This window comes from Sphingomonas sp. Mn802worker (genome assembly GCF_000382485.1).
Lineage (GTDB): Bacteria > Pseudomonadota > Alphaproteobacteria > Sphingomonadales > Sphingomonadaceae > Sphingomonas.
Genome location: NZ_AORY01000001.1, coordinates 55997 through 112202 on the forward strand (window position 1 = coordinate 55997; position 56206 = coordinate 112202).

53 protein-coding genes (1 of these 53 only partly in view) are annotated in these 56206 nt (G+C 66.9%); 28 read left to right on the plus strand and 25 right to left on the minus strand.

Features of this window, described 5'->3' with window-relative positions:
• On the minus strand, positions 1–439 hold the 5' portion of the coding sequence (locus SMN802W_RS0100285) for a glutathione S-transferase N-terminal domain-containing protein (protein WP_026325578.1). The gene continues 263 nt to the left of window position 1, outside the view; 439 of the gene's 702 nt are visible here — the first part of the coding sequence; its start codon is at positions 437–439; its stop codon lies beyond the left edge, outside the window.
• Between the two features lie 106 nt (positions 440–545).
• On the opposite strand from SMN802W_RS0100285, the gene SMN802W_RS16085 reads away from it, so the two are divergent.
• Positions 546–1259 carry a hypothetical protein gene (locus SMN802W_RS16085; protein WP_019514878.1) on the plus strand — a complete coding sequence of 238 codons (714 nt, stop codon included), beginning with the start codon at positions 546–548 and terminating at the stop codon, positions 1257–1259.
• 50 nt (positions 1260–1309) lie between these two features.
• On the opposite strand, the gene alaS is transcribed toward SMN802W_RS16085, so the two are convergent.
• The 5 genes from alaS to SMN802W_RS0100315 form a co-directional block, all read right to left on the minus strand.
• A complete protein-coding gene (gene alaS, locus SMN802W_RS0100295; protein ID WP_019514879.1) occupies positions 1310–3958 on the minus strand; it encodes an alanine--tRNA ligase in 2649 nt (882 codons plus the stop codon).
• A gap of 61 nt (positions 3959–4019) precedes the next feature.
• On the minus strand, positions 4020–5501 hold the full coding sequence (locus SMN802W_RS0100300; RefSeq protein WP_019514880.1) for a Ppx/GppA family phosphatase: 1482 nt from the start codon (positions 5499–5501) through the stop codon (positions 4020–4022).
• Entirely contained in the window at positions 5498–7669 is a 2172-nt protein-coding gene (locus SMN802W_RS0100305; RefSeq protein WP_019514881.1) for an RNA degradosome polyphosphate kinase, read from the minus strand. The genes SMN802W_RS0100300 and SMN802W_RS0100305 overlap by 4 nt, the downstream gene beginning before the upstream one ends.
• The gene (locus SMN802W_RS0100310; protein ID WP_019514882.1) at positions 7666–8319 is read right to left on the minus strand and encodes an HdaA/DnaA family protein; all 654 of its coding nucleotides are present in this window, start codon (positions 8317–8319) and stop codon (positions 7666–7668) included. Before SMN802W_RS0100310 ends, SMN802W_RS0100305 begins: the two co-directional genes overlap by 4 nt.
• Complete coding sequence (locus tag SMN802W_RS0100315) at positions 8319–9557, minus strand: hypothetical protein (protein WP_026325579.1); 1239 nt, start codon at positions 9555–9557, stop codon at positions 8319–8321. The genes SMN802W_RS0100310 and SMN802W_RS0100315 overlap by 1 nt, the downstream gene beginning before the upstream one ends.
• A gap of 61 nt (positions 9558–9618) precedes the next feature.
• Between SMN802W_RS0100315 and purM the strand changes: the two genes are divergently transcribed.
• The 3 genes from purM to SMN802W_RS0100330 are packed head-to-tail and all read left to right on the plus strand — an operon-like array spanning position 9619 to position 11671.
• Complete coding sequence (purM, locus tag SMN802W_RS0100320) at positions 9619–10743, plus strand: phosphoribosylformylglycinamidine cyclo-ligase (protein ID WP_019514884.1); 1125 nt, start codon at positions 9619–9621, stop codon at positions 10741–10743.
• Entirely contained in the window at positions 10740–11303 is a 564-nt protein-coding gene (gene purN, locus SMN802W_RS0100325) for a phosphoribosylglycinamide formyltransferase (RefSeq protein WP_019514885.1), read from the plus strand. The genes purM and purN overlap by 4 nt, the downstream gene beginning before the upstream one ends.
• Positions 11300–11671 carry an MmcQ/YjbR family DNA-binding protein gene (locus tag SMN802W_RS0100330; RefSeq protein WP_019514886.1) on the plus strand — a complete coding sequence of 124 codons (372 nt, stop codon included), beginning with the start codon at positions 11300–11302 and terminating at the stop codon, positions 11669–11671. Before purN ends, SMN802W_RS0100330 begins: the two co-directional genes overlap by 4 nt.
• 13 nt (positions 11672–11684) lie before the next feature.
• Here SMN802W_RS0100330 and SMN802W_RS0100335 read toward each other — a convergent pair whose 3' ends face one another.
• From SMN802W_RS0100335 to SMN802W_RS0100350, 4 genes are all read right to left on the minus strand, one after another.
• On the minus strand, positions 11685–12200 hold the full coding sequence (locus SMN802W_RS0100335) for a GNAT family N-acetyltransferase (protein WP_019514887.1): 516 nt from the start codon (positions 12198–12200) through the stop codon (positions 11685–11687).
• On the minus strand, positions 12200–12622 hold the full coding sequence (ndk, locus tag SMN802W_RS0100340) for a nucleoside-diphosphate kinase (protein ID WP_019514888.1): 423 nt from the start codon (positions 12620–12622) through the stop codon (positions 12200–12202). Before ndk ends, SMN802W_RS0100335 begins: the two co-directional genes overlap by 1 nt.
• Before the next feature lie 90 nt (positions 12623–12712).
• On the minus strand, positions 12713–13153 hold the full coding sequence (locus SMN802W_RS0100345) for a DNA polymerase III subunit chi (protein WP_019514889.1): 441 nt from the start codon (positions 13151–13153) through the stop codon (positions 12713–12715).
• Positions 13154–13170: 17 nt separating this feature from the next.
• Positions 13171–14622, minus strand: coding sequence for a leucyl aminopeptidase (locus SMN802W_RS0100350; protein WP_026325580.1), 1452 nt, complete (start codon positions 14620–14622; stop codon positions 13171–13173).
• 154 nt (positions 14623–14776) lie between these two features.
• On the opposite strand from SMN802W_RS0100350, the gene SMN802W_RS0100355 reads away from it, so the two are divergent.
• The 4 genes from SMN802W_RS0100355 (at position 14777) to rsmA (ending at position 20315) form a co-directional block, all read left to right on the plus strand.
• Entirely contained in the window at positions 14777–17047 is a 2271-nt protein-coding gene (locus SMN802W_RS0100355; protein WP_083925504.1) for an LPS-assembly protein LptD, read from the plus strand.
• Between the two features lie 76 nt (positions 17048–17123).
• Positions 17124–18482, plus strand: coding sequence for a peptidylprolyl isomerase (locus SMN802W_RS0100360; protein ID WP_019514892.1), 1359 nt, complete (start codon positions 17124–17126; stop codon positions 18480–18482).
• A 7-nt stretch (positions 18483–18489) separates the two neighbouring features.
• Positions 18490–19491, plus strand: coding sequence for a 4-hydroxythreonine-4-phosphate dehydrogenase PdxA (gene pdxA / locus SMN802W_RS0100365; RefSeq protein ID WP_026325581.1), 1002 nt, complete (start codon positions 18490–18492; stop codon positions 19489–19491).
• The gene (gene rsmA / locus SMN802W_RS0100370; protein ID WP_026325582.1) at positions 19488–20315 is read left to right on the plus strand and encodes a 16S rRNA (adenine(1518)-N(6)/adenine(1519)-N(6))-dimethyltransferase RsmA; all 828 of its coding nucleotides are present in this window, start codon (positions 19488–19490) and stop codon (positions 20313–20315) included. Before pdxA ends, rsmA begins: the two co-directional genes overlap by 4 nt.
• 4 nt (positions 20316–20319) lie before the next feature.
• On the opposite strand, the gene SMN802W_RS0100375 is transcribed toward rsmA, so the two are convergent.
• The 3 genes from SMN802W_RS0100375 to guaB form a co-directional block, all read right to left on the minus strand.
• Positions 20320–20823: a tetratricopeptide repeat protein gene (locus tag SMN802W_RS0100375; RefSeq protein WP_037522794.1), complete on the minus strand. Its 504-nt coding sequence runs from the start codon at positions 20821–20823 to the stop codon at positions 20320–20322.
• 33 nt (positions 20824–20856) lie between these two features.
• Positions 20857–22032, minus strand: a complete 1176-nt coding sequence (locus tag SMN802W_RS0100380) for an RsmB/NOP family class I SAM-dependent RNA methyltransferase (protein ID WP_019514896.1) — start codon at positions 22030–22032, stop codon at positions 20857–20859.
• A gap of 133 nt (positions 22033–22165) precedes the next feature.
• Entirely contained in the window at positions 22166–23623 is a 1458-nt protein-coding gene (gene guaB / locus SMN802W_RS0100385; RefSeq protein WP_019514897.1) for an IMP dehydrogenase, read from the minus strand.
• Between the two features lie 121 nt (positions 23624–23744).
• Here guaB and SMN802W_RS16090 point away from each other — a divergent pair, with 121 nt between their 5' ends.
• Together SMN802W_RS16090 and SMN802W_RS0100395 are read left to right on the plus strand one after the other, a co-directional pair.
• On the plus strand, positions 23745–24743 hold the full coding sequence (locus tag SMN802W_RS16090; RefSeq protein WP_019514898.1) for an SPFH domain-containing protein: 999 nt from the start codon (positions 23745–23747) through the stop codon (positions 24741–24743).
• Positions 24740–25213, plus strand: a complete 474-nt coding sequence (locus tag SMN802W_RS0100395; protein ID WP_019514899.1) for an NfeD family protein — start codon at positions 24740–24742, stop codon at positions 25211–25213. The genes SMN802W_RS16090 and SMN802W_RS0100395 overlap by 4 nt, the downstream gene beginning before the upstream one ends.
• A 30-nt stretch (positions 25214–25243) precedes the next feature.
• On the opposite strand, the gene SMN802W_RS0100400 is transcribed toward SMN802W_RS0100395, so the two are convergent.
• From SMN802W_RS0100400 to SMN802W_RS0100410, 3 genes are read right to left on the minus strand one after another with little or no spacing between them, the layout of a single operon-like run.
• On the minus strand, positions 25244–27085 hold the full coding sequence (locus tag SMN802W_RS0100400) for an acetyl/propionyl/methylcrotonyl-CoA carboxylase subunit alpha (protein ID WP_026325583.1): 1842 nt from the start codon (positions 27083–27085) through the stop codon (positions 25244–25246).
• A gap of 5 nt (positions 27086–27090) precedes the next feature.
• On the minus strand, positions 27091–28692 hold the full coding sequence (locus SMN802W_RS0100405) for a carboxyl transferase domain-containing protein (RefSeq protein WP_019514901.1): 1602 nt from the start codon (positions 28690–28692) through the stop codon (positions 27091–27093).
• On the minus strand, positions 28689–29846 hold the full coding sequence (locus SMN802W_RS0100410; protein ID WP_019514902.1) for an isovaleryl-CoA dehydrogenase: 1158 nt from the start codon (positions 29844–29846) through the stop codon (positions 28689–28691). Before SMN802W_RS0100410 ends, SMN802W_RS0100405 begins: the two co-directional genes overlap by 4 nt.
• 94 nt (positions 29847–29940) lie before the next feature.
• Between SMN802W_RS0100410 and SMN802W_RS0100415 the strand changes: the two genes are divergently transcribed.
• Complete coding sequence (locus SMN802W_RS0100415; RefSeq protein WP_019514903.1) at positions 29941–30807, plus strand: LysR family transcriptional regulator; 867 nt, start codon at positions 29941–29943, stop codon at positions 30805–30807.
• On the opposite strand, the gene SMN802W_RS0100420 is transcribed toward SMN802W_RS0100415, so the two are convergent.
• The gene (locus SMN802W_RS0100420; RefSeq protein WP_019514904.1) at positions 30792–32003 is read right to left on the minus strand and encodes a LysR family transcriptional regulator; all 1212 of its coding nucleotides are present in this window, start codon (positions 32001–32003) and stop codon (positions 30792–30794) included. The genes SMN802W_RS0100415 and SMN802W_RS0100420 overlap by 16 nt on opposite strands.
• Positions 32004–32116: 113 nt before the next feature.
• On the opposite strand from SMN802W_RS0100420, the gene SMN802W_RS0100425 reads away from it, so the two are divergent.
• Entirely contained in the window at positions 32117–33958 is a 1842-nt protein-coding gene (locus tag SMN802W_RS0100425) for a phosphoenolpyruvate carboxykinase (GTP) (protein ID WP_019514905.1), read from the plus strand.
• A gap of 134 nt (positions 33959–34092) precedes the next feature.
• Here the strand turns inward: SMN802W_RS0100425 and SMN802W_RS0100430 are convergent, their stop codons facing one another.
• The gene (locus tag SMN802W_RS0100430) at positions 34093–35343 is read right to left on the minus strand and encodes a M24 family metallopeptidase (RefSeq protein ID WP_019514906.1); all 1251 of its coding nucleotides are present in this window, start codon (positions 35341–35343) and stop codon (positions 34093–34095) included.
• 76 nt (positions 35344–35419) lie between these two features.
• On the opposite strand from SMN802W_RS0100430, the gene SMN802W_RS0100435 reads away from it, so the two are divergent.
• Complete coding sequence (locus tag SMN802W_RS0100435; protein WP_019514907.1) at positions 35420–36742, plus strand: dicarboxylate/amino acid:cation symporter; 1323 nt, start codon at positions 35420–35422, stop codon at positions 36740–36742.
• Between the two features lie 11 nt (positions 36743–36753).
• On the opposite strand, the gene SMN802W_RS0100440 is transcribed toward SMN802W_RS0100435, so the two are convergent.
• On the minus strand, positions 36754–38262 hold the full coding sequence (locus SMN802W_RS0100440) for a YifB family Mg chelatase-like AAA ATPase (RefSeq protein WP_019514908.1): 1509 nt from the start codon (positions 38260–38262) through the stop codon (positions 36754–36756).
• Positions 38263–38421: 159 nt separating this feature from the next.
• On the opposite strand from SMN802W_RS0100440, the gene rpmH reads away from it, so the two are divergent.
• Genes rpmH through msrB form a run of 9 tightly spaced genes read left to right on the plus strand, consistent with a single transcriptional unit; the run spans position 38422 to position 44430 of the window.
• Complete coding sequence (gene rpmH, locus SMN802W_RS0100445; protein WP_017978410.1) at positions 38422–38556, plus strand: 50S ribosomal protein L34; 135 nt, start codon at positions 38422–38424, stop codon at positions 38554–38556.
• Between the two features lie 20 nt (positions 38557–38576).
• Entirely contained in the window at positions 38577–38951 is a 375-nt protein-coding gene (gene rnpA, locus SMN802W_RS0100450) for a ribonuclease P protein component (protein WP_238560076.1), read from the plus strand.
• Complete coding sequence (gene yidD, locus SMN802W_RS0100455) at positions 38948–39160, plus strand: membrane protein insertion efficiency factor YidD (RefSeq protein WP_019514910.1); 213 nt, start codon at positions 38948–38950, stop codon at positions 39158–39160. Before rnpA ends, yidD begins: the two co-directional genes overlap by 4 nt.
• Before the next feature lie 19 nt (positions 39161–39179).
• A complete protein-coding gene (gene yidC / locus SMN802W_RS0100460) occupies positions 39180–40883 on the plus strand; it encodes a membrane protein insertase YidC (RefSeq protein WP_026325587.1) in 1704 nt (567 codons plus the stop codon).
• Positions 40880–41548, plus strand: a complete 669-nt coding sequence (yihA, locus tag SMN802W_RS0100465; RefSeq protein WP_019514912.1) for a ribosome biogenesis GTP-binding protein YihA/YsxC — start codon at positions 40880–40882, stop codon at positions 41546–41548. Before yidC ends, yihA begins: the two co-directional genes overlap by 4 nt.
• Positions 41549–41602: 54 nt before the next feature.
• Positions 41603–42265, plus strand: a complete 663-nt coding sequence (locus tag SMN802W_RS0100470; RefSeq protein ID WP_019514913.1) for a glutathione S-transferase family protein — start codon at positions 41603–41605, stop codon at positions 42263–42265.
• The gene (gene dapE / locus SMN802W_RS0100475; RefSeq protein WP_019514914.1) at positions 42262–43392 is read left to right on the plus strand and encodes a succinyl-diaminopimelate desuccinylase; all 1131 of its coding nucleotides are present in this window, start codon (positions 42262–42264) and stop codon (positions 43390–43392) included. The genes SMN802W_RS0100470 and dapE overlap by 4 nt, the downstream gene beginning before the upstream one ends.
• A 56-nt stretch (positions 43393–43448) precedes the next feature.
• Positions 43449–43955: a DUF1440 domain-containing protein gene (locus SMN802W_RS0100480; RefSeq protein WP_037522801.1), complete on the plus strand. Its 507-nt coding sequence runs from the start codon at positions 43449–43451 to the stop codon at positions 43953–43955.
• Positions 43956–43983: 28 nt separating this feature from the next.
• Positions 43984–44430 (plus strand): peptide-methionine (R)-S-oxide reductase MsrB, encoded by a 447-nt coding sequence (gene msrB, locus SMN802W_RS0100485; protein WP_019514916.1) that lies wholly within the window; start codon positions 43984–43986, stop codon positions 44428–44430.
• 3 nt (positions 44431–44433) lie between these two features.
• Here msrB and SMN802W_RS0100490 read toward each other — a convergent pair whose 3' ends face one another.
• The 3 genes from SMN802W_RS0100490 to SMN802W_RS0100500 all read right to left on the minus strand — a co-directional run bounded on the left by SMN802W_RS0100490 (position 44434) and on the right by SMN802W_RS0100500 (position 46920).
• Complete coding sequence (locus SMN802W_RS0100490; protein ID WP_156818663.1) at positions 44434–44829, minus strand: Smr/MutS family protein; 396 nt, start codon at positions 44827–44829, stop codon at positions 44434–44436.
• A gap of 130 nt (positions 44830–44959) precedes the next feature.
• Positions 44960–46279, minus strand: coding sequence for a murein transglycosylase A (gene mltA / locus SMN802W_RS0100495; RefSeq protein WP_238560077.1), 1320 nt, complete (start codon positions 46277–46279; stop codon positions 44960–44962).
• Positions 46276–46920: a Tim44/TimA family putative adaptor protein gene (locus tag SMN802W_RS0100500; protein ID WP_026325588.1), complete on the minus strand. Its 645-nt coding sequence runs from the start codon at positions 46918–46920 to the stop codon at positions 46276–46278. Before SMN802W_RS0100500 ends, mltA begins: the two co-directional genes overlap by 4 nt.
• A 144-nt stretch (positions 46921–47064) precedes the next feature.
• Here SMN802W_RS0100500 and secB point away from each other — a divergent pair, with 144 nt between their 5' ends.
• From secB to SMN802W_RS16095, 4 genes are all read left to right on the plus strand, one after another.
• Positions 47065–47574: a protein-export chaperone SecB gene (gene secB, locus SMN802W_RS0100505; RefSeq protein ID WP_019514920.1), complete on the plus strand. Its 510-nt coding sequence runs from the start codon at positions 47065–47067 to the stop codon at positions 47572–47574.
• Between the two features lie 28 nt (positions 47575–47602).
• Positions 47603–49192 (plus strand): murein biosynthesis integral membrane protein MurJ, encoded by a 1590-nt coding sequence (murJ, locus tag SMN802W_RS0100510; protein WP_019514921.1) that lies wholly within the window; start codon positions 47603–47605, stop codon positions 49190–49192.
• Positions 49193–49197: 5 nt separating this feature from the next.
• Complete coding sequence (trpS, locus tag SMN802W_RS0100515; RefSeq protein WP_026325589.1) at positions 49198–50205, plus strand: tryptophan--tRNA ligase; 1008 nt, start codon at positions 49198–49200, stop codon at positions 50203–50205.
• 160 nt (positions 50206–50365) lie between these two features.
• Positions 50366–50662, plus strand: a complete 297-nt coding sequence (locus tag SMN802W_RS16095; RefSeq protein ID WP_019514923.1) for a PspC domain-containing protein — start codon at positions 50366–50368, stop codon at positions 50660–50662.
• A gap of 6 nt (positions 50663–50668) precedes the next feature.
• Here SMN802W_RS16095 and dnaA read toward each other — a convergent pair whose 3' ends face one another.
• The 3 genes from dnaA to mutM all read right to left on the minus strand — a co-directional run bounded on the left by dnaA (position 50669) and on the right by mutM (position 53769).
• Positions 50669–52123, minus strand: a complete 1455-nt coding sequence (gene dnaA / locus SMN802W_RS0100525) for a chromosomal replication initiator protein DnaA (protein WP_019514924.1) — start codon at positions 52121–52123, stop codon at positions 50669–50671.
• Positions 52124–52566: 443 nt separating this feature from the next.
• Positions 52567–52830, minus strand: a complete 264-nt coding sequence (gene rpsT, locus SMN802W_RS0100530; RefSeq protein WP_019514925.1) for a 30S ribosomal protein S20 — start codon at positions 52828–52830, stop codon at positions 52567–52569.
• A 96-nt stretch (positions 52831–52926) separates the two neighbouring features.
• The gene (gene mutM, locus SMN802W_RS0100535) at positions 52927–53769 is read right to left on the minus strand and encodes a bifunctional DNA-formamidopyrimidine glycosylase/DNA-(apurinic or apyrimidinic site) lyase (protein ID WP_019514926.1); all 843 of its coding nucleotides are present in this window, start codon (positions 53767–53769) and stop codon (positions 52927–52929) included.
• A 129-nt stretch (positions 53770–53898) separates the two neighbouring features.
• Here mutM and SMN802W_RS0100540 point away from each other — a divergent pair, with 129 nt between their 5' ends.
• Positions 53899–54636: a class I SAM-dependent methyltransferase gene (locus tag SMN802W_RS0100540; protein WP_019514927.1), complete on the plus strand. Its 738-nt coding sequence runs from the start codon at positions 53899–53901 to the stop codon at positions 54634–54636.
• Entirely contained in the window at positions 54633–56171 is a 1539-nt protein-coding gene (gene ubiB / locus SMN802W_RS0100545; protein ID WP_019514928.1) for a 2-polyprenylphenol 6-hydroxylase, read from the plus strand. Before SMN802W_RS0100540 ends, ubiB begins: the two co-directional genes overlap by 4 nt.
• Positions 56172–56206 lie beyond the last annotated feature (35 nt).

Genomic DNA, 56206 nt, shown 5'->3' on the forward strand with positions numbered 1-56206 from the left:
TGTCCTCCCAGTCTTTGCCGGCGAACTTGTGGAAGAAGCCGAGTTGTCCGAACATCGGTCCGACACCGCCCATCTGGAACATGACCCAGGAAATCGCCTGCCATCGTACAGCCGGGTTCGTCGGCAGCAGCTTGCCGGTCTTCTCCGCGAGATAGAGGAGGATCGCGCCGCTCTCGAAGATACCGACCGCAACGCCACCCGGCCCGGCGGGATCGATCATCGCGGGGATCTTGCCATTGGGGTTGAGCGAGACGAACGCGTCCGACTTCTGGTCGTTCTGGGCGAAGTCGATCAAGTGCGCCTCGTACGGCAAACCGGTCTCCTCCAGCATGATCGACGCCTTCACGCCGTTCGGCGTGTTGAGCGAATAAAGCTGGATGCGATCGGGATGTGTGGCCGGCCAGCGTCGCGTGATTGGGAAGTCTGTGAGTGTCGTCATGCCGTGCAAACGGCGCGGCGGCACGAGCCGTTCCGTTCAGTTCGCGTTCGGAACCCGATCGTTACGCTCTCGTTTCCCATTTGACATCAACCGCGAGAGAGCATCAATGAAGCGTTATCAGATCCTCGCCGCCGTTGCGGCGGCCGCCCTTACTCCGACGATCGCCACTGCGCAGACTGCGCCGGCGACCGCGCCTGCGGCCGGCGCTCAGGCATCTACCACCGTCACGGCGGGTGCGACGGTATATGATACCAGCGGCGGCATCGTCGGCACGGTCGCGAGCACCGATGGCACCAACGCCGTCATCGACACCGGTACCAACAAGGCGGCGATCCCGCTTACCTCGCTTGGCAAGGGCGCGCAGGGTCCGGTGCTCGCCATGACCAAGGCGCAGCTCGATGCCGCCGCCGGGGCGCAGAAGCAGCAGGCGAACGCCGCGTTCCGTTCGCAACTCGTCACAGGCGCCAGCGTCTACGGCACCGGCGGTGCCAAGCTCGGCACGATCAAGGCGGTGGACGCGACCAACGTGACGCTGACCACCGACAAGGGTGATGCGAAGCTGCCGATCACCGGCTTCGGTCCCGGACCGCAGGGTGTGACGATCGGTATGACCGCGGCGCAGCTGTCCGCCGCGATGGGCGCGGCAGCACCGGCTACCGATGCGGCCTCATCGACCACGACCGGCGCCGCCGGTGCCGCGACCGGAGCAGTTGCGGGTACCGCAGCAGCGGCTAACGTCGCCACCTCGACGCCTGCTACGACCACCAAGACGTCGGTGAAAACCACCAAGACGACGAAGACGACCAAGCCGCGCAGGTAAGCGCGCCGATCCCACCCGTCAGTTGGCGGGTGGGACCTCATTTTCAGCGGTTACGCACCGGCCACAGCCGTACGAACTGCCGCCACCGCCTCTGTGGCCTTCTCGGCGTCAGGTCCACCGCCTTGCGCCATATCGGGGCGACCGCCGCCACCCTGACCCCCAAGTGCCTGCACGCCAAGCTTCACCAGGTCGACAGCGTTGTAGCGCGGGATCAGGTCGGGCGTGACACCGACCGCAATCGTCGCCTTGCCGTCGTTTACCGCCACGATGGCAACGACGCCGGACCCGAGTTGCTGCCGCGCATCGTCGACCGCGCCGCGCAGCCCCTTTGCCTCGAAACCGTCGAGCACCTGCGCCACGAATGACACGTCCCCGACCATCTCGGGCCCGGCCGCGTCCTTGGCTCCACCGCCCAGCGCGAGCGCCTTCTTCGCCTCCGCGAGCTCACGCTCCAGCCGCCGCCGATCGTCTAGCAGCGCCCCCACCCGCGCGGGCACCTCGTCCGGCGTGGTACGAAGCGCCGCCGCCGCCTCACGCAACTTGTCGTCGCGCGATGCCAGATACTGACGCGCCGCTTCGCCCGTCAGCGCCTCGACCCGGCGCACGCCCGACGACACCGCGCTCTCACCGACGACCTTGAACAGGCCGATGTCGCCCAGGGCCTTCGCGTGCGTGCCGCCGCATAGCTCAATCGAATAGGTTTGCCCGTCGTCGGCGGTGCCCATCGACACGACCCGCACTTCGTCGCCGTACTTCTCACCGAACAAGGCCATCGCCCCCATCGCGATCGCCTCGTCAGGCGTCATCAGCCGGGTCTCGACGGCGCCATTGCCGCGAATCTGCGCGTTCACCGCAGCTTCGACATCGGCAAGCTCGGCGGAAGCCATCGCACTCGAATGTGACACGTCGAAGCGCAGCCGATCAGGCGCGACCAGACTCCCCTTTTGCGCGACATGCGTGCCGAGCCGGTTGCGCAACGCCTCGTGCAGCAGATGCGTCGCCGAATGATTGGCGCGGATCGCACCGCGGCGTGCGACATCGATCGCAAGCCGGAGGGTGTCGCCGACCTTCAACTCGCCCATATCGATGCGCGCGTGATGGACGAACAGCTTGCCCAGTTGCTTCGACGTGTCGGTAACCGTGACGGTCAACCCGCTTTCGCCCGACAGGACACCCGCATCGCCGACCTGTCCGCCGCTCTCGCCATAGAAAGGGGTCTGGTTGACGATGACGTCGACCTGCTCGCCCGCGCCAGCGTGCTCGACGCGCGCGCCATCCTTGACCAGCGCGAGTACCACGCCCTCTCCGCTGTCACTGCTATAACCGGTGAACTCGGTCGCACCGACTTCCTCGACCAGATCGAACCACAATTCATCCGACGCTTTCGCGCCCGAACCCTTCCAGGCGGCACGCGCAGCACGCTTCTGCTCCGCCATCGCGCTGTCGAACCCGGCACGATCGACCTGCAGCCCTTGTGCCCGAAGCGCGTCCTCGGTCAGGTCATAGGGAAAGCCAAAGGTGTCGTAGAGCTTGAACGCGGTCTCGCCCGCGAGCGTATCGCCCTCGCCCATCTCCGCGGTCGCCTCGTCGAGCAGCCGCAGTCCCTTGTCGAGCGTCTGGCGAAAGCGCGTTTCTTCTTGGCGTAAGGTGGCCTCGATCAGCGGCTGCGCCCGCACCAGCTCAGGGTACGCCGCACCCATTTCAGCGACCAAAGCAGGGACGAGCCGATGCATCAGCGGCTCTTTCGCACCCAGCAGATGCGCGTGGCGCATCGCGCGCCTCATGATCCGACGCAGCACATAGCCTCGCCCCTCGTTCGCCGGCAGCACGCCGTCAGCCACGAGGAAGCCCGAGCACCGCAGATGGTCGGCGATAACGCGGTGGCTCGCCTGATTGTCGCCAGTGGTGGCAGTGTGGGTCAGCGCACCAGACGCCTGGATCAGCGCCTTGAACGTGTCGGTGTCGTAATTGTCGCTGACCCCCTGCATCACCGCCGCGATGCGTTCCAGCCCCATGCCGGTGTCGATCGACGGCCGCGGCAGGTCGCCGACGATCTGGTCGGCCTCCTGCAGGTGCTGCATGAAGACGAGGTTCCAGATCTCGACGAACCGATCGCCGTCCTCGTCCGGACTTCCCGGCGGACCACCGGCGATATGCTCGCCATGATCGTAGAAGATCTCCGAGCACGGCCCGCATGGACCGTCCGATCCCATCGCCCAGAAATTGTCCTTGGTCGCGATGCGGATGATGCGATGATCGGGCAGCCCCGCGATCTTCTTCCAAAGGTCGAAAGCCTGATCGTCGGTGTGGTAGATGGTCGCGGTCAGCTTGTCCGCGGGCAGCCCCCACTCCTTCGTCAGCAGCGTCCAGGCGTGGGTGATCGCCTGTTCCTTGAAGTAGTCGCCGAACGAGAAATTGCCCAGCATCTCGAAGAAGGTGTGATGCCGCGCGGTATAGCCAACGTTGTCGAGGTCATTGTGCTTGCCGCCCGCGCGCACGCACTTCTGCGCGCTGGTCGCGGTCGAATAGGGGCGCGTCTCCAGCCCGGTGAACACGTTCTTGAACGGCACCATGCCCGCGTTGACGAACATCAGCGTCGGGTCGTTCTGCGGCACCAGCGGCGCGGACGGAACGATCTGATGGCCGTTGGCGCCGAAATAACCGAGGAAGCTGCGGCGGAGGTCGTTGGTCGAGGTCATGGCCAGCGACTTAATGGCGAGAATGCGCGCTGCCTAGCGCTTCCACGCGCAACGACCGGGGTCAGCGCGCCACGTTGCTTGCGGGCGTCAGCCCCATCGCGGCGGCGAGCGCCGCATGCCGTTTCGCCACCGCCTCGCCGTAGAGCGCATGGTCGGCCCGGTCGAGGTCGAGGCGCACCTTGCCCCCGTCAAGCGCCAGACGCGACCGACGCAGCGGGTCGGCGACCCCGGCGCTCAATCGCTGTCCCAGCCGGATTGCATGTCCCCAGATCGCGGCACGTCGAAGCGCTGCTTCTGACGCCAGGCGCGGCAGCACGTCCGGTCCGTTGATCGCACCGCCAAGCGCGGTCCACAACGCCTGCGCCAGCATCGCCCGCCCGCGGCCGTCGATGCCGACCCAATTGCCGTGCAGGGCGATCTCCAGCCCGCGCTCGGCGCGGAACTCCGGGTTTGCGCGCCAGCCGACGTCAGCCAGTTGGCAAGCCGCGTTGCGCAGGCGCGCCTCCGCCGGCTTGTCATCGGCGAACAGCGGCGCGATCCAGCGATCGAGCAGATCGCCGTGTTCGGGAAAGCGCCCGGCTAGCCGCGCCTCGTCGCGCGTGCCTGCGATCAGCGGATCGCGCGCGCGGTCGGGGGGGTCGAGTTCCTGGAACAACAATCCCTCGCGCAGGCCGAATGCCGACACGATCGTGCCGCTCGATTTCAGATGCTTCAGCAACACCGACAGCAGCGCCGCGGCATCGCTCAACGTCGGGATGCGCCCGCCCGACAGGCCCGGCACGTCCTTCAGCTGCGGCTTGCCGAGCTGCGAAAGCGTCCGGCGCAGGCTCGCGATCGTATCGCCCGACATGGCATATTGGTGGATGATCGGCAGCGGATAACGCGCGCGGTGCATCGCCAGCCGCGCCAGACCGCGCCACGATCCACCGACAAGGTAAAGGGGCAGGTTCTTGCCCGCGCCGACCCATCCGGCATCGCGCAGCATTGCCTCGACCGCGCGATCGAGCCGCCCGCGCGAGCGTAAAGGCGCCAGACGCAGCACGCCGAGCGGAAACGACGCCCGCTCGGTCAATTCTCCCTTGCGGACCCGCACCAACTCAAGGCTGCCACCGCCCAGATCACCGACGATGCCGTTCGCGCCCGGGATGCCGGACAGGACGCCGTATCCTGCCGCAGCGGCCTCGTCCTCGCCCGACAGGATCTCGACCGACAGACCCGCCTCGCTCGCCAGATCGATCAGCGCCGCGCCGTTGCTCGCATCGCGGACCGCCGCCGTCGCAACGGTGCGCACGCGCGAGACCTCCATCGCGGCTGCGAGCGCGGCGAAGCGGCGAAGCGCAGTTGCAGCCGCCGCCATCGCCTCTCGATCGATCGATCCGGTCGCGGCCAGACTACGCCCCAGGCCCGCGAGCACCTTTTCGTTGAACAACGTCGTCGGCAGCCGCGCCGGACCTTGGTAGACGACGAGGCGAATCGAGTTCGAGCCGATGTCGATGATCGCGGTCCGCGGCGGCTCGCTGCCGCGCTCCGCGCGATCGGTCACGAACGCCGCCGCAATTTGAGCGTCGGCACCTCGCCTCCTTCTTCCAGCGCAGCCCCGCGGCCTGATAGCGACGGGTTGGTCATGAAGTAGCGATGGAGGTTGAAGGGGCGGTCGCTGGTCTCGATCCGCGCGTAGCTGCCGTCGGCATCCAGTTCCCAGCTCTGCTCATTGTCGATCAGATTGGCGACCATTACCTGATCGAGCACCTGATCGTGCACCGTCTCATTTTCGATCGGCAGCAGATATTCGACGCGCCGGTCGAAGTTGCGCGGCATCCAGTCGGCCGACGAGATATACACACGCGCATCGTCGTTGGGCAGCGCGGCGCCGTCGCCGAATGCGGCGATCCGACTATGCTCGAGGAAACGCCCGACGATCGAATATACGCGGATGTTGTCGGACATGCCGACCACGCCGGGGCGCAGGCAGCAGATGCCGCGGATGATCAGGTCGATCTCTACCCCCGCGCCGCTCGCCTCATACAATTTCTCGATGATGGCCGGGTCGACGAGGCTGTTCATCTTGGCCCAGATCGATCCGACGCGCCCTTGCCGCGCATGCTCAATCTCGCGGTCGATGTCGGCGATCAGCCGATTGCGCAGCGATCGCGGGCTGAGCACCACCGCCTCCATCCCCTCGGGCTCGACATAACCGGTGATGTAGTTGAACATTCGCGCCGCATCGCGGCCAAGACGCGGGTCGGCGGTGAAGAAGCTCAAGTCGGTGTAGATGCGCGCGGTGACCGGGTGGTAGTTGCCGGTGCCGAAATGGCAATAGGTGCGGAATTGCGCGCCTTCACGCCTGACCACCATCGCGACCTTGGCATGCGTTTTCCAGTCGATGAAACCGTAGACGACCTGTACGCCCGCACGCTCCAGCGCGCTTGCCCATTGCAGGTTCTGCTCCTCATCAAATCGCGCCTTCAACTCGACCACTGCGGTCACCGACTTCCCCGCCTCGGCCGCGGCGATCAGCGCGTTGATGACCGCCGACTGCTTGCCCGCGCGGTACAGCGTCTGCTTGATCGCGACCACGTCAGGGTCGTTCGCCGCCTGTTTAAGGAAGGCAAGCACGACGTCGAACGTCTCGTATGGATGGTGGACGATGATGTCCTTGGCACGGATCGCGGCGAAGCAGTCGCCGCCGAACTCGCGGATTCGTTCTGGGAAACGCGGCGTGAACGGCGTGAATTTCAGGTCGGGTCGATCCTCCTCTGCCAACAGCGCAAGGTCGCCGATGCCGAGAAACGCCCCGCTCTCGGTCACCAGCGTGTCCGATCCGCCGAGCTCCTCGCGCAGCACCGACGCGAGCGTCTCGCTCATGCCGGTTTCCAGCTCCAGCCGAATGACGCGCCCGCGCCGACGCCGCTTGATCGCATTGGCGAAATAGCGGACGAGGTCCTCCGCCTCCTCCTCAATCTCGATATCGCTGTCGCGCAGCACGCGGAATTCCGCCGCGCCCAGCACGTCATAACCCGGAAACATCAGGTTGCTGAACCGCTTGAGCAGCGACTCGACCGCGATGTAGCGCGCACCCTCACCCGGCAAGCGGACAAGCCGCGGCATCGAATTGGGCAGCATGACCAACTCGCGAATCGGCTCCTTGTCCGATCGCCGAACCAGGTCGAACATCACCGCCATGCCCTTGTTCGGCAGGAACGGAAACGGATGCGCCGGATCGAGCGCCTGCGGCGTGATGACGGGGAACAGCTGTTCCTTGAAATGCGTCTCCAGCCACGCCTGCTCTTCGAGCCCTAGCGCGGTATCGATCGCGTGACTGCCGATCACGCGGATGCCGGTTTCCGCCAACGCGTAGCGGATGTCGCGCCACACCGATTGCTGGCTGACCATCAGCGCGTCCGCCTCGACCGTAATCGCGGCAAGTTGCTGCCCCGGCGTCAAACCGTCGGCCGAGCGCAATTCGACATCCTGCGACTGTTGCCCCTTCAGGCCGGCCACGCGCACCATGAAGAATTCGTCGAGGTTGTCGCCGGAGATGGCGAGGAAGCGCAGCCGTTCAAGCAGCGGATGCGCGGTGTTGCACGCCTCGTCGAGCACGCGGCGATTGAACGCCAGCCATGACAATTCACGATTGAAGTAGCGTTCGCCGGCTACCTTCTCGAAGGGATCGTCGTCGCGCTCGCGTTGAACGTGGGCGGGCCGGGTCATGGCGTGATCGAATCCTCAGAAGCGCCGAACAGCACGGACAGCAGGTCACGCGCGAGCGGAATGGTGACACGCCGACGCTCCGACCGCGCGGCTTGTTCCAGCCCATCGAGCATCTGCGCGACAGCCTGATGACGACGCGGCAATCGCGGCACCAGCCAGTCGACCAGATCGTCGCGTGCGTCGAGCCGTCGTCGTGCGAAGCCGCGCTCCAGAAGTGCACGCACCAGCGCCTCATCCGGCGCACCGATCTCCGCCACCGGACATGCCGCAAGGCGCGTGCGCAGATCGGGCAAGGTCACCAACCAAGCTGGCGTGCCCGCACGCACGACGAGGAGCAGCGGCGTGCCCGTTGCCTGTGCATCGTTCCAGGCATGGAAAAGCGCACGCTCGTCATGACGATCAGCATCATCGATCACGCGACCACCCGATTGCGCGGCGAATACCTGCGACAGCAAACTGCGCCCGGATGCCGTCGGACCCATCAGCAGCGCCGTTCTTACCGGCCAGTCATGCCATTGCTGCAACACCTGCACCGCATGCCGGTTCGACTCGGTCACCAGGAACTCGACGTCACCCGCTTCGTCCGGCCATGCGAGCGGGAGCGGGAACTGCTTTGCCGCAACCGAGCCCTCATTGTCGCGCGACCGCATTATCCAGCGAGCGCGTTGTCGGGCTGAAGGTCGGGCGGGAGCAGTTGCGGCGCACGCCGGATACGCAACGTCGTGCCGCCGCCGAACACCTGCCACCCACGCGCTTCGAGCCCGGCGCGCAAATTGGCCGGATCGCCCTCGAACGCGACCGTCATCAGCGACACGCCGCCAAGCGCAAGGCTGCTGGTGCTCGCGCTGCGTACGCCGGGTATGCCGCGGAGCGCAGCCTCTGTGTTCGTCACCGCGCCCGCATCGGGCGTCTCGACCTGCACGATCACGGTCGAGACCGGCAGCGCAGCGCCGGCGTCGGCGTCAAGCGAGGCATCGGTGACCTCCGCCGTGTCGGTCGCCACCACCGGTACGGGATGATTGAGCCCTGGATCGGCGCGCAGGTAACCGCCGCGCGATGCCGACTGGTAGATATCGTCCATCCGCTTCACACCCGCGTCGAGTAGCGCAGGCAGCGCCGACGCATTCTCCGCTTTCAGCGCGAAGCGCCCGAGCAGGCGATTGTCGGGACCGTGCCGCGCCTCGAACTCGCCGATCACGGGTCCGCCCGGCCATTGCCGCCTGAGTCGCACGACCGGGATCAGCACGTCGCTGCCGCCGTACAGGTCGAGCACCTTGCGCCACCAGCCGCGCGCCGGACGCTCGGTCTGCCCCACGTTAAGCAGCAAAGGGTCGGCCCCGTTTCCCGGCGGGCGAATATAGTCGATCTCGCTGGTGCTGGTGCGGAAACGCGCCCACGCTTCCTGCCATGCGGTGCGCTGCTCGAACACGCCGCCGACCCCGCCTGACCAGACCACCGGCACCACCACCAGCGGCGGAGAGCGGGTCATGTAGCTGCTGACGCCGAGCAGGCCCGCGGTTCGCGCACGATCGAACAGCACGCCCAATTGCGCGATGTAGCGGTTCGGCCCGATCTGCTCGTTGCCGACGACAATCGCAGTGACGAGCGAGTCGAGCGTGCCGTCGGGAACAAGGCCGCCGCCGCCACCCAGCCGTTGCGACAGCTGCACCCACGCCTTGCGCTGCGCCTCGCGCCAGCCCGCCAATCGTGCCGCCTGCGCGTTCGGCCCGGTCGTGTCGACGCTGACGCTGCCGACCTCGTAATCGTTCGAGCTGTCGACCGCCGCGACGCCGCGGTCGCCGCCCTCGATCTGTGCGAGCACTGCACCAGCGCCAAGCAGCGCGACACCACTAGCCGCGGCGATGGCGAGGAACGGACGGCTACGCATCGGCGCCTTTTGGCGAAGCGGGCGTGGAAATCCAAGCGCGTTGTGGCTAGGCGCTTCGGCCATGACCGACGAAACGACTGCCGATCGCTCCGCCGCGCCTGCGGGCGGCTATACCTACGCCGACGCGGGCGTCTCGATCTCGGCGGGCAATGCGCTCGTCCGCGCGATCGCGCCGCTCGCGCGCTCGACCCGGCGCAAGGGTGCGGACGCCGATCTCGGCGGCTTCGGTGGACTGTTTGATCTCAAGGCGGCGGGGTTCACCGATCCGCTGCTCGTCGCCGCGAACGACGGAGTCGGCACCAAGCTGAAGCTCGCGATCGAGCATGACCGGCACGAAGGCGTCGGGGTCGATCTCGTCGCGATGTGCGTCAACGACCTGATCGTGCAGGGTGCGGAGCCGCTGTTCTTTCTCGACTATTACGCCAGCGGCCGGCTCGATCAGGGTATCGCCGAGCGGGTGATCGCCTCGATCGCGGAAGGATGCCGACAGGCGGGCTGCGCACTGATCGGCGGCGAAACTGCCGAGATGCCGGGCATGTACGCCGACGGTGACTATGACCTCGCAGGCTTCTGCGTCGGCGCGGTGGAACGCGACCAGCTGCTCGACGGGCGCGACATCGCAGGTGGCGACGTGATCCTAGGACTGGCGTCGTCGGGCATCCATTCGAACGGTTATTCGCTGGTACGCCGGCTCGCCGCCGATCGTGGCTGGAAGCTCGATCGGCCTGCGATGTTCGACCAGGATCGCCTGTTGATTGACGCGCTGATGGCACCGACGCGCATCTACGTCGCCAGCCTGCTGCCGCTGTTGCGGGAGCGGCGGATCAAGGGAATGGCGCACATCACCGGCGGTGGATTGCTGGAGAACATCCCGCGCGTCCTGCCCGCGGGCACACACGCGCTGGTCGATGCCGATGCGTGGTCGCAGCCGAGATTGATGGCATTCCTGCAAGCGCAGGGCGCGATCGAACCGGAGGAAATGGCGCGCACGTTCAATTGTGGGATCGGCATGGCGGTGGTCGTCGATCCGGCAGAGGTCGAGGGCGTGACAAGCGCGCTAGAGGCCGCGGGCGAGACCGTGTTCCGTATCGGCGGCATCGAGGCGGGCGAGCGCGGCTGCACCGTCACCGGCAGCACGGAGACGTGGAGCGCGCGCGACGACTGGCGTGCGACGCACCACGCATGAACGCACCCGCCAAGATCGCCGTGCTGATCTCGGGTCGCGGCTCGAACATGCAGGCGCTCGCGCAGAATGCGGGCGACGATTACGAGATCGTCATGGTCGCATCGGATCGCCCGAGCGCACCGGGGCTCGCCTGGGCGATCGAGCACGGCCTGCCGACCTTCGCCCTGTCGCCGAAGGGGATCGGCAAGGCGGCGTTCGAGGACGTGCTTGACCACACGCTGCGCGATGCCGGCACGCAGTGGATCGCGCTCGCCGGCTATATGCGGCTGCTGTCGAATGCGTTTGTCGCACGCTGGCGCGGGCGGATCGTCAACATTCATCCGTCGTTGCTACCCAAGTACAAGGGTCTCGACACCCATGCGCGTGCGATCGCAGCCCGTGATTTAATGGCGGGTTGCTCGGTCCACGTCGTGACCGAGGAACTGGACGCGGGCGAAGTGCTGGGTCAGCAAGAAGTGGCGATACTGCCGGACGACACACCCGACACGCTTGCCGAGCGCGTGCTTGCGGCGGAACATCAGCTCTATCCCGCCGTGTTGAAGGAGTTCGTGCGCCGATGACCAACCCGCAGACCGATCCGCTCGAACGCGTCCGCGAGATCGCGCTGCTGCTACCTGACACGCAGGAGCGCAACAGCCACGGACAGGCCACCTTTTTCGTCGACGGCAGGCAATTTGCGCAGCTACGCCACGATCATCACGACGACGGGCGGACCGTCGTGTGCGTGCGTACCAGCGGCGGCGACGAACAGATGATGCTGATCGAGGCAGCGCCGCACGTCTATCGCAAGCCCGCCTATCTCGGCGCGTCGGGCTGGGTCAGCATCGACCTGACCGGCGATCCCGACTGGACGCTGGTCGAGGATCGTATCGCCCGCAGCTGGGAGCTAAGCACACCGGTCGCTCTACTTGAAGCAGGCGGGCGCTAGGCTCCGCGACCCGTCAAAGGTCGCGCGCGAAGACCAGATCGTCGTGCCACGTCGCCCCGACAAGAAAGCGCCGCTCGCCGATCACCGACATACCTTGCTTGGTGTAAAAACGATGTGCCCGCGCGTTGCCGCCATACACACCCAGCAGCAATCGCTTGTGCCCCATCGCGCGTGCATCCTCGACTGCGCGCTGCATCAACGCCGGCCCCAGTCCCTGCCCGTGTGTGGGTGTGAGCGCGTAGATGCGCTTCAGCTCCACATCGCTTGGCTTCGGCTCAATCGGCAGGTCCGGCGTGGTCAGCAGCGTGTAGCCGAGCGGAGCGGCGCCTTGTCGGGCCTCGGCCAGCGTCGCCACCGCGCCTTGACCAAGGTAGCGCGTGAATGCATCGGCGCTGCTGTTGCGTGCGACGTGCGCGAGGATGTCCACGCCGTCGAGGACGCCCGCGAACGCCTCAAGAAAGGTCGCGCCCGCGACGAGCGAGAGGATCGCGGCATCAGCCGCGCTCGCGCGTCGCAGGCGCCACTCCATCAGCCGACGATCTCTTCCGGCTTGAAGAAATAGGCGATCTCGACCTCGGCATTCTCGTCCGAGTCAGAGCCGTGCACGGTGTTCGCCTCGATCGACTCGGCCAGTTCCTTGCGGATCGTGCCGGCGTCGGCGTTCGCCGGGTTGGTCGCGCCCATGATGTCGCGGTTGCGCTGCATCGCGTTCTCGCCCTCGAGCACCTGCACGACGACCGGACCCGAGATCATGAACTCGACCAGATCGTTGAAGAACGGACGCTCCTTGTGCACCGCGTAGAAGCCTTCGGCCTGGTCGCGGGTCATGTGGATGCGCTTAGACGCGACGATGCGCAGGCCGGCATCCTCCAGCATCTTGGTGACCGCGCCGGTCAGGTTGCGACGCGTCGCGTCGGGCTTGATGATCGAGAAGGTACGGTTCGCGGCCATAAACGGTCACGGCTCCTGCAAAACAGAGGTGATTAAAGTGCGCGTCCCCTAGTCGGGGGATGGCAGTGGCGCAAGCAGGCTCACGCCTGCTCAACCGACCTGTTGCCAGCGTCCCGCGTCAGACTGCTTCCAGTAACGCCGCTCCACCCGCTCGCGCGACGCCAGCGCCTTCCACGCCACACGGGCATCGGCGATGCGATCTTCGTCGAAGAAGTGGAACGCACGATCGAACGACAACGCCGCGTCGCGCCACTCTCCATCGGCAAGCGCAACGTTGCGGGCCTCGTTCGCTGCCTCGACCGCGCCCGCGATCAGCACCGGTTGGTGCGCGTCCTGCTCGCCGCCCACCACTCCATGCGGCAGGAAACTGTCAGGCGCGTACGACCACAAGGCCTTGTCGAGCGCCGCGCGACGTGTCGGATCGCCCTCCACCACCAGCAACCGTCCTCCCTCGGCGAGGACGCGCTCCGCAATCCGCGGCAGCACCCGCTCGAGCGGACTGGTGGTCAGGTGGTAGAAGTCGACCTTCACGTCGCGCGCGTCCCGCCTCAGCCCTCCAGATGGTCGGCGACGAAGCGGTCAAGCACGCGTACGCCGTAGCCGGTCGCGCCCTTCGCCCAGGTGGCGCCGTCCTTCTCCGACCAGACCATGCCGGCGATGTCGAGGTGCGCCCACTTCACGCCTTCGTCGACGAAGCGCTTGATGAACTGCGCCGCGGTGATCGAGCCGCCGCCGCGCGGGCCGACGTTCTTCATGTCTGCGATCGCCGAGTCGATCAGCTTGTCGTAGCCGTCCGACAACGGGAAGCGCCACAACATGTCGCCGCTCGCGCGCCCTGCCGCGAGGATTTGCTCGGCCAGTGCATCGTCGTTCGAGAACAGCCCGCCCATCTCGTTCCCCAGGCTGACGATCATCGCGCCGGTCAGCGTGGCCAGGTCGATGATCCGCGCCGGCTTGTGCTCGCGCTGCACCCAGGTAATCGCGTCGCACAGCACCAGCCGCCCTTCGGCGTCGGTGTTGATGACCTCGATCGTCTGCCCCGACATCGAGGTGACGACGTCACCGGGCCGCTGCGCGTTGCCGTCGGGCATGTTCTCGACCAACCCCATCACGCCGATCACGTTTGCGCGGGCTTGGCGCGCCGCGAGGCTGAGCATCGCCCCCGCGACCGCACCGGCACCGCCCATGTCCCACTTCATGTCCTCCATGCCGGCCGCGGGCTTGATCGAGATGCCGCCGGTGTCGAACGTCACGCCCTTGCCGACCAGCGCCGTAAGCGGTGCATCGCCGCCGCCGTTCCACTTCAGCGCCAGGATGCGCGCTTCGCGCCGCGATCCCTGACTGACGCCGAGCAGCGCCCCCATGCCAAGCTCGCCCATCTGAGCCTCGTCGAGCACGGTCACCTCGAGCCCGAGCCCATCGACCGCCGCCGTTACGCGCTCAACGAAGCTCTCGGGGTAGAGGATGTTCGGCGGCAGCGTCGCCAACGTGCGGGCTAGTCCCAGACCACGTGTCACCGCATCGCGCTTCGCCCAAGCGGCGGCGACATCGACCGCATCGCTGACGACCACCAGTTCTTCCAGCGTCGGCTTCTGCTTGGCCGGCATCGTGGTGCGATATTCGTCAAAGCGCCAGCTGCGCTGCGCCGCGCCGGTCGCGAACCGCGTCGCGCAGGCCGCGTCCGCGCCCGACAGGTCGGCCACCACGGTTGCAGCGCCGGCAGTCAGTAGCTTGGCCGCGATCGCGCCGCCGGCACGCTCATAGGCCGCATCGTCGCCAGCGCCGACACCCAGCAGGATGACGCGCTGCACGTCACCGCCGACAGGAAGGAACAGCTCTGCACTCGTTCCTGCCTCGCCCTCGAAACGCTGTCCCGAAATGGCGCCCGCGACAAGCGACTGATGGTCGGCGGTAATGCCGACCGGCTCCGCGCCCTTGCGGACAGCGAGCGCGAGCACGGCGGCGTCGGTCGGGCGAGTGGCGGCGAACGTAATCTTGATGGACAAAGCGGTTTCCTTACTCTCTGCCCTGCCTGATAGGGCGGCAGGCCCGCGCTGGCAAAGCGTTGCAGCAACGCGCGGGCGATGCGATAGGGCGCATATGCAGCGCCGTGCTCTTCCGGCCGCTCGCGAGCGATAAGTTGACGGGAGCAACGTGACGCGTTCTGATTTCCTCGCCGGGTGCGTGCTGCCGATTGCTGCCCTGACCACCGGGCTTTGCGCCACACCGGGCGCGGCGCAGTCGCTGGCGGATCGGGCGCCGACGCCTGATCCGGCGCTCAGCGTCCCTGCAGACACGACCGCGGCCGCGCCGGTCGCGGGCGACGATCAGGTACAGTTCAGCTCGTCGTCGCTCGAATACGATTACAACGCCGACATCGTCACCGCGCTTGGTGACGTGCGGATGACGCGAAACGGCGAGAAGCTGCGCGCCGAGAAGGTCGTGTGGAATCGAAAGACCGGCCGCGTTGTCGCAAACGGGAACGTCGCCGTTACCAATCCCAAGGGCGATGTGGCTTATGGCGACTCGATCGACCTGACCGACTCGCTCAAGGACGGGGTGATCGATAACCTGCTCGTCGTGCTTGAACGCGGCGGGCGGCTTGCCGCGGTCGACGGGCGTCGCGACGAGAACGGCACCTATTTCCTCAACAAGGCGGCTTATTCGCCCTGCCCGGTCACCGACGCGAACGGCTGCCCCAAGGAGCCGACGTGGAAGATCACGGCGGTGCGCGTCACCTACCGCCCCGATCAGGACCGCGTCTTCTTCGAGGGCGGCCGGTTCAACTTGTTCGGGCTCGCCAGTCCGCGGCTGCCGCGTTTCTCGACCGGCACGGCCGACTCGAACAGCACCGGGCTGCTGACGCCCGGCATCGGGATCGACCGGCTGAACGGCGGCGAGTTGACGCTGCCCTTCAACATCGCGCTGGCGCAGAACCGGTCGCTGGTGGTTACGCCGCACATCTTCACGCGCGTCTTGCCGCTGCTGGAGACGCATTACAGCGAGATAAACACGCTGGGCACCTTCTCAATCGCCGCCTATGCCACCTCAAGCCGGCGCAGCGAGGATTTGTCGACGGGCTTCACCACGGCGACCGAGCGTGCGTTCCGCGGCTATCTCGACGGCACGATGAAGTTCCAGTTCACGCCCGAATGGAGCCTGTCGGGATCGCTGCGGCTGGCGACCGATCGCACCTTCACGCGCCGCTATGACATTTCGGACGACGATCGTCTGCGCAGCACCTTTGCGCTCGAGCATATTGATGCGAACAGTTATTTCGCGATCAGCGGCTGGGCGACGCAGACCTTGCGGGTCGGCGATCTCCAATCGATGCAGCCGGTGGCGCTGCCGGAGATCGACTACCGCCGCCGCGTGCAGGACGTTGCCGGAGGCGTGTTGTCGCTTCAGGCGAACACCCTCGCGATCGGCCGGCAGGCTGGTCAGGATACGCAGCGGGCGTTCGCCAGCGCTGAATGGGACCTGCGTCGCCTGACCAACTGGGGTCAGGAGGTGGCGCTGACCGCTTTTGCGCGTGCCGATGCCTATAACACCAGCGATGCCGCGGCGACGCTGGTGCCGAGCTACCGTGGGCTCGACGGGTTCCAGACTCGCGCGATCGGTGCCGCGGCGATCGATGTCAAATGGCCGTTCATCGGCGAACTGTTCGGCGGCACGCAGCGCTGGACGCCGCGGGTGCAGATCGTTGCCTCCCCCCACGTCGCCAATCTGCGCGTGCCGAACGAGGATTCGCGCGCGGTCGACCTAGAGGACTCGAACCTCTTCGCGCTTAACCGCTTTCCCGGCTACGACCGTTGGGAAGATTCGTCGCGCATCACCTATGGCGGCGAATGGGCGTTCGATCGCAGCGGGCTGTCGATCGATGCCACACTCGGCCAGAGTTACCGGCTGGATGATCGACCCGCGATCCTGCCGAGCGGCACCGGTTTGTCGGATCGCTTCTCCGACATCGTCGGGCGCGTGAACGTGCGGGTGCGCGACATCGTCACCTTCACGCATCGCTTCCGCCTCGACAAGGACGATCTACAGATCCGCCGAAATGAGATCGACGCGACGGTCGGTTCCTACACGACCTACGCGACCGTCGGTTATCTCAGGCTGAACCGCGACATCGACCCGTTGGTCGGCTTGCAGGATCGCGAGGAAATCCGCCTCGCCGGCCGGGCCGCATTTGCGCGTTTCTGGTCGGTGTTCGGCTCGGCCGTCGTCGACCTGACTAATCGTGACGAGGACGTGCTCTCGTCCAGCAGCGGCTTTGATCCGGTGCGTCACCGGCTCGGTGTCGCATATGAGGATGATTGCCTCGAACTGGGGCTCACCTGGCGCCGCGATTACCGCACGACGGGCGATATCCGCGCCGGCAACAGCTACCTGTTGACGCTGGCGTTCAAGGGGCTCGGACGCTAAGCCGGGGTTCAGCAAGGCCGGGGCATGGCTGCGGCGGGGTCGTGCGCGACCGTCATGGGAATTTGAGACGCTTGTGATGACGAAGACGAAGGGCGCGCTGCTGACGCGCCGGGCGATGGCATCGCTGCTGGGACTGGCGATCGCCGGTGGGGCGGTGGCGCAGACGGTCGACGATCAGTCGGTGCCTGACAACACCGGGCTCAACATTCCTGCCAACCTCCAGATCTTCGGCAAGCTCGACCCGAACATCCGCAAGGCGACCGCGATCGTCAACGAGTCGGTGATCACCGGCACCGATGTCGATCAACGCGTCGCGCTGATCGCGGCGGCGAACAATGCCAAGCTGACCGACGAGGATCGCGAGCGGCTGCGCTTGCAGGTACTGCGTCAGCTGATCGACGAGACCCTGCAGATCCAGCAGGCGAAGACCGCCGACATCACCGTCTCGAAGGAAGAGATCGATCAGGCGATCGCGCGCGTCGCCAAACAGTTCAACAAGTCGCCGGCCGACTTCGCCGCGTGGCTGCGTGACCAGGGTTCCTCGGACCGCTCGATGCGGCGTCAGATCGAGGGTGAGCTCGCCTGGAACCGCTATCTGCGCAAGCGGGTCGAGCCGTTCGTTAACGTCGGAGACGAAGAGGTAAAGGCGATCATCGATCGTCTGCAGGCGGCGAAAGGCACCGAGGAATATCACCTCGCCGAGATTTACCTGCCCGCCAACAGCGACCAGCAGGCACAGGTCGAGGGTCAGGCACGTCAGATCATCGGCGAAATCCAGAAGGCGCAGGCACCGTTCAGCTATTTCGCGCGCAACTATTCGGCCGCGACAACGCGGTCGGTCGGCGGCGATCTCGGCTGGGTTCGGGCGGCGCAATTGCCCGACGCGCTGTCCACCGCGAGCCAGCAGATGCAGGTCGGACAGGTTGCGGGGCCGATCCCGATTCCCGGCGGGTTCTCGATCATCTACCTCGTCGACAAACGACAAGTGCTGACCGCCGATCCGCGTGATGCCCGGCTTAGCCTGAAGCAAATGACGATCAAGTTTCCGGCGAACACGACGCAGGCGCAGGCGACCGCGCGCACCGCGCAATTCGCGGCCGAGATCCGCAAGCTGCAAGGCTGCGGCTCGGTGGAGAAGGTCGGCCAGACGCTGAACGCCGAGGTCGTGCAGAACGACACGGTACGCATCCGCGACCTGCCCGGGCCGCTCCAAGACATTATGCTGAAGCTTCAGGTCGGGCAGGCATCGCCGCCGTTCGGCTCGCCGACGGAAGGCGTTCGCACGCTGGTGCTGTGCGGGCGCGACGATCCTGTGTCGGGTCAGCTGCCCGGCGCGGAGCAGATCCAGAACCAGCTTGAGCAGCAGCGTGTCAACCTGCGCGCGCAGCAGGCGCTGCGCGACCTGCGGCGCGACGCGGTGATCGATTATCGCTGAGCCTGTCGTGGCGCCCCTCGTCGTCGCAATGGGAGACCCGGCGGGCGTCGGACCGGAGACGATCGCCAAGGCTTGGGAGGCACGTGCCGACCATGCGCTGCCGCCGTTTGTCGTCGTCGGGGACGCGCGCGCGATCGAGGCGGTATGGCAGGGTCCGATCGCACGGATCGGCGACCTGCGCGACGCGTCGCGCCAGTTCGGAACCGCGCTGCCGGTGTTGAGCCTGCACGATGCCGGTGCGGTTGTGCCGGGACAACCGAGTGCCGACGGGGCACGCGCTGCCTTTCACGCGCTGGAGACGGCAACCGGCCTAACACAATCCGGCGCCGCACGCGCGCTGGTCACTGCACCGGTCGCCAAGGCGCAGATGTACCAGGTCGGCTTCACCTATCCCGGCCAGACCGAGTTCGTGGCCGAGCGCTGCGGCGTGTCGCGCGAGAATGCGGTGATGATGCTCGCGGGCCCCTCCTTGCGTGTCGTGCCGCTGACGACGCACGTTCCGCTGGCGGACGTCTCCGGCCTGCTGACGGTCGAACTGATCCTGGCCAAGGTTCGCGTGACCGTGCGTGGATTGCGCAAGAACTTCGGCATCGCACAACCACGTCTGGCGATTGCCGGGCTCAACCCGCACGCCGGGGAGAGCGGGGCGCTCGGCCGCGAGGAGATTGACGTGGTCGAGCCAGCGATCGCACAATTGCGTGCTGAGGGGATCGACATCGACGGACCGCTCGCCGCCGATACGATGTTCCACCCGCGCGCGCGCGCGCGCTACGATGCCGCGATTTGTTGCTACCACGATCAGGCGCTGGTCCCGCTCAAGACGCTGCATTTCGACGAGGGCGTCAACATGACGCTTGGGCTGCCGATCGTCCGCACCTCGCCCGATCACGGCACGGCGTTCGGAATCGCGGGGCAGGACAAGGCGCATCCGGGCGCGATGGTCGCCGCCATCGCGATGGCCGATGCCGCGGCTACGCACCGCGAGCGCTACGCCGCACACCGCACATGAACACGCCAACGGTTGACTTGCCGCCGCTGCGTGACGTAATCGCGCGGTTCGGGCTGAATGCGTCCAAGGCGCTGGGCCAGAACTTCCTGTTCGACGCGCAGCTTCTGGCACGCATCGCTCGCATTCCCGGCGACCTGAACGATCAGGAGGTGCTGGAGATCGGCCCGGGTCCGGGCGGACTGACGCGGGCACTGCTCGCAACCGGCGCCCGCGTCACTGCAATCGAGCGTGACCGACGCTGTATTCCCGCTCTCGCCGAACTGGAGCGCGCCTATCCGGGAAAGCTGCGGGTCATCGAGGGCGATGCCACCGAGATCGACGCGCAGGCATTGTTCGAGGGCAAGCCGCACATCGTCTCCAACCTGCCCTACAATGTCGGCACGCCGTTGCTGGTGGGATGGTTGTCGGCCGAGTGGCAGCCGTGGTGGCAGTCGCTGACGCTGATGTTTCAGCGCGAGGTCGCCGACCGGATCGTCGCCGCCAGCGCCAGCGAGGCCTACGGAAGGCTGGCGGTGCTGTCGCAGTGGCGATCGACCGCGAAGCTGGCGATGCCGGTGCATCGCTCTGCCTTCACGCCGCCGCCCAAGGTCATGTCGGCGGTTGTCCACCTCACCCCGAGCGAAGAACCGGCGGGTGTGCGGCTGAACGTGCTGGAGCGGATCACCGCGGCGGCATTCGGGCAACGGCGCAAGATGTTGCGACAAAGCCTGCGGAGCGTGCCCGGCGCGCTGGAGGCGTTGGAAGCGGAGGGGATCGACCCGACGCGGCGCGCCGAAACGGTGTCCGTCGCCGAGTTCGTCGTGGTGGCGCGGCGGCTCAGCTAGCCGGTCAGTCCTTCGAGGTCGTCGTATTGACGCCCACCTGCGCGGTGGCGATCGGCGGCGGTCCCTTTGCGATGCGCGATGCCAGCGCGGTCGCCTGCGGGCACTGCCCCTTGCAGAGCGTGCGGACGCGCGCGAGGTTCTGTTTGGCACGTTCGACCGCACCCTTCGCGACCATCGCCTCGCCCTGCCCGCTTAGTGCATCGACATCGTTGGGTTCGAGCAGCAGCGCCTCGCGGTAGAGCCGGATCGCCTTGCCGGGCAGACCGCGCGCTTCGGACACGCGTGCCAGCACGACGAAGGCACCGCGGTTACGCGGATCGACCGCCAGCGCCGTCTCAAGCAGGTCGATCGCACCGTCGAGGTTGCCAGCGGTACGTGCCGCCTCGGCCTGCTTCATCAGCGCGGTGCTGCGCGGATCGATCTGATCATCGGGACGCTGCGCCTGGATCGACGTCGAGATCGAAGCCGCTGCCAGTCCGAGCGCGACGGCAACAGAAGTTAAACGCATGATCGGCTCCAGCTTCGGCACTGTTTCAACGAATTAGCATGGCGCCCGAAGGCGTGCGACAAAAAAGCCGTCGCTGTCGTCATGGGCCGGCGTGAGCCGAAGCCCGAGGCCATGTCGCCGTCCGAGCGGCAGCGACAAGGCTTCGGCCTTCCAGCCCTGATGCGCCGAAAGGAAAGCATCCACCTGATCGCGCCCTTCGGCGTCGAGCAGCGAGCAGACGATGTAGATCAGCGCACCGCCCGGCCGCACCAGCGGCGCGCCGAGCGCCAGGACATGGCGCTGCGTCGCCACGAACCGATCGATCCGTGCTGGGGTCAGCCGCCAGCGCGCCTCCGGATTGCGCCGCCACGTGCCGGTGCCCGAACAGGGCGCATCTATCAGCACGACATCGGCCACGGCGTTCAAGGGTTCGAGCGCATCACCTTCGCGTCCGGCATCGAGCAGCAGTGGCGAGACGATCGTCACACCCGCAGTGGACGCACGAGGTTCTAGCCGGCGCAGCCGCGCGCGATCGACATCCGAAGCGACGATCCGCCCCTCGTTCCGCATCGCGGCGGCAAGGGCGAGGCTCTTGCCGCCCGCACCTGCGCAGAGATCGACAACAGTCATGCCCGGCTGTGCATGGGCGGCGAGCGTCACGGCCTGGCTGCCGGCGTCCTGCACCTCCACCCGCCCGGCGAGCGGCGCGAGATCGGTGCCCGGAGGTAACCGAAACGCGTTCGCCAATCCGGCGATCGGCGTCGCCGCCGGCAGCTCGGATGCGTCCTGCTCGGCAGTGCCGCGCAGGACGTTGACGCGCACGTCAAGTGGCGCGCGACCAGTCAGCGCCACCTGTTCGGCATCGTCGAGGCCGGACGCGCGCAGCCGCTCGCGCAGCCAAGCCGGTGCGATCCCCGGCGTCGCGGTCGGCTCGTCCACATCGATCGGCGCGGGTCCGTGGGTCGAGCCATCGAAGGTCACGGCGATCGCGGGATCGGTCTTCGCAAGCGCGACCATCGCCGCACGGCCATTCGGCGGTCGTTCGCCAAGCAAACGCACCGCCGCATAGACGAGCTCGCGCACCGCGCGGCGATCCTTCGATCCGGCATAGCGGCGCTGTGCGAAGTAGCGCGCGATCAGCGTGTCGGCGGCGGCACCGCCTTCAGCCGCCGCGATGATGATCGCGTCGAGAAGGTCGATCGCGGCTTGGGTGCGTGCAGCGGGAGTCATCGGACGGCGAAGGTCATCGGAAAGCCACTAAGGTCACAGCCCTACACATGTGCGCGCAGGCGCGCGCGCGAGGGGGTAGGTTAATCACACCCGCCGCGGTGACAGAGTTACGGCGCGTAGGACAGGTCCTGCCTTACCGCGTCGGGTAATTGGGTGCCTCGCGTGTGATCGTCACATCGTGCACGTGGCTTTCCTTCAATCCCGCCCCCGTGATGCGGACGAAATTGGCGCGCTGTTGCAGGTCGGGGATCGTGGCCGAGCCGGTATAGCCCATCGCCGCCTTGATCCCGCCGACGAGCTGGTGGATGACGTCGCGCGCCGGGCCCTTGTACGGCACCTGCCCCTCGATCCCTTCGGGCACCAGCTTGAGCTGGTCACGAACCTCGCCCTGGAAATACCGATCGGCCGAGCCGCGGCCCATCGCACCAACGCTTCCCATCCCGCGATAGGATTTGTACGCACGTCCTTGATACAGGAACGTTTCTCCCGGCGCTTCCTCGGTGCCGGCGAGCAGCGAGCCGACCATGCAGGTCGCCGCCCCCGCCGCCAACGCCTTGGCGAGATCGCCCGAGGTGCGCAGGCCGCCATCGGCGATGACCGGGACGCCCAGCTTCTCGCCCGCCTCGGCGCAGTCCATCACCGCGGTCAGCTGCGGCACGCCGACGCCCGCGACGACGCGCGTGGTGCAGATCGAGCCCGGGCCGATGCCAACCTTGATCCCGTCCGCGCCCGCCTCGACCAGCGCGCGCGTTGCCTCGGCGGTGGCGACGTTGCCGGCGATGACCTGAACCGAGTTGGACAGCTTCTTGACCCGCTCGACCGCGCGCGCGACGTCGCGGTTGTGACCATGCGCGGTGTCGATCACGATCAGGTCGCACTCGGCATCTACCAGCGCCTCGGTGCGGGCAAAGCCCTTGTCGCCGACGGTGGTCGCGGCGGCGACGCGCAGGCGTCCGGCGGCGTCCTTGGTCGCATCGGGGTAGGTGACTGCCTTCTCGATATCCTTGACGGTGATGAGGCCGACGCAGCGATAGGCGTCGTCGACAACCAGCAGCTTTTCGATCCGGCGCTGGTGGAGCAGGCGGCGTGCCTCCTCCTGACCGACGCCCACCGACACCGTCGCGAGATTGTCGCGCGTCATCAACTCGGCGACCGGCTGCTTCGGGTTCTCGGCGAAGCGCACGTCGCGATTGGTCAGGATGCCGACGAGCTTCCCATCCGCCTCCACGACCGGAATGCCGCTGATCCGGTTTGCGGCCATCAGCGCCTGCGCATCCGCCAGCGTCGCCTGCGGTGTGATGGTGATCGGATTGACCACCATCCCGCTCTCAAATCTTTTCACCGCGCGAACCGCGGCGACCTGCTCCTCGACTGTCAGGTTGCGGTGGAGCACGCCCATCCCCCCCAGCTGCGCCATGACGATCGCCATGTCGGCCTCGGTCACCGTGTCCATCGCCGACGACAGCACGGGGATGTTGAGTGAGATCTCGCGCGTCACGCGCGTGCGAGTGTCGGCGTCGGTCGGCAACACCTCGGATGCGCCCGGCACGAGCAGCACGTCGTCGAAGGTAAGCCCGAGGCGGATGTCCATGAGAGCGCCGAATCCCGTCGAGTGGAGGAGTGGCGGGCCATGTAACCGCGTTCGCCCAGTTTCGCTAGGTCCGCGCGGGCGGTGGCGCTATGATCGGGTGACAGACGGTTGGGGGATGGGAATGCTGACGACGATTGCCGCGCTGCTGCTCGTATTGGTGCTGTTCTACCTGATGAGCAGCATCAAGATCGTGCGACAGGGTTACCAGTACACGATCGAGCACTTCGGCCGCTACACCACCACCGCATCGCCGGGGTTCAATTTCTATCCCGCCTTCTTCTACCGTGTCGGCCGCAAGGTGAACATGATGGAGCAGGTGATCGACATTCCGGGGCAGGAGATCATTACCAAGGACAATGCGATCGTCTCGACCGACGGTGTGGTGTTCTTCCAGGTGCTCGACGCGCCCAAGGCGGCGTACGAGGTGTCGGACCTGTACGTCGCGCTGCTGCAGCTGACGACCACCAACCTTCGCACCGTGATGGGCGCGATGGACCTCGACGAAACGCTGTCGAAGCGCGACGAGATCAACGCCCGGCTGCTCTCCGTGGTCGATCACGCGACGGTGCCATGGGGTGTCAAGATCACGCGCGTCGAGATCAAGGACATCCGCCCGCCGGCCGACATCGTTTCCGCCATGGGACGCCAGATGAAGGCCGAGCGCGAGAAGCGCGCCAACATCTTGGAGGCCGAAGGCAGCCGCGCGTCGGAGATCCTGCGCGCCGAGGGACAGAAGCAGGCGCGTATCCTGGAAGCCGAAGGACGGCGCGAGTCGGCGTACCGCGATGCGGAAGCGCGCGAGCGTGCGGCCGAAGCGGAAGCCCGCGCGACGCAGGTGGTATCGGAAGCGATCGAGAGCGGCGGCACGCAGTCGCTCAACTATTTCATCGCGCAGAAATACGTCGAGGCGGTCGGCAAGTTCGCGACCAGCCCCAACGCCAAGACGATCCTGTTCCCGGTCGAGGCGACGCAGCTGATCGGCACGCTTGGTGGGATCGGCGAGCTGGCGCGCGATGCTCTCTCGCCGCAGAACCCGACGGGCGCGAAGAAAGACAAGGCGGCGCGTGACGCGACCGCCAGCGTGCCGCGGATCAGCGGGGGCGCGACGAGCGAAGAATGAACCCCTTTATTATCTGGGGAGATTTCCTGAGCGGCATCGGCGGCGCCGGCGGCTGGCTGATCGCGGCGCTGCTGCTCGGCATCGCCGAACTGGCGATCCCCGGCGTGTTCCTCGTCTTCGTCGCGGTAGCGGCGGCGATCGTCGGACTGGCGCTGCTGGCGCTGCCCGACCTCCCGATCGCCGCGCAGATCGGTGCCTTTGCGGCGTGGAGCGTGGTGACCGTGCTGATCGGGCGACGCTGGTACCGCGACTATCCGGTCGAGGGTGACGCCGCGCGGTTGAACGATCCGGCCGCGCGACTTGTCGGCGCGGTGGTGACGGTCGAGCGCGCAATCGAACATGGATCAGGGCGCGTGACGCTGGGCGACGGCGCCTGGCCGGCGCGCGGACCGGAGCTGCCCACCGGGGTGAGCGCACGCGTCGTGGCGGTCGACGCGGGCGTGCTGGTGGTCGAGCCGCTCGACGGATGATCGACACCCGAGGACGGCTCGATCGCTCGTCTAGTCGACGGCCTCGACCCGCGCGAGCAGCGCGCCCTCGGTCACCTGCCCACCCGCCTCGGCGTTCAGCTCGGCGACCATGCCGTCGAACGGCGCGACGAGGCTGTGCTCCATCTTCATCGCCTCGAGCGTCAGCAGCTTCTGCCCCTTGGTGACGCTCGCACCCGCCGCGACCTCGACCGCGATGACGCGGCCTGGCATCGGCGACAGGATCGCGCCGTCACCCGCGCCGCCCGCCGCCGCACCGCTCGCGCGGAACGGGGCGAGGGCCCAGGTCTGTCCGCCCTCGCTGATGAGGACACTGGTGGTGACCGCTTCCTCCGCCTCCTCGGCGTCGGTGAAGTCGATGTCGATCGCCTCGCCGTCGAGCAGGAAGCGCGCAGCGCGGCGGGGGCTTGCGTTGAGACGAAAGCCGGCAAGCGGCGCAGGGCCGGCGAGCTCCGCCGCGGCGGCGGTCAGCGCTTCCTCGCTCGGGTAGGCGGGCGGCATCAGCGCCTTACCCTCGCGCGCGATCAGTCCGGTATCGACGCGTCCCGAAGCGAAGTCGGGATGGTCGAGCGCCTCGACCAGAAAGCCCGCGTTCGAGCGCACCGGCCACACCACCGCCTCGTCCAGCGCGTCGGCGAGCTGTTCGCGCGCATCCTCGCGCGTCTCGCCATGTGCGATCAGTTTGGCGATCATCGGATCATAGAAGGGCGAGATGACACTACCCTGCTCCACCCCCGTGTCGACGCGCACGTCAACGCCAAGATCGAATGCCTCCAGCGTGCCGATCGAGGGGAGAAAGCCCTTCGCCGGGTCCTCGGCATAGAGCCGCGCCTCGATCGCGTGGCCGGTGATGGTGAGTTCGTTCTGGGTGAGCGGCAGCGGCTCGCCACTCGCCACACGCAATTGCCATTCGACCAGGTCCTGCCCGGTGATCGCCTCGGTCACCGGATGCTCGACCTGCAACCGCGTGTTCATTTCCATGAACCAGATGCGGTCGGCGCGCAGGCCCTCGCTCGCATCCGCGATGAACTCGATCGTGCCGGCACCGACATAATCGACCGCCTGCGCCGCCTTGACCGCCGCTGCACAAACCGCGGCGCGGGTCGCGTCGTCCATGCCCGGCGCAGGTGCTTCCTCGATCACCTTTTGGTGGCGGCGCTGGAGCGAGCAGTCGCGCTCGAACAGGTGGACGACACTCCCATGTCGGTCGCCGAACACCTGCACCTCGATATGGCGCGGGCTCTGGATGTATTTCTCGATGAGCACACGGTCGTCGCCGAACGAGGATGCTGCCTCGCGCTGGCACGATTGCAGCGCGTCGGCGAAGGCGGCAGCGTCGTCCACCTGCCGCATCCCCTTGCCGCCGCCGCCCGCAACCGCCTTGATGAGCACGGGATAGCCGATCGCATCGGCCTCGGCGCGCAGCCGCTCGGGCGACTGGTCCGCGCCGAGATAGCCCGGCGTGACAGGGACACCCGCCGCGATCATCCGCTCCTTGGCGGCATCCTTCAATCCCATCGCGCGGATGCTGTCGGGGTTGGGGCCGACCCAGACCAGCCCGGCATCGAGCACTGCTGCCGCGAAGTCGGCATTCTCGCTGAGGAAGCCGTAGCCGGGGTGAATTGCCTCCGCCCCGCTCTCGCGCGCGGCGGCGATGATGCGATCACCGACGAGGTAGCTGTCACGCGCCGGCGAAGCGCCGATGTGCACCGCGTCATCCGACATCCGCACGTGGAGCGCATCGGAGTCAGCGTCGGAATAGACGGCCACCGTGCGGATGCCGAGCGCGCGCGCGGTGCGGATGATGCGGCAGGCGATCTCGCCGCGATTGGCGATGAGGAGCGATTGGATCATCTGGGTCACATCCGGAACACGCCGAAGCGGGGTGCCTGCTCGATGGGGGCGTTGAGGCAGGTGGTGAGGGCGAGGCCGAGCACGTCGCGCGTCTGCGCGGGGTCGATGACGCCGTCGTCCCACAATCGCGCGGTGGCGTAATAGGGATTGCCTTCGTCCTCGTACTTCTGTCGCACGGGCGCCTTGAACGCTTCTGCCTGCTCGGGCGTCCACGTGTCCGCATCGCGGTGGACCGTTGCGAGCACGCTCGCAGCCTGCTCGCCACCCATCACGCTGATGCGGCTGTTCGGCCAGCTGAACAGGAAGCGGGGCGAATAGGCGCGGCCACACATGCCATAATTGCCCGCGCCGAAGCTCCCGCCGATCAGGATCGTGATCTTGGGCACGCTGGCGGTCGCGACCGCGGTGACGAGCTTCGCGCCATGCTTGGCGATCCCCTCCGCCTCGTAGCGCCCGCCGACCATGAAACCGGAGATGTTCTGGAGGAACAACAGCGGCACGCGGCGCTGGCAGGCGAGCTCGATGAAGTGCGCGCCCTTCTGCGCCGACTCGCTGAACAACACGCCATTATTAGCAAGGATCGCGACCGGCATCCCGTGCACGTGCGCAAAGCCGCAGACGAGGCTGGTGCCGTAAAGCGCCTTGAACTCGTGAAACTCGCTCCCGTCAACCAGCCGCGCGATCACTTCGTGCACGTCGTACGGTGCACGCACGTCCTGCGGCACGATGCCGTAGAGGTCCTCGGCCGCGAACATCGGCGCGCGCGGCTCGGCGAGGTTGATCGTCGGCGCGGGCGGCGGCGGCAACGTCGACACGATGTCGCGCACGATGGTGAGCGCGTGATCGTCGTTCTCCGGGACGTGGTCGACCACACCCGAGCGGCGGCCGTGCGTCTCCGCGCCGCCCAGTTCCTCAGCCGAGATCACCTCACCCGTCGCCGCCTTCACCAGCGGCGGACCGGCGAGGAAGATCGTGCCCTGATTGCGGACGATCACCGTCTCGTCGCTCATCGCAGGGACATAGGCGCCGCCCGCGGTGCAGCTGCCCATCACGCAGGCGATCTGCGGGATCTGCAGTGCCGACATATTGGCCTGGTTGAAGAAGATGCGCCCGAAATGCTCGCGATCGGGGAACACCTCGGCCTGGTGCGGCAGGTTGGCGCCGCCCGAATCGACCAGATAGATGCACGGCAGGCGGTTCTCTGCTGCGATCTCCTGTGCGCGCAGATGCTTCTTGACGGTCAGCGGATAGTAGGTGCCGCCCTTCACGGTCGCATCGTTGCACACGATCATGACCTGCCGACCCGAGACGGTGCCGATGCCGCAGATCAGCCCCGCACCGGGGACCTGATCGTCGTATAGGCCGTTGGCGGCGAGCTGACCGATCTCGAGGAACGCGGTGCCGGGGTCGAGCAAGCGCTCGACACGGTCGCGCGGCAGCAGCTTTCCGCGAGAAGTGTGTCGATCACGCGCACGCTGGTCACCGCCGAGCGCGGCTTGCGCGACACGCTCGCGCAGTTCCTCGGCGAGCGCGCGATTGTGCGCCGCATTCGCCTGAAACGTCGCGTCGGCGGGCGACAGCTTTGTATTCAGCTTCGGCGCGCTCATTGCGCGACCGGCGGATTGTGACCGATCAGCTCGCGACCGATCAGCATGCGGCGAATCTCGTTGGTGCCCGCCCCGATGTCGAGCAGCTTGGCGTCGCGCAGGAAGCGCTCGACCGGCCAGTCCCTGGTGTAGCCGGCACCGCCCAGCGCCTGCACCGCCTCACCCGCGACCTTGAACGCGCTTTCGCTCGCCAGCAGGATCGCGCCCGCCGCGTCGAAGCGCGTCGTCTTGCCGGCATCGCACGCCTGCGCCACCGCGTAGACGTACGCCCGCGCAGAATTGAGCGCGACGTACATGTCGGCGATCTTCGCCTGCATCAGCTGAAACGCGCCGATCGGCTGGCCGAACTGCTGCCGTTCACGCACATAGGGCAGCACGACATCAAGGCACGCCTGCATGATGCCGAGCTGAATGCCCGCAAGCACCGTGCGCTCGTAATCGAGCCCGCTCATCAGCACGCCGACGCCGCCGTTCACCGGACCCATCACGTTCTCGTCGGGCACCTCGCAGTCGGTGAAGACCAGCTCGGCGGTGGGCGAGCCGCGCATCCCCATCTTGTCGATCTTCTGACCGATCGCGAAACCGGCCATGTCCTTCTCGATCAGGAAGGTGGTGATGCCGCGCGATCCGTCGCCCGTCTTTGCATAGACGACGAGCGTGTCGGCATAGGGCGCGTTGGTGATCCAGAACTTCGTGCCGTTCAGCACATAGCCGCCCTGCACCTTATCCGCGCGCAGCTTCATCGAGACGACGTCCGACCCGGCGTTCGCCTCCGACATCGCGAGGCTGCCGACGTGCTCGCCGCTGATCAGCTTGGGCAGGTACTTCGCCTTCTGCTCCGAATTGGCCCAACGTCGAATCTGGTTCACGCAGAGATTGGAGTGCGCGCCGTAGCTGAGGCCGATCGAGGCGGACGCGCGCGCGACCTCTTCCTGCGCCACGACATGCTCGAGATAGCCGAGCCCCAGCCCGCCGTCCTCTTCCGCCACCGTGATGCCGTGCAGGCCAAGCTCACCCATCGCAGGCCATAGCTCAGCACGCGGGAACCAGTCCTCGGCGTCGATCCTCGCCGCCAAGGGTGCGATCTTGTCGGTCGCGAACCGCCGCGTGGTATCGCGGATCATCTCGGCATTGTCGCCGAGCGCGAAGTCCATTTCTGCCACAGGCCTCTCCTTTGCGTCGCGTGTACCAGCCGTCGACACCCTGCGCAAAATTGAAGTTGCGAGACTTACATTATAGATCGGCTCTATGATCGACCGCTATCACCTGCGTTACTTTCTCGCCGTGATCGACCGCGGCAATTTTTCGCGCGCGGCGGACGCCTGCAACGTGTCGCAGCCGACGCTGTCGGTCGGTATCGCCAAGCTGGAGAAGGCGCTGGGAAAGCCGCTCTTCCTGCGCAGCAACCGGCGGGTCGAGCTCACCGAGGCGGGCACGCTGCTGGCCGAGCAGGCGCGGCGGATCGAGGCAGGCTTCCTGGCGGCCGAACGCGCGGTGGGCGAGAGCGCGATGGTCGAGACGGTCAGACTGGGTGTCGTCGGCACGATCGCGCCGGACTGGATCGATCGGCTGCTCCGCGCGCACCGGCTGGCAGGCGGCGGACGGCTGGAGTTGTACGAAGGACGCGAGCGCGAGCTGAGCGATCGGTTGGCAAGCGGGCGGATCGATGCGGCGCTGACCATCGTGCGCGCAGGAACCGGCCCGCACGACGTGATCGTCAAGGAAGGCTATGCGATGGCGCTGCCGCCCTTTCACCCGCTTGCCGGACGCACGCACGTCGCGGCCGAGGAACTGGCGGGCGAGCCGATGATCGTGCGCCGCCACTGCGAGGCACTGGCGGACACCAGCCGGCATTTCACGACGTACGGCGTCCGCCCCTTCTTTGCCGCGCGAACGGCGAGCGACGAGCGCGCGCTCCGTTACGTGCGCGAAGGATTGGGCGTCACCTTGGTGCCGGAAAGCTATGCCGGCGCCGGACTCGCCTGCCCGCGACTGGACGGCTTCGACCTGACGCGGACGCTCGGGCTGGTTTATGCGCCGCACATCGATCGGGTACGCCTCGCAGGCGGCGCGCTCGCCCGCGCGATCGCGCAGCTCGGTCAATTCTCCGGCTGAGCCCGCCCGATCGTCGCGTGGTGGCGCAGCACCGCCATGAACTGCTCCTGCAACGCGGTCGGATACCAGTCTCGCCGCGTGATCGCGCCAATCGTGCGCATCGTGTCGGGCACATATGACTGGATCGTCACGAGTGAGCCCGACTCAATCTCGGCGCTGACCTGATCGGGCGACAGCAGCGTCAGGAAATCGCTCCGCACCAGCACGCCGCGGATCAAGGCGACCGAGCCACACTGGATCGGCGCGTCGGGCCGAGGCTTATCGGCATGGTCGAACATCTGCTGCCAACGATCGAGCAATCCTGAGGCACGACGCGCGACGATCCACGGATAGTCTGCCAAGTCCTCGAACCCAGCCTCACTGCCTTCGCTTCGCTGCGCCAGCGGATGCTCGGCGCGGCCGATGATCGTCAGGCGATCGGTGAACAGCGGTTCCTGCAACAGCTCGCGCCCGGGATGATCGCGCAGCGCGCCGATCAGCATGTCGATGCGACCCGAGCGCAGCAGCTCGACCAGTTCGAGATACGACCCCTCGACCACGTCGACGCGCGCCGCCGGATGATCGCGCAGCAGGTCGGCGAGCGTCGCCGGCAACAGCAGCGAACGCGACAGCGCCATTGCGCCGATCGCGAGTCGCCCGCCCTTCCCGCTCGACTCCTCCAGTGCGGTGGTCAGTTCGGCGTGCGCGAGGTTGAACCCTTGCGCCAACGTCGTGCCCGCGCGCGTCAGCCCCACGCCGCGTCCGCGCCGCTCGACCAAAGCGGTGCCGCTCAACTGCTCCAGGTCGCGCACAGCGCGGTGGAGCGCCGGCACCGACACGCCCGCGCTTTCCGCCGCGCGCATGAAGCTGCCCGCTCCGGCCAGGTTGATGAGGCCGCGGACATGCGCGGTGGTCAGGTAATTGTGCGGGTCGCCCTTCTGCGGCGTCGCGCTGGAACGGCGAAACGCGCGCGAGATGCGGGTGAGCGCGTGATCGACGCGGCGAACGATGCGCCGTCCCGCCGCGGTCGGCGACACGCCCGAGGCGGTGCGGTCGAACAAGGCGACGCCGAACGCGGCCTCAAGCTTGGCCAGCGCTTGACTGAGCGCGGGCTGCGACACCCCGGATTGGCGCGCGGCCAAACTGAGGCTTCCTGCCTCGGCGATGCCAAGCAGCAGGCGCAGATGACGCAGGTTGAGCTCGTGCGCGGCCGTCATCGCTGTTTTTTAACACAGGCTTATACCATTCCGCTATTCAGATTTGAACATCCGCACACGCCGGCTTTAACGTTGCACAATATTGCCCGTGTGTGGGCGGAGAGGATCAATCCATGCTGATGCAACCCGCCGTCGCGACGACGAGCACCTCCGGCACCCCGCCGACCAGCCACCGCGCACTGATCGAGTGGGTCGAGCAGATCGCCGCCCACACGCAACCTGACCAGGTCCACTGGTGCGACGGGTCGCAGGCCGAGTGGGACGCGCTGTCCGAGCAACTGGTACAGGCCGGCACGCTGGTGCGGCTCAACCCTGAGCTTCGCCCCGACAGCTTCTATGCACGCTCCGATCCACGCGACGTCGCGCGAGTCGAGAGCCGCACCTTCATCTGTTCGGATGCAGAGGCCGACGCAGGCCCGACCAACAATTGGATTAAGCCGGGCGAGATGCGCGGCAAGCTCGACGGACTGTTCGCGGGTTCGATGCGCGGCCGCACCATGTACGTCGTGCCGTACTGCATGGGACCGATCGGGTCGGACAAGAGCGCGATCGGCGTCGAGCTGACCGACAGCGCCTATGTCGTCCTTTCCATGCGCATTATGACCCGTATGGGCACCCCTGCGCTCGACATGCTGGGCGAGGACGGCTTCTTCGTCCGCTGCGTTCATACGGTCGGCATGCCGCTGACCGAGGGGCAGGATGACGTCGCCTGGCCGTGCAACGAAGAGAAGTGGATCGTCCATTTTCCCGAAACGCGCGAAATCTGGTCCTACGGGTCGGGCTACGGCGGCAATGCGCTGCTCGGCAAGAAGTGCTTCGCGCTGCGCATCGCCAGCGTCATGGCGCGCGACGAGGGCTGGTTGGCCGAGCACATGCTGATCCTCAAGCTCACCAACCCGGCGGGCAAAGTGCATTACGTCGCGGCCGCCTTCCCGAGCGCGTGCGGCAAGACGAACCTTGCAATGCTTGAGCCGACGGTGCCGGGATGGAAGGCCGAGACGGTCGGCGACGACATCGCCTGGATGCGGTTCGGCAAGGACGGGCGGCTCTACGCGATCAACCCGGAGGCGGGCTTCTTCGGCGTCGCACCGGGCACGGGTCCCGCGACCAACAAGAACGCGATCGACACGCTGTCGGGCACGTGCATCTTCACCAATACGGCGCTGACCGCCGACGGCGACGTCTGGTGGGAAGGCTTGTCGGACACCCCGCCCGAGGGGCTGACCGACTGGACCGGCGTGCCCTACGATCCCGCCAGCGGCAAGCCTGCCGCGCACCCCAATGCGCGCTTCACCGCGCCAGCCGCACAATGCCCGTCGATCGCCGACGAATGGCAGTCGCCCGAAGGCGTGCCGATCAGCGCGTTCCTGTTCGGCGGTCGTCGCGCGAGCGCGGTGCCGCTGGCCGTCGAGGCGTTCGACTGGGAGCACGGCGTCTACCTGGCCGCCAACATCGCATCGGAAGGTACCGCCGCAGCCGAGGGCAAGGTCGGTGCGCTGCGCCGCGATCCCTTCGCGATGCTGCCGTTCTGCGGCTACAACATGGGCGATTACTTCAACCACTGGGTCAGGATCGGCGCCAAGGCGCAGTCCGACGCCGCCGTCCTGCCGCGCATCTTCATGGTCAATTGGTTCCGCAAGGACGAGAATGGCAAGTTCGTCTGGCCCGGCTTCGGCGAGAATTTGCGCGTGCTGAAGTGGATCGTCGACCGGATCGAAGGCGAGGCGGACGCGATCGAGACGCCGATCGGGCATCTGCCGACTGCCAAGGCGCTTGATGTCGGCGCGCTCGGCCTGTCCGCCGAGGCAGTCGACACGTTGCTGTCGGTTGATCCGGTCACATGGACCGAGGAGGCCGCACGCAACCGCACGTTCCTGGAAGAATTCGGTGCGCCGATCCCGCCCGCGCTGATGCGGCAGCAGCAGGCGCTTGAGGAGCGATTGGCCAACGCTTGACGAGTGATAAGGCGGCGACATACGCGTTCGCCGCCGATACGGCGTCTGTGCCGAGTCTTCCTGCACAGATGCCGCACGCACTCTAGCGAACAGCACGGTATCCCGTATGCCCGCCCACCCCAAGCGCTGGCGCCTCAGATCGGCCGGTCGATCGATATCGGCGGCTGGCTGAACCATTTCGGCCCTGCCTGGGTCATGTGGAAGCAATCCTCCAAACGCACGCCGAACTTGCCCGGCAGATATAATCCGGGTTCATCCGAGAAGCACATGCCGACGCTGAGCGGCGTCGCCTCGCCGCGGACGAGGTTGACCGGCTCATGCCCTTCCATGCCGATGCCATGTCCGGTGCGATGCGAAAGACCCGGCAGGCGATAGCCGGGACCATAGCCGATCGACTCGTAGTAACGCCGCACCGCATCGTCGACGCTGCCCGCGGGCGCGCCAAGCTTAGCCGCAGCGAACGCGACCCGCTGCCCGCGCGCGACCTGATCCCAGACCTGCCGGACCTCGCCGCTTGGGCTGCCGACGACAAAGGTGCGCGACACGTCCGACTGGTAGCCTTGCACCGTACAGCCGCAGTCCATCAGCACCACGTCACCGGCCGCGATCCGGCGCGGCGCCGTCCCGCCGTGCGGCAGCGCCGCGTCGGGACCGACCAGCGCCATCGAGAACTCGGGCTCGCCGCCCAGCTGTCGCGTCGCCGCGCTCATCATAGCGCCGACGTCGCGGCCGGTCATGCCGATCTCGACGCGCGCATGGAGCCAGCGATACGCCGCCATCGTCACCTCGGTCGCGGTCTGCATCAGCGCGATCTCCGCCGCCGACTTGACCATCCGACACCCGCGTACGACCGGATCGGCGCTGACCAGCCGCACGCCCGGCAGTGCCGCACGCAGGTTGTCGGTGACGAAGAAACGGACGTTCGCCTCCACCCCGATCAGGCCCGCAGCAAGCCCGCGGTCACGCAGGAATCCGGCCACGACCTTCAACGGGGCCGCGTCCTCGTTCCACGTCCGCACCGCTGCGGGCACCGCCAGGCTCAGGCGAACCGACGGTTCCTCGAAGAACGGCGTGACGATGCACGGTTCACCCTCGACCGGCAGGATCGCGCAGGTGAGCCGCTCCGACAGGTGCCAGCGCACGCCGGTGAAGTAGATCATCGATGCGCCCGGCTCGATCAGCAGCGCCGCCATGCCATTCGCGCGCATCAGTTCCTGCGCGCGCAACAGTCGCCGGGCGCGCTCGGCCGCATCGATCGGTCGAGTGTCGCCGGTCATGTCGCGCAGACTCGCAAGGTCGGGCTCGGCCGCGCGCAACACCGAGGATGCAAGCGGCGCGATCGCTGCGGCGGCGAGGACGTTGCGGCGCGTGAAGGAGGTCGGCATAGGCGGTGGACGATAGGGTGCTTGACGCAAGCGCCGCAATCCCCTTCCCTTTTCGCGCACATGCGGGAGCGATGATTTGGCCAAGCGGCTGACCTTGTACATCATGATCGGGCTGGTCGCGGGACTGATCGTCGGGCTGGGGCTGAACAGCTGGCTCGACGACGGCACCCCGGCATCGGCGGCGCGGCTGACCGAACTCGCGGGCTATTTCTCGATCCTGACCTCGCTGTTCCTGCGTCTCATCAAGATGATCATCGCCCCGCTCGTCTTCGCGACACTGGTGTCGGGGATCGCGCAGATGGGCGACACGGCGGCGCTCGGGCGGATCGGCGGACGCGCGCTCGGATGGTTCATCTGCGCCAGCCTCGTCTCGCTCGGGCTCGGCCTCATCATGGTCAACCTGTTCCAGCCGGGCGTGAACATCAACCTGACGCTGCCCGCCGCCACCGCCGCGTCGGGGGTCGAGACGACCGGGTTCAACCTCAAGGACTTCATCACCCACATCGTCCCCGCATCGATGGTCGACGCGATGGCGAAGAACGAGATCCTGCAGATCGTTGTCATGTCGGTGTTCGTCGGCGTCGGGATCACCGCGGTGGGTGAGAAAGCCGCGCCGCTGGTGCGCGGCATAGACGCGCTGGTGCACGTCATGCTGCAGGTGACCGACTACGTCATGCGGCTGGCGCCGATCGCGGTGTTCGCGGCGGTGGCGGGCACGCTGACCGAGCGTGGGCCATCGGTCATCGGGCAGCTCGCCTATTTCATGGGCAGCTTCTACCTGACGCTCCTGACCCTGTGGGCGGTGCTGCTGGGCGTCGGCGCGTTGTTCATCGGTCGCCGCATCGTCGACCTGATCCGCCACGTGCGCGAACCGTTGCTGGTCGCCTTCTCGACCGCGTCGTCGGAGGCGGCCTATCCGCGGATGCTGGAGGCGCTCGACCGCTTTGGTGTGCCACCGCGGATCGCCAGCTTCGTGTTGCCACTCGGCTACTCGTTCAACCTCGACGGCTCGATGATCTACATGGGGTTTGCGTCGCTGTTCGTAGCGCAGGCGTATGGCATCGAGCTGTCAATCGGGCAGCAGATCACGATGCTGCTCGTGCTGATGGTGACGAGCAAGGGCATCGCAGGTGTCCCACGCGCCAGCCTGGTCGTGATCGCGGCGACGATGCCGATGTTCAACATTCCCGAGGCCGGGCTGTTGCTGATCCTCGCGGTCGATCACTTCCTCGACATGGGCCGCACCGCGACCAACGTCATCGGCAACGCGGTGGCAAGCGCCGTGGTCGCGAAATGGGAGGGCGGCTTCGACCCGCCCGAACCCGTCGCGATCGAGCCGCCGCGCGCGCCGAGCGGCGACGGACCGGCCGACCCGGTCACCTCATTTCGCGACGTCTAGTTTGCCAAAAGCTAATTACGGGGCGGCTGCCGCCGATAGCTGAGTGCTTCGGCGACGTGGATGCGGCCGATCGTCTCCGCGCCGGCAAGATCGGCGATCGTCCGCGCGACGCGCAGCACGCGGGTATAGCTGCGCGCGCTGAGTCGAAGCTGCGTAGCGGCCTGCGCGAGCAGCTGCCGACCGGCGTCGTCCGGCGTGGCGAAACGGTCGAGCGTGTCGCCGTCCAGTTCGGCATTGGTGCGCGCGCCTGTTCCCGCCAACCGCCCGGCCTGAACCTCGCGCGCCGCAGCGACCCGCGCCGCGACCTCGGCCGACCCCTCGCGCGGCGGCGGCAACGACAGGTCGGCGGCGCTCACCGCCTGCACCTCGACGTGCAGGTCGATGCGGTCGAGCAATGGCCCCGATACCTTCGCCTGATAGTCCGCCGCGCATTTCGGCGCACGCGCGCAGGCGAGGCTCGCGTCGCCCAGATGGCCGCAGCGGCACGGGTTCATCGCCGCGATCAATTGCACGCGCGCCGGGAAGGTGACGTGCGCGTTGGCGCGCGCGACGCTGACCGTCCCGGTCTCGAGCGGCTGGCGCAGCGAATCAAGCACCGCGCGCTGGAACTCGGGCAACTCGTCGAGGAACAGCACGCCCATGTGCGCCAGGCTCACCTCGCCCGGCTTGACGCGCAAGCCCCCGCCGGTCAGCGCCGCCATCGAGGCGGAATGATGCGGCTGGCGGAACGGACGCACGCGGGTCAGCTGCCCGCCCGTCAGCGTGCCCGCAACCGACTGCACCATGCTGACCTCCAGCGCCTCGGCCGCGTCCAGCGGCGGCAGGATGCCCGGCAGGCACGCCGCCATCAACGACTTGCCCGCCCCCGGTGGTCCGAGCATCAGCAGATTGTGCGCGCCCGCCGCGGCGATCTCCAGCGCGCGCTTGGCTGTTTCCTGTCCCTTGACCTGTCGCATGTCGGGGCCAGCGACCGTCTCGATCACCTCGCCGGGGCGCGGCATCGACAGGAGCTGCTCGCCTTTCAGGTGATTGAGCAGGCCGAGCAAGTCGGGCGCGGCCACCACCTCCACGCCTGCGCTCCACGCCGCTTCCGGTCCCTGAGCAGCAGGACAGATCAGCCCCTTACCCAGCTCGGCAGCGTGGATCGCGGCGAGCAGCACGCCCGGCGATGGGGCGAGCCGGCCGTCGAGGCCGAGCTCACCGACGATGACGTAATCGGCCAGTGCCTCCGCATCGACCACCCCCATCGCGGCGAGGAGCCCGAGCGCGATCGGCAGATCGAAGTGCGAACCCTCCTTTGGCAGGTCGGCGGGCGACAGATTGACCGCGATCCGCTTGGGTGGCAGCGACAGACCCATGCTGGCGATTGCGCCGCGCACGCGCTCGCGGCTTTCCCCCACTGCCTTGTCGGCGAGCCCGACGAGGTTGAACGCGGGCAATCCGGCGATCAACTGTACCTGCACCTCGACCGCACGCGCCTCCAGCCCTAGATACGCCACGGTAGATACGATCGCGACCATGTTCTTCCCCCCGGTCGATCGTCATAGCGCCCTCGCCCTCGTTGCGAAGCCGACAAGACTTACCGTAACGTTGACTTCGCAGCCCGCCTTCCTTATGCGACGCAGCGTTGGGGCTGCCTGTGTGGTGGCCCCTTGATATTTGTATTCGGGACATGAACGATGAAGCGGACCTTTCAGCCGAGCAACCTGGTGCGTGCACGCCGTCACGGCTTTCGCTCGCGGATGGCGACGGTCGGCGGCCGGGCGGTGATCCGGGCGCGTCGCGCACGCGGCCGCAAGAAGCTGTCGGCGTAAGCGAGAAAAGCACCCCGCGCGTGACGCCGGGGCGCATAACGAAGCGGCCGGAATATCTTGCCGCGAACGCCGGGCGTCGGGCTCCGACGCCCGGCTTCGTTTTGTTGGTCAAACAGCGGAACGACGGTGACGGGGCAATGCGGATCGGCATCACCGTGACCAAGAAGGTCGGCAACGCCGTGGTCCGCAACCGGATCAAGCGTCGCTTCCGGGCGCTCGCCCGCGACGTGTTGCCTGAGGCCGGCTGGGCGGGGGCCGATCACGTGCTGATCGGGCGCGATGACGCACTGACGCGAGACTATGCCGCGTTAAAACACGACCTGGTTCGCGCATTGGCGCGCGCCGCAAAGGCGCCGGAAGGCGAAACGCGCCCACGGCCGCGCAAGCGGAAATGATCGCGCGCGGACTGATCCTCATTGCGCGCGCGTGGCAATTGGGGCCGAGCGTGGTGTTGCCGCCGACGTGCCGCTACCAGCCGTCGTGTTCGGCCTATGCAATCGAGGCGCTGCGCCGCTATGGGGCGGTGAAAGGCGGATGGCTGTCGATCAAGCGGATCGGACGATGCCATCCATGGGGCGGACACGGACCCGATCCGGTTCCGTGAAGACGAGTTGGGGCGCCAGGTGAACAACGACAACAAGAATTTCATCGTGTTCGCGGTGATCGCGGCGCTGATCCTGTTCGGTTGGCCGCTGGCGCAGAGCCGCTTCTTCCCGACCGCCAATCCTCCGGTTACTAAGATCGTCGACGGCAAGTCGAAGCCGCTGCCGCAGCCCGGTGCGGATCCGACCGCCGATATGCCCGCCGCGATGCGCGATCGCCGCACCGTGCTGGCCGCCACGCCGCGCGTACGCATCCAGACGCCGCGACTTCAGGGCTCGATCAACCTGCGCGGCGCACGGATCGATGATCTGGTGCTGATCGATTATAAGGAGACGGTTGCCAAGAACTCGGCACCGATCCGACTGCTGTCACCCGCCGGCGCGCCGGAAGCGTATTTCGCGCAATTCGGCTGGCGCGACGGCGGGTTGAAGCCGCCGGCGCCTGACGCGGTATGGACCGCGTCGTCGACCGTGCTCGCGCCCGGTCGGCCGGTCACGCTGACCGCGGCGAACGCGACCGACCAGCGCTTCCGCATCGACCTGTCGATCGACAACGATTATCTCTTCACCGTTCGTCAAACCGTCGCCAACGCCGGGCAGAGCGCAGTGCCGGTGGCGAGCTACGCGTTGGTCAACCGCGCCGGCGTGTCGAAGGACCCGGACAGCTGGACGATCCACACCGGCCCGATGGCGGTGTATGACAATGCCGCGCATTACGGCCCGAACTTCAAGGATGTCGACGCCGGTCCGCAGCGCTTCGACTCGAAGGGCGGCTGGCTCGGCTTCACCGACAAATATTGGCTGACCGCGCTGATCCCCGATCAGGCGCGCAGCTTCGACGGGCAGTTCCGCGGCGGCGCGAACAAGACCTACCAGGGCGACTTCACCGGCGCTCCGCAACTGCTCCAACCCGGACAGCAGACCAGCCAGACGACGCGCTTCTTCGCCGGGGCGAAGGAAGTCAAGCTGCTGGATCAGTACACCGACAATGGCACCGCGGCGAAGCTCGACTATGCGCTCGACTGGGGCTGGTTCCGCATCGTCGAGAAGCCGATCTTCTATTACCTCGACTTCCTGTTCCACTTGGTCAGCAACTTCGGCCTCGCGATCATCCTGCTGACGCTCACGATCCGCCTGCTCGTCTTCCCGATCGCGCAGAAGCAGTTCAAGAGCATGGCGGCGACGCGCGCGATCCAGCCGAAGATGAAGGCGATCCAGGAACGCCACAAGGACGACAAGCAGCGCCAGCAGCAGGAGATCATGGCGCTGTACAAGTCGGAAGGCGTTAACCCGCTCGCCGGCTGCCTGCCGACGTTGATCCAGATCCCGATCTTCTACGCACTGTACAAGGTGCTGCTGCTGACGATCGAGATGCGGCACCAGCCGTTCGTGCTTTGGATCAAGGATTTGTCCGCGCCCGATCCGCTCACCCCGGTCAACCTGTTCGGCCTGCTCGCCTTCACGCCGCCGCACGTGATCGCGATCGGCGTGGTGCCGATCCTGCTCGGCATCTCGATGTTCTTCCAGTTCCGGCTCAACCCGGCGCCGATGGACGATGCGCAGAAGCAGGTCTTCGCAATCATGCCGTGGGTGCTGATGTTCGTGATGGCGCCGTTCGCGGTTGGCCTGCAGGTCTATTGGATCACGACCAACTGCATCTCGATCATGCAGCAGAAGTGGCTCTACAGCCGCCATCCGCAGCTGAAGCAGGCAGCCGCCAAGTGAGTGATGAGCCGTTCCAGGTCGGTGGCGACGCCTTCGATGCGGAGCAGATCGAGACCGCGCGCAAGCTGTTCGCCGGGCCGGTCGAGTTCCTGAAATCGGCACCCGCGCTCAACTTTCTCCCCGATCCGGTCGTGCCCGAGGTCGCATTTGCGGGACGATCAAACGTCGGCAAGTCGTCGCTTCTGAACGCGCTTACTGGTCGTAAGTCGCTCGCCCGCACGTCGGTCACGCCGGGGCGGACGCAGGAGTTGAACTTCTTCGACGTCGGACACCCGCTCGCCTTCCGGCTGGTCGATATGCCCGGCTACGGCTTCGCCAAGGCGCCGAAGGACATGGTCAAGAAGTGGCGCTTCCTGATCAACGATTTCCTGCGCGGACGACAGGCGTTGAAGCGTGCCTTGGTGCTGATCGACAGCCGCCACGGGATCAAGGACGTTGACCGCGAGATCCTCGAGATGCTTGATCGCGCTGCGGTCAGCTACCGGCTTGTCCTGACCAAAGCCGACAAGGTGAAGGCAACCGACCTGGCCGACGTGACCGCCGCAACCGCTGTGGAAGCGCGCAAGCACGCCGCGGCGCATCCCGACATCATCCAGACATCGAGCGAGGGCGGCCTCGGCATCGCCGAACTGCGCGCCGCGGTGCTGGAGGCGGTCAACAGCTGAAGCGCCAAAGCGGGTGCTTGTCGTCCCCTGCCCGCATCCGTATCGCGTTGGCCCATGAAGCTTATTATCGGCAACAAGGCCTATTCGTCGTGGTCGCTGCGCGGCTGGCTCGCGTGCAAGCAATCGGGGCTGCCGTTCGAGGAAGTCGTCGTTCCGCTGTACGACGAGGAATGGGACAAGCGGCGCGAAGGTGACGAGTTCGCGCCATCGTCGGGCAAGGTGCCGATCCTGTGGGACGGCGACGCGGTCGTGTGGGACAGCCTCGCCATCGTCGAATATCTGGCTGACAAGGTCGGTCGCGCGCGCTTCTGGCCCGAGGATGAGGCCGCGCGCGCGATGGCGCGGTCGATGGCGGCGGAGATGCATTCGAGCTTCGCGGCACTCCGCCGCAAGCACAGCATGAACATCCGACAGATCTTTCCGGCCAAGCGGCCCGACGACGATGTGCTCGCCGATCTGTCACGGATCATGGAATTATGGGCACAGGCACGCGCGCGCTTCGGTAGCGGCGGCGACTTCCTGTTCGGTGAGTTCGGCGCGGCGGACATCATGTTCGCGCCCGTCTGCACGCGGATCGTCACCTACTCGCTCCCCGCCCCGCGCTTCGCCGCGGCCTATATCTCCGCCGTTCTGTCGCACCCGTTCATGCAGGACTGGATCGCGGGTGCGCAGGCCGAGGACTGGGTGCTGGGGCAGTTCGAGCAGCCCGCCGCGTGAGACACGTCGACGTCGTCGAACTGGCACGCGCCCTGCTCGACGCGGAGAGCGTGACGCCGGCGTGCGGGGCCGTGTTCGACGTGCTCGAGGCAGCACTTGTGCCGCTCGGTTTCGCGGTCGACCGCTTCGTCGTCGGCGACGCGCCCGATGGTCCGGTCGAGAATATGCTCGCCACCCGCGGCACCGGCGCGCCGCACTTGGCGTTCGCCGGTCACGTCGATGTTGTACCGGCAGGCGACGGCTGGACCAGCCCCGCCTTCACCAGCGAGGTTCGCGACGGCCTGCTGTACGGCCGCGGTGCGGTCGACATGAAGGGCGCGATCGCCGCCTTCGTCGCCGCGCTGTCCGCGCAGCCGCACGGTGGACAGGTCACGCTCATCATCACCGGCGACGAGGAAGGCCCGGCGACGTTCGGCACTGTTTCGCTGATCGAGCGGATGCGCGCGCGCGGGATCGCGCCTGACCTGTGTGTCGTCGGCGAACCGACCTCGGTCAGTCGGCTGGGTGACACGATCAAGATCGGGAGGCGTGGATCGGTCAACATCTGGATCGAGGTGCCGGGCCGGCAAGGCCACGTCGCCTACCCCCACCTCGCCGACAATCCGATCCCGAAGCTGATCGCCGCGCTGGCCGAACTCGACGCGCTCGTGCTCGACCACGGCAATGCGTGGTTCCAGCCGTCGAACCTCGAAGTGACCGACATCACTGTCGGCAACGCCGCGACCAACGTGATCCCGGCCGCGGCGAAGGCGCGGATCAGCATCCGCTTCAACGATCTCCATCGCGGCGAGGAACTCGTGCGCCGGGTCGAGCAGATCGTCCACGAACATGCCCCCGATGCGTCGATTACCGCACGAGTCTCGGGCGAGGCGTTCCTGACCCAACCGGGTGCGCTTTCCGCGATGCTGTCGGCCGCGATCCTCGATGAAACCGGCCTCACGCCTGAGCTGTCGACCACCGGCGGCACCTCCGACGCGCGCTTCCTTCGCGCGCTCTGCCCGGTGGTCGAGTTCGGGTTGCTCAACGCGACGATGCACCAGCGCGACGAAGCGGTCGCACTCGGCGACCTCCACACGCTTACCCGCGTCTACGCCAACCTTCTGCGCCGTGTGCCGCTCAGCCAGTAAGGCGCAACCCGACTCGCCATCGCTTGTTGACGTTCCACAGCAAGGGAGCCGCGACGATGCCTGGTTCGGACGAGAGCATATTGATCAAGGTACTGCGCGGTGTCGTTGCCGGTGCGATTGCGGGTGCGCTCGCGTCGTTCGCGATGGATCGGTTCCAGGCAGTGGTCGGAGCGCTCAGCGGCTCTGACGACGCAAGCGAGGAGTCGGAACCCGCCACCGAGCAGGCGGCTGACGCGATTGCGAAGCAAACGGGGCATGAGATCGCCGCGACCGACAAGCCGCTCGCCGGACAGGCGATCCATTACGCGCTCGGCCTTGGCCTCGGTGTTGCGTACGGCGTCGCGGTCGAGTTCCGCCCGTTGCTGGCCGTAGGCTACGGCAGCGGCTTCGGCGTGGTCACCGCAACGCTGCTCGACGAAGCGGCAGTGCCCGCGGTGGGGCTTGGCAGCGCGCCATGGCGTACCGATCTATCGACCAACCTCTATTCCTATGCCTCGCACTTGGTGTTCGGCGTGACGAGCGAGTTGGTGCGGCGACAGGTCGCCAGCACGCTGCATAGGTGAGCCGGGGCGGAGGCCACAAGGAGCGACCATGACCGATTATGCCAAGACCGAGGAAGCCATTTCGCGGCTGACACCCGAGCAATTCTACGTGACGCAGCAGAGCGGCACCGAGCGACCGGGCACGGGCGAGTACCTCTACAACAAGAAAGCCGGCATCTACGTCGACGTGGTGTCGGGCGAGCCGCTGTTCGCCTCGGCCGACAAGTACGAGTCGCACTGCGGTTGGCCAAGCTTCACCAAGCCGATCGAGTCCGCGCGCGTCAACGAACTGTCCGACCGCACCCACGGCATGGTTCGAACCGAAGTTCGCTCGGCAAGCGGTGACAGTCACCTGGGGCATGTGTTCGACGATGGCCCGCGCGATCGGGGCGGTTTGCGCTACTGCATCAACTCCGCGGCGCTTCGCTTCGTGCCCAGGGAGCAGATGGAGACAGAAGGCTACGGCGACTATCTAGATCAGGTCGAGGACGCCTGAGCCTCAGCGTTTCCGTCGCAGGATGACGTAGAGCGCACCCGCGCCGCCGTGGCGTGGGTGCGCACCACGAACGGCCGCGATCGCGTCGGCGTGACGCGATAGTTGGAGCCAGTCGCCGATCGCCGCGCGGATCGCGCCGCGCGCGTGCGGTCGCTCGCTTTCCTTGCGCGGCGGTCGTCCGGTCACGAGCAGGACCGTCCGCTCACCGTGCCGGATCGCATGATCGAGCTGATGGTCGAGCATCGCGTGCGCCGACGCGAGCGTGTGACCGTGCAGGTCGATGGTACGATCGGGCGACACCATCCCGCCGGCAAGCTTGCGATCCCAGCTGCGATCGAGTGTATTTGCGGGTGCACGTGCCGCCGGCACACGGATGCGCGAGGCCGGTTGCGCTGTCATCGGAAGCGCCGCTTTTGGCGGGTGCTTCAGCACCGCCGCCGGCGGTTCCGACACGGCCGCTAGCGTCAACGGCTTCTCCGCACGAAGCGGTCGCACCGTCGCGCGCACCTGCGCCCACGCGCTCGTCTCCTCAGGGGCGAGGCGTCGCCTCAACGGCCGCTCCCCGATCACCACCGTTCAGTCGATCGAGCGTGCCGATCGGCAGCAGCAAAAACGCTGTACCGCGCGCGCTCATCCCGCCGGCGATTGCGCGTGCCTCGGCACCCGCTCCCCAGAAGGTATCGAACCGGTTGGCGCCCTTGATCGCGCCGCCGGTATCCTGCGCGACCCAGATGCCGTTCGCGTCGACGCGGTCCATCGACAGCAGCACCGGCGCGCCAAGCGGGATGAACTTGGGATCGGCCGCGACCGTCGTGCCGCCTGCGACCGGCAGGCCAAGCGCGCCGACCGGCGGCCCGTCGAGGACGCGGAAGAAAACGAAGCTCTTGTTCTCGCGCATGATCGCGCGGCCTTCAACCGGATGATCGTGGAGCCATTGCACCACGCCCTGCATCGACGCCTGATTCGGCCCGATGAGCCCGCGCGACCGCATCAGCGCGCCGATGCCGGTATAATCGCGACCGTTCTGCGTGTCGTACCCGATCCGCAGCAACGACCCGTCCGCCATGCGGACATTGCCCGAACCCTGCACCTGCAGGAAGAAGAACTCGACCGGATCGATCGCATAGCCCAGCACACGCGCGCGGCCGACCAATGCGCCCTCCTCGATCGCGGTACGATCATAATAAGGCACGAAGGTCGTGCCATCGACGCGCCCGCGGATCTTCTTGCCAGCCAGATCGGCCGAAAAGGCTCCCAGATCGACATCGATCAGGTCGTTCGGCCGCGCGTAGATCGGCGCGTAGCCGGGACGCTCCTCGCGCGACCCACGTATCTCGGGAATGTAATAGCCCGTCGCATAGGCACGCCCGTCGCCGACCTGCACCGGCTCGAAATAGCGACGGAAAAAGTCGGGTGCCTGCGCCGCCGGCGTCGTCGTCGCGGCAGCACAGGCCGTCTGCCAGTCCGCCGGAGCGGTCAGACCCGACTGGTCGGGGCGACGCATCAGGCTCGGGCACGACGTACGGAACGCCTGCAACGCCGCCGCCGCATTGTCCGCCACCAGCGGCAACATGCTCCAGTCGGCACCGCGCACCGTGCCCGCCTGGACTGCGCTAGGTGCGCCGGGCACCGCGACCGCAGGAACCGGCGCGATCGGGGTGGACGCGACCGGCTGACGCGGACCCGGCTCGTCATAGCCGGGCGCGGGATCGTCGATCCGAGGTCGGCCATGCCCCATCGTCGTCGGCGGCGGTGCACCAATCCCGCGTTCGGGTGAAGAAACCCCACCGACGCACGCCGATAACGCCAGCGCGCCGGCCAGCGTGGCTACCCCCCGGCGGTATCTCACGCCTCGTCGGTGTCCGCAAGCATCCAGTTCGGATCGGCGCTCTTCAGCGTGCGGGTGAAGGTCCATACATCGTTCGTCTGCACCGCGTCGCTGAGCGAGCCGGCGACGACGTTGCCGTCGGTGTCACGCGTCACCGCCGCGATGTCCGCGTCGAACCGGACCGCGACCTGCGCCTGGCGACCCTCCAGTGACGCAGACACGATCGTCGCGCGCTCGATCGTCACCAGCCGATTGTCGAGCACGTGACCAGCATCGCGCCGCGCCTCGATCGCTTCGACGAACGCCTGACGCACATCGGGCACGACCAATTCGCTCAGCGCCTGCTCGTCGCCGCGCCAGAATGCTTCCAGGATCATCCGATAGGCCGATTGCGCACCGTCGACGAACCGCGTGACGTCGAAGCTCTGTTCGGCCGCAGCAATCGCGCGCAACCCGCTCTCGGCGCCGCTGTCGAACGGACGCACCGTCGCGCCGCGCACGTCGGGCACGTTCTCGACCGTCCGCACAGGCGTTGCGACAGCGATACGCTCCTCCGCTGCGCGCGGGAGCGATTGCTCATGCCCGCCGCGCTTGCCGAGCACCGAGTATAAGCGAAGCGCCAGGAACGCGGCGACCATCGCTAGCAGGACAACGTAGAACACCGGGCCTCCGATCAGCAGACGCACAACATAGTCGCGACCTGTCGGAACATCAAATCATCGAGCGTGCACGTTGTATCCCTCTGACCGCGCTGCTAGGCGCGCGGCACTTGGCGCGTGAGCGCCCCGGTTACGAGGAACAGGATCATGGACGAGCAAGACAACGGCGCCGCACAAGGCAACCCGTTCGCGAACGGCGCCGACGAAGCGCCCGCCGCCGGCCTCATCTCGCAATATGTCAAGGATCTGTCGTTCGAGAACCCGAATGCGCCCGCGATCTACCAGAACGAGACCGCACCCGAGATCAACGTCCAGTTCGACATTGGCGCCAACCAGGTCGGTGAGGAAGTGCACGAGGTCGTGCTGAAGATCGAGGTCAAGGCCACCTCGAACGGGCAGACCGCGTTCATCACGGAACTGAGCTACGCCGGCCTGTTCGGGCTCCGCAACATTCCCGCCGAGCACGTCCAGCCGTTTCTATTAGGCGAAGGGCCGCGTCTGCTGTTCCCGTTCGCGCGCCGGGTCGTGTCCGACGCCATTCGTGACGGCGGTTTCCCGCCGCTGGTGCTCGAGCCCATCGACTTCAACGCGCTGTTCCTCCAGCAGGCGCAGCAGCAGGGCATCCAGTTCGGCGACGGTCAGGTCGGCCACGCCTGACCTTCGACGCGCGGGAGCGAGGTAAGCGATGAACCTGGCCCGCGCGCTCGGCTCGGTCGGCGGGTTGACGCTCGCCAGCCGTGTGCTGGCGCTCGTGCGCGACACGTTGCAGGCGACCTATGTCGGGGCGAGCTTCGCCTCCGACGCCTTTTTCGTCGCGTTCCGCCTGCCCAACATGTTCCGCGCCCTGTTCGCGGAGGGCGCCTTCTCCGCCGCGTTCATCCCGCTGTTCAATCGCAAGGTGGCAGACGGCGGCGGAACGGCGGCGGGGGTCGACTTCGCCGAGCGTGCGCTGGCATTGCTCTTCCCCGTACTGGTCGCATTCACTGCGATCATGCTGATCGCTGCCTACCCGATCACCTGGGGTCTGTCGGGCGGGTTCGAGCGGCAGCATCCAAGTCCGGCGCAATTTGCGTTTGCGGTTACGCTCTCGCGCTTCACCATCCCTTATCTGATGCTGATCTCGCTGGTGTCGCTGCTCGGCGGCATCCTGAATTCGCTCAACAAATTCTGGGTCAACGCCGCCGCGCCGATCCTCCTCAACGTCGCGATGATCGCGGGGCTGCTGTTCTTTCACGGTGCCAGCCCGTACGAGACTGCCCGCGCGCAGGCGATATCGGTGACGGCGGGCGGCGCGTTGCAGCTTTTATGGCTGATGTGGGCGTGCCGGCGCGCGGGCGTCTCGCTACGGCTGCGCTTTCCGAAGCTCGATGACGACGTGAAGCAGTTGATGAAGCTGATCGTGCCCGCAGCGGCCGGCGCGGGCGCGGCGCAGATCAACCTCGCGATATCGACCGCGCTCGCGGGCGGGCTGCTGTCGGCGGGATCGATCTCGGCGATCTATTATGCCGACCGGCTCAACCAGCTGCCGCTCGGCATGATCGGCATCGGACTCGGCACCATCCTCCTCCCCGTCGTCTCGCGTCTGCTTAGCGAAGGCCGCGAGGCGGAAGCGATGGAGACGCAGAATCGCGGCCTCGAACTCGCACTCTTCCTCACCCTCCCCGCTACCGCCGCCTTCGTCTTCGCCGCCGAACCGATCGTGCGCGGGCTGTTCCAGCACGGCGCGTTCGATGCCGCCGACACGACCCGCGCGGCGCTCGCGCTATCGGCCTTCTCGATCGGCCTTCCCAGCTACGTGCTGGTCAAGGTGTTGACGCCAGGCTTCTACGCGCGGGCGGATACCAAGACACCGGTGCGGCTGGCGCTGTGGTCGGTCGGCATCAATCTCGTCGGCAACCTGATCCTGATCCCTGTGCTAGGCCGCTACGACATCGGGCAGGTCGGTCCACCGCTCGCGACCGCGATCGCGTCGACCGTCAACGTCACCTCGCTCTACGTCACGCTGGCGCGGCGCGGTCACTTCACGCTCGACGCGCAGGTCCGGCGCAAGGCGCCGCGCCTCGCGATCGCCGCCGCGCTGATGGGCGCGACCTTGCTGCTGGTCGCGCCGCGGATCGACCCTTATCTGACCGGCAGCCTGCTGACCCGCGGCCTCGCGCTGGCAATGCTGGTCGGCGCGGGCGTGCTTGTCTACGCACTCGCCTGTTTCGCGACCGGCGCGTTCCGCGTTGCTGATCTTAAGTCCCTTCTTCGCCGCAGAGCCTCTTCACGATGACGAATATGCGCGTTGTTTCCGGCATCAAGCCGACCGGGAACCTCCATCTCGGCAATTACCTCGGCGCGGTAAAGCAGTGGGTGGCGATGCAGGATCAGATCCAGTCGCAGGGCGGCGAGACGATGTACTTCATCGCCGACCTGCACGGCCTGACCGAGTGGATCCCACCGGCCGAACTGCGCGCCAACACGATCGAGATGACCGCGACGCTGGTCGCCGCCGGGATCGATCCCGAACGTTCGATCCTGTTCAACCAGACGCGTGTGCCGCAGCACAGCGAATTGTCGTGGCTGCTCAACAACGTCGCACGCGTCGGCTGGCTCAACCGCATGACGCAGTTCAAGGACAAGGCGGGCAAGAACCGTGAGGGCGCGAGCGTCGGGCTGTACGACTACCCCGTGCTGATGGCGGCCGACGTGCTGCTCTACAACGCGACGCACGTGCCGGTGGGCGAGGATCAGAAGCAGCACCTCGAACTCGCCCGCGACATCGCGACGAAGTTCAACGCTGATTACGAAACCGAGCTATTCACCCTGCCCGCGCCGCTGGTGAGCCAGGCGGCGCCCCGGATCATGAGCCTGCGCGATGCGGGCGCGAAGATGTCGAAGTCGAATCCGTCGGAGCAATCGGTGGTCAAGCTGATCGACACGGACGAGGTGATCGCGGACAAGTTCCGGCGGGCGAAGACCGACCCCGATCTGCTGCCCGAAACCTGGGAAGAGCTCGAGGGCCGTGCCGAGGCACGCAACCTCGTCACCATCTTCGCCGCGCTGGCGGATCGCACCACCGCCGACGTCGTCGCGGAATATGCCGGCAAGGGGTTCGGCCAGTTCAAACCCGCACTCGCCGATCTGGCGGTCGCGACGCTCGGCCCGATCCGCGACGAGATGACCCGGTTGCTCGCCGATCCCGGCGCGATCGACGCGATCCTCGAACGCGGTGCCGATCGCGCCCGTGACCTTGCCGCGCCGCAGCTTCGTGCCGCGCAACAAGCGATGGGGCTGCTCGCCTGACGCTCCATGTGGCGTCCGACGCCGAATAGTGGCGGAAATTTCATCCCAGGCTTGGGCCGAAGCTGCATAGTCCTGCTAGGCCAATGACTTAGCAGATTGGCACGATCGCTGCTGTGTCACTCGGTATCAGGGCTCCGGCCCTTCTTACGGAGTGTCCGCCATGACCGAGCAGCAGCAGATCAGCAAACCCGCGCGCAACAGCATCTTCGGGGTGTGCGCGGCGATCGCCGGCGACTTCGGCATCGACCCGTTGTGGCTGCGCCTGTCGATCGGTGCCGCCTTGATGTGGAACCTCGAAGTCGCGCTGATCGCCTATGCGACGCTCGCCGCGATCGTCCTCCTCAGTCGCCTCGCCTCGCCCGATCGCAGCGCTCGGACTGAGCCCACGGCGAGGTCGGTTCCGATTCCCGTCGCGGACCAGGGGACCGACGCGGTCAACTACGCCCGAGCGGCGTGATCCGCCTTACGCTTCCAGTTGGTGGATCAGCGTCCGCACCGCACCGTCGACGTCGCGGTCGGTGTCGCGCAGTTCCTCGATCCGGCGAACGGCGTGGATCACCGTGCTGTGATCACGCCCGCCGAACTTGCGGCCGATCTCGGGCAGCGAGCGCGTCGTCATCCGCTTGGCGAGGTACATCGCAATCTGGCGCGGCCGTGCCACCGCGCGCGCGCGGCGGGCGGAGAGCAGGTCGATCTGCTTGATCTCGAAATGCTCGGACACAAGTTTCTGGATCTCGTCGATCGTCACGCGACGTTGTGCTCCGCGCAACGTGTCGCCAAGGACGCTTTGCGCGAAGCCGAGATCGATGACCTCGCCCGTCAACGACGCATAGGCCACGACGCGGTTGAGCGCACCCTCGACTTCGCGGATCGACGAGGCGATCCGGCACGCGATCATATCGACCACCTCCGCCGGCACGATCGCGTCGGGCAGCTCGATCAGGCGCTGCGCCAGCACCGCGCGGCGTAGCTCCAGTGTCGATCCCTTTACGTCCGCCACCAGCCCCGCACTCATGCGGCCAAGGATGCGCGACTCGACGCCGTCGAGCGCTTGTGGCGCACGGTCGGCGGAGATCACCAGCCGCTTGCCCGCCGCCATGATCTCGTTGATCGTGTGAAAGAATTCCTCCTGGGTCGCGTCCTTGCCCGCGATGAACTGCAGATCATCGATCAGCAGCAGGTCGCAGCCGCGCAGGCGCGACTTGAACGCGTGCGTGTCGCGGGCGCGCATCGCCGCGACGAAATCGAACATGAAGCGCTCGGCCGACATGCACAGCACGCGCGCGTCGGGTCGCGCCTCTAGAAAGGCGTGGCCGATCGCGTGCATCAGGTGCGACTTGCCCTGTCCAGTGCCGCCGTGGATGAACAACGGACTGAACCGCACCGGACCCGGCTCGGCGAGCGCGCGTGCGGCATTGAGCGCGACCCGGTTCGATGGATCGGCGACGAAGCGGTCGAAAGTGTAACGCGGATCAAGCTGCGGTCGCTCGATGTGAAGCGCCGGCTCAGCGCCGGGCCGCGGCGCGGGCACCGATGCAGGCGCCGCGAAATCGAGCAGCGGGGCGCCAGCCGTGACCTTTGCGGCCTCGGCACGCGCAGGGACGGCGATCGTCGCGACCTCTGGGACCGGTGAGACACGCCGCGTCTCGATTGCGACGCTGCGAACACGCGGCAGCAACGCGCGGAACTCGTGCACCAGCCGCTCGGCATAATGGTTGCGGACCCAGTCGGTCATGAACGCGGATGGCAGCGCCAACCGCACGTCCTCGCCATCGCACGGCTCCACCAGCGACATCGGGGCAAGCCATTGATCGAACAGGCGCGCGCCGGCGGACAGGCGCAGGTTGGCGCGGACGCGGGCCCAGGCCCGGCCCGTATCGCTCAACCCAACCTGATCACCGCCATGCAGCACGCACATCTCTCCTATGGCCGCAAACCGGGGTTTGCAGCACGCCGTCTTCAAAGGTCAGAACTGCCCACACGCGGTCCCCACCACGTCGGGTCGCCAAGCTGATCCGTCTGCCCCAACCGAGCGAACGCCGGCTTGGAGCGACACGATTAGGAACAAGGGCATGAGTCGATCAAGTCCGCGCGCGGACACAAAAACGAAATAAAGCGGATTGACACGGAATTCGGCGCTGAAACGCGTCGGAAATCTTACAAGTCATTGTTTAAGCGAGACTTTGCATTAACGCCCGCCGTCGTCCCGATCACGAATCGCGGACTTTCCTAGCTTTCCCGAAACGCTGCAAACGCACGCTCATTCCGGTCACTTTATGTTCCCATGCCGATGCGATCGGGCATGAAAAAAGGCTCGTCGGATCACCTCCGACGAGCCTTTAAGATCGCGTAAAGTGTGCGTCAGGCGAGCGCGGACAGACGCTTCGTCAGGCGCGAGAACTTGCGCGACGCGGTGTTCTTATGGAGCACGCCCTTGGCCACGCCACGCGCCAGTTCCGGCTGCACCGCCGCGAGCGCCGTGGTCGCCGCTGCCTTGTCGCCGCTCGCGAGGGCCGCCTCGACCTTCTTCACGAAGGTGCGGATGCGGCTAACGCGGGCGCCGTTGACTTCGGCCCGACGCTCGTTGCGACGGATGCGCTTCTTGGCTTGCGGCGTGTTCGCCATGTAGTTCCTCTGATCTGCTGAAACGTTGACAAAGGGCACGGGAACGGCCCGCCACCCTCTTGAAGGTGCCGCGCATAGCGCCGCACCGCACAAGCGTCAACTCTTGCGACGCGTTGCCCGCGGCCTGCCCTGCTGGCACTTGGGGCACCAGAAGGTCGATCGACCACCTTCCGCATAACGCGCAACCGTGCCGCCGCACCCGCACGCCTCGCCGTCGCGGCCATAGACAGCGAACTGCTTCGAGAAATAGCCGAGTTCGCCGTCGGGCCGCGCGTAATCGCGCAGCGTCGATCCGCCCGCGAGGATCGCGGCATCGAGCACCATACGGATGGCATCAACCAACCGGACGAGATGCGTGACCCCGATGTCCCCCGCCGCGCAGTGCGGATCGATCCGCGCGTCGTACAGCGCTTCGCAGACGTAGATATTGCCCAGTCCCGCCACGACGCGCTGGTCGAGTAGCGCGAGCTTGATCGACGTGCGTTTGCCCGTCAGCGCGGCGCGCAGGTAGTGCGCGTCGAACGTCGGATCGAGTGGCTCCGGTCCAAGTGGCTGGAACGCCGGAAACGCCGCCAGCGTGTCGGTCGCGACCAGATCGACCGATCCGAACCGCCGCGCATCGTTAAGCGCGAGCCGCCGCCCTGCTTCGGTCTCGATCACCAGATGGTCGTGCAGGTGCAACTTGCCCGGATCGACCCGCCAGCGCCCCGACATGCCGAGGTGAAAGACCATCGTGTCGCCGCGATCGGTCCCGATGAGCCCGTATTTGGCGCGGCGATCGAGCGAGACGACGCGCGCACCGGTCAATCGCTGGCGCAGATCGTCGGGAAAGGCGCGGCGCAGATTGGCCCGGCGCGCCTCTACCCTGGCGATCACCTGGTCCTGCAGCACGGGACGCAGGCCGCGCACCGTGGTTTCGACTTCGGGAAGCTCTGGCACAGGGCCGAGCTAGGTTGCGTTTGCCCGACCGGCAAGGCTTGGCTAGAGCGTCGCTGCCTGCCTGTTCGAGGCGGCACACGCGGCGCGGGCCGGTTCCGGCGACCACGGCGATGAACGGATGTGAGAACGTTGAGCGAGCAAGAAACCGTCTCCTTCGGCTACGAAGACGTATCCCCGACCGAGAAGACGCAGCGCGTGCGCGGCGTGTTCTCCAACGTGGCGAGCCGTTACGACCTGATGAACGACGCCATGTCGGGCGGTATGCACCGGCTGTGGAAGGATCGCTTCGTTCGCCGCGTCAAACCGCGTCAGGGGGAGCAGATTCTCGACATGGCGGGGGGCACCGGCGACATCGCGTTCCGCATGGCGCCGTCGGGGGCGGCCATCACGGTCGCGGACATCAACCCGGAAATGCTCGGCGTCGGCATGAAGCGCGCGCAGGAACGCGGGTTGACCGGCCTCGTGTGGACGGAGGCGAATGCGGAGACGCTGACCTTCCCCGACAAGTTCTTCGACGCCTACACGATCGCGTTCGGCATCCGGAACGTGACCGACATTCCGAAGGCGCTGCGTGAGGCGCACCGCGTGCTTCGCCGCGGAGGACGCTTCTTCTGCCTTGAATTCTCCACCACGACGTGGCCGGGCTTTGGAGAGATGTATGACGCTTATTCGCACAAGGTCGTGCCGCAGCTGGGCAAGCTGCTGGCGAACGATCCCGACAGCTATCGCTACCTGATCGAATCGATCCGCCGCTTCCCGGATATGCCGTCGTTCGAGCGGATGATCGGCGAGGCGGGTTTCGTGCGTACGCAGGTCGAGCCGATGCTGGGAGGACTGGTCGCGATCCACAGCGGCTGGAAGATTTGACCTCCGCCATCGTTCACACTTGGCGGCTGCTCAGCTGGGGGCGGACGCTCGCACGACATGGTGCGCTGCGCGGGATCGAGCGGGACCCCAACACGCCTGCGCGGTTGCGCCGGCTGCTGCGCGTCGCCCGGTTCGGCGCGCGCGTGCCCGAACAGCCGCGCTATGCCGACGCGTTCGAGGCACTGGGTCCGGCCGCGATCAAGCTTGGCCAAACGCTCGCCACCCGTCCCGATATCGTCGGCGATGATGCCGCGACCGGTCTGCTGCGGCTACAGGATGCGGTGCCGCCGATCCCGTTCGCGGTCGTGTGCGCGCAGCTGAAGGCAAGCTTCGGCCGCCCGCTCGACGACCTGTTCGCCGAGATTGAGGAGGTCCCGGTCGGCGCTGCCTCGATCGCGCAGGTGCACCGCGCGACCACGACCGACGGACGCCGCGTCGCGGTCAAGGTGCTGCGCCCCAACGTCGAGGAAGATTTCGCGCGCGCGATCGACACCTACGAATGGGCCGCGGCGCAGATCGAGCCGATGGCCGGCGAACTCGCGCGGCTGCAACCGCGTCTGGTGATCGAGACGTTCAAGCGCTGGACCGCGCGCGAGCTCGACCTGCGGCGCGAGGCGGCATCGTCGTCCGAACTTGCCGAGAACATGTCGGCCGAACCCGGCTTCCTCGTGCCCGCGATCGATTGGCAACGCACCACGGGGAAGGTGCTGACCAGCGAGTGGATCGACGGGATCAAGCTGTCGAACCGCGCAGCGCTGGTCGCGGCGGGCTATGACCTGCGCGAACTGGCGCGCGTGCTGATCCACGCATTCCTGCGGCAGGCGATCGCCGACGGCTTCTTCCACGCCGACATGCACCAGGGCAATCTGTTTGCGGTGCCGGGCAATCGCGTCGTCGCGATCGACTTCGGCATCATGGGGCGGATCGACCGGCGCGCGCGCGTCTGGCTGGCGGAGATCCTCTACGGGCTGATCACCGGCAATTACCGCCGGGTCGCCGAAATCCACTTCGAGGCCGGCTATGTGCCCGCGCACCACGATGTCGGTGAGTTCGCGACCGCGCTGCGTGCCGTCGGTGAACCGATGCGCGGGCTGCCGGTCAAGGAAATGTCGATCGGCATGATGCTCGACTCGCTCTTCTCGATCACGCGCGACTTCGACATGATCACGCAGCCGCATCTGTTGTTGCTGCAAAAAACGATGGTGATGGTGGAGGGCGTGGCGACCAGTCTCGATCCCGACATCAACCTGTGGGAAACGGCAGGGCCCTTCGTCGAGGAATGGATTCGCAACGAACTGGGTCCCGAAGCCGCGATCGCCGACCGGCTCGTCGCGGATGTGCGCACGCTGGCGCGGCTGCCCGACCTCGTCCGCCGGATCGAAGCGCGCTATCCGGCCCCCGGCGGTGCTCCACCCGCTCCGCCGCTGCGCGAGATCGAGGTCGTTCGTATCGGAGCCGGATGGCGCTACGTCGCGGTCGCCGCGATCAGTGCGGCAATTGCGGTTGCAGCAACTCTTTTCGGCACCGCGTGGTAGCAGCCGCCGAACGGCGCTGGCTGCGCGTGTCGACT

What these genes read in the sequence shown, in the direction of transcription:
- SMN802W_RS0100330 (WP_019514886.1), top strand. Translation starts at nt 11,300, where the DNA reads ATGACCAACCCGCAGACCGATCCGCTCGAACGCGTCCGCGAGATCGCG.
- SMN802W_RS16090 (WP_019514898.1), top strand. Translation starts at nt 23,745, where the DNA reads ATGCTGACGACGATTGCCGCGCTGCTGCTCGTATTGGTGCTGTTCTAC.
- SMN802W_RS0100440 (WP_019514908.1), bottom strand. Translation starts at nt 38,262, where the DNA reads ATGGTCGCGATCGTATCTACCGTGGCGTATCTAGGGCTGGAGGCGCGT.
- SMN802W_RS0100360 (WP_019514892.1), top strand. Translation starts at nt 17,124, where the DNA reads ATGACGAAGACGAAGGGCGCGCTGCTGACGCGCCGGGCGATGGCATCG.
- alaS (WP_019514879.1), bottom strand. Translation starts at nt 3,958, where the DNA reads ATGACCTCGACCAACGACCTCCGCCGCAGCTTCCTCGGTTATTTCGGC.
- SMN802W_RS0100480 (WP_037522801.1), top strand. Translation starts at nt 43,449, where the DNA reads ATGCCTGGTTCGGACGAGAGCATATTGATCAAGGTACTGCGCGGTGTC.
- msrB (WP_019514916.1), top strand. Translation starts at nt 43,984, where the DNA reads ATGACCGATTATGCCAAGACCGAGGAAGCCATTTCGCGGCTGACACCC.
- SMN802W_RS0100470 (WP_019514913.1), top strand. Translation starts at nt 41,603, where the DNA reads ATGAAGCTTATTATCGGCAACAAGGCCTATTCGTCGTGGTCGCTGCGC.
- SMN802W_RS0100405 (WP_019514901.1), bottom strand. Translation starts at nt 28,692, where the DNA reads ATGAGCGCGCCGAAGCTGAATACAAAGCTGTCGCCCGCCGACGCGACG.
- SMN802W_RS0100380 (WP_019514896.1), bottom strand. Translation starts at nt 22,032, where the DNA reads ATGACTCCCGCTGCACGCACCCAAGCCGCGATCGACCTTCTCGACGCG.
- SMN802W_RS0100400 (WP_026325583.1), bottom strand. Translation starts at nt 27,085, where the DNA reads ATGATCCAATCGCTCCTCATCGCCAATCGCGGCGAGATCGCCTGCCGC.
- trpS (WP_026325589.1), top strand. Translation starts at nt 49,198, where the DNA reads ATGCGCGTTGTTTCCGGCATCAAGCCGACCGGGAACCTCCATCTCGGC.
- purM (WP_019514884.1), top strand. Translation starts at nt 9,619, where the DNA reads ATGACCGACGAAACGACTGCCGATCGCTCCGCCGCGCCTGCGGGCGGC.
- rsmA (WP_026325582.1), top strand. Translation starts at nt 19,488, where the DNA reads ATGAACACGCCAACGGTTGACTTGCCGCCGCTGCGTGACGTAATCGCG.
- SMN802W_RS0100430 (WP_019514906.1), bottom strand. Translation starts at nt 35,343, where the DNA reads ATGCCGACCTCCTTCACGCGCCGCAACGTCCTCGCCGCCGCAGCGATC.
- purN (WP_019514885.1), top strand. Translation starts at nt 10,740, where the DNA reads ATGAACGCACCCGCCAAGATCGCCGTGCTGATCTCGGGTCGCGGCTCG.
- yidD (WP_019514910.1), top strand. Translation starts at nt 38,948, where the DNA reads ATGATCGCGCGCGGACTGATCCTCATTGCGCGCGCGTGGCAATTGGGG.
- secB (WP_019514920.1), top strand. Translation starts at nt 47,065, where the DNA reads ATGGACGAGCAAGACAACGGCGCCGCACAAGGCAACCCGTTCGCGAAC.
- rpmH (WP_017978410.1), top strand. Translation starts at nt 38,422, where the DNA reads ATGAAGCGGACCTTTCAGCCGAGCAACCTGGTGCGTGCACGCCGTCAC.
- SMN802W_RS0100425 (WP_019514905.1), top strand. Translation starts at nt 32,117, where the DNA reads ATGCTGATGCAACCCGCCGTCGCGACGACGAGCACCTCCGGCACCCCG.
- guaB (WP_019514897.1), bottom strand. Translation starts at nt 23,623, where the DNA reads ATGGACATCCGCCTCGGGCTTACCTTCGACGACGTGCTGCTCGTGCCG.
- SMN802W_RS16085 (WP_019514878.1), top strand. Translation starts at nt 546, where the DNA reads ATGAAGCGTTATCAGATCCTCGCCGCCGTTGCGGCGGCCGCCCTTACT.
- SMN802W_RS0100490 (WP_156818663.1), bottom strand. Translation starts at nt 44,829, where the DNA reads ATGACAGCGCAACCGGCCTCGCGCATCCGTGTGCCGGCGGCACGTGCA.
- SMN802W_RS0100420 (WP_019514904.1), bottom strand. Translation starts at nt 32,003, where the DNA reads ATGACGGCCGCGCACGAGCTCAACCTGCGTCATCTGCGCCTGCTGCTT.
- SMN802W_RS0100335 (WP_019514887.1), bottom strand. Translation starts at nt 12,200, where the DNA reads ATGGAGTGGCGCCTGCGACGCGCGAGCGCGGCTGATGCCGCGATCCTC.
- SMN802W_RS0100395 (WP_019514899.1), top strand. Translation starts at nt 24,740, where the DNA reads ATGAACCCCTTTATTATCTGGGGAGATTTCCTGAGCGGCATCGGCGGC.
- SMN802W_RS16095 (WP_019514923.1), top strand. Translation starts at nt 50,366, where the DNA reads ATGACCGAGCAGCAGCAGATCAGCAAACCCGCGCGCAACAGCATCTTC.
- rpsT (WP_019514925.1), bottom strand. Translation starts at nt 52,830, where the DNA reads ATGGCGAACACGCCGCAAGCCAAGAAGCGCATCCGTCGCAACGAGCGT.
- SMN802W_RS0100310 (WP_019514882.1), bottom strand. Translation starts at nt 8,319, where the DNA reads ATGCGGTCGCGCGACAATGAGGGCTCGGTTGCGGCAAAGCAGTTCCCG.
- SMN802W_RS0100315 (WP_026325579.1), bottom strand. Translation starts at nt 9,557, where the DNA reads ATGCGTAGCCGTCCGTTCCTCGCCATCGCCGCGGCTAGTGGTGTCGCG.
- ndk (WP_019514888.1), bottom strand. Translation starts at nt 12,622, where the DNA reads ATGGCCGCGAACCGTACCTTCTCGATCATCAAGCCCGACGCGACGCGT.
- SMN802W_RS0100305 (WP_019514881.1), bottom strand. Translation starts at nt 7,669, where the DNA reads ATGACCCGGCCCGCCCACGTTCAACGCGAGCGCGACGACGATCCCTTC.
- murJ (WP_019514921.1), top strand. Translation starts at nt 47,603, where the DNA reads ATGAACCTGGCCCGCGCGCTCGGCTCGGTCGGCGGGTTGACGCTCGCC.
- dnaA (WP_019514924.1), bottom strand. Translation starts at nt 52,123, where the DNA reads ATGTGCGTGCTGCATGGCGGTGATCAGGTTGGGTTGAGCGATACGGGC.
- SMN802W_RS0100375 (WP_037522794.1), bottom strand. Translation starts at nt 20,823, where the DNA reads ATGCGTTTAACTTCTGTTGCCGTCGCGCTCGGACTGGCAGCGGCTTCG.
- SMN802W_RS0100415 (WP_019514903.1), top strand. Translation starts at nt 29,941, where the DNA reads ATGATCGACCGCTATCACCTGCGTTACTTTCTCGCCGTGATCGACCGC.
- SMN802W_RS0100410 (WP_019514902.1), bottom strand. Translation starts at nt 29,846, where the DNA reads ATGGACTTCGCGCTCGGCGACAATGCCGAGATGATCCGCGATACCACG.